This window comes from Citrobacter sp. RHBSTW-00887 (assembly GCF_013728095.1).
Lineage (GTDB): Bacteria > Pseudomonadota > Gammaproteobacteria > Enterobacterales > Enterobacteriaceae > Citrobacter > Citrobacter braakii.
On the sequence record NZ_CP056267.1, the window covers coordinates 513694 to 571364 of the forward strand.

58 protein-coding genes and 1 pseudogene (2 of these 59 only partly in view) are annotated in these 57671 nt (G+C 52.7%); 34 read left to right on the forward strand and 25 right to left on the reverse strand.

Annotation, left to right across the window (positions count from 1 at the left end; all coding sequences use genetic code 11):
• Both aaeB and HV314_RS02470 read left to right on the forward strand, forming a co-directional pair.
• Positions 1-1611 carry the 3' portion of a p-hydroxybenzoic acid efflux pump subunit AaeB gene (gene aaeB, locus HV314_RS02465; RefSeq protein WP_047413941.1) on the forward strand. The gene continues 357 nt to the left of window position 1, outside the view, so 1611 of the gene's 1968 nt are visible here — the last part of the coding sequence; the start codon falls outside the window, past its left edge; the stop codon is at positions 1609-1611.
• A 119-nt stretch (positions 1612-1730) separates the two neighbouring features.
• Positions 1731-2009 (forward strand): barstar family protein, encoded by a 279-nt coding sequence (locus HV314_RS02470; protein WP_016154709.1) that lies wholly within the window; start codon positions 1731-1733, stop codon positions 2007-2009.
• Between the two features lie 56 nt (positions 2010-2065).
• Here the strand turns inward: HV314_RS02470 and yhcN are convergent, their stop codons facing one another.
• Both yhcN and argR read right to left on the reverse strand, forming a co-directional pair.
• Entirely contained in the window at positions 2066-2332 is a 267-nt protein-coding gene (gene yhcN / locus HV314_RS02475; RefSeq protein WP_003025165.1) for a peroxide/acid stress response protein YhcN, read from the reverse strand.
• 375 nt (positions 2333-2707) lie between these two features.
• Positions 2708-3178 carry a transcriptional regulator ArgR gene (gene argR / locus HV314_RS02480; RefSeq protein WP_003025162.1) on the reverse strand — a complete coding sequence of 157 codons (471 nt, stop codon included), beginning with the start codon at positions 3176-3178 and terminating at the stop codon, positions 2708-2710.
• 436 nt (positions 3179-3614) lie between these two features.
• Between argR and mdh the strand changes: the two genes are divergently transcribed.
• Positions 3615-4550, forward strand: coding sequence for a malate dehydrogenase (gene mdh / locus HV314_RS02485; protein WP_008785953.1), 936 nt, complete (start codon positions 3615-3617; stop codon positions 4548-4550).
• A gap of 119 nt (positions 4551-4669) precedes the next feature.
• Here mdh and degS read toward each other — a convergent pair whose 3' ends face one another.
• The 3 genes from degS to zapG form a co-directional block, all read right to left on the reverse strand.
• Positions 4670-5737, reverse strand: a complete 1068-nt coding sequence (gene degS, locus HV314_RS02490) for an outer membrane-stress sensor serine endopeptidase DegS (protein WP_003025154.1) — start codon at positions 5735-5737, stop codon at positions 4670-4672.
• Positions 5738-5826: 89 nt separating this feature from the next.
• Positions 5827-7194, reverse strand: coding sequence for a serine endoprotease DegQ (gene degQ, locus HV314_RS02495; protein WP_181547255.1), 1368 nt, complete (start codon positions 7192-7194; stop codon positions 5827-5829).
• Positions 7195-7362: 168 nt separating this feature from the next.
• A complete protein-coding gene (zapG, locus tag HV314_RS02500; RefSeq protein ID WP_003025147.1) occupies positions 7363-7761 on the reverse strand; it encodes a Z-ring associated protein ZapG in 399 nt (132 codons plus the stop codon).
• A gap of 192 nt (positions 7762-7953) precedes the next feature.
• On the opposite strand from zapG, the gene zapE reads away from it, so the two are divergent.
• The 5 genes from zapE (at position 7954) to sspB (ending at position 11600) form a co-directional block, all read left to right on the forward strand.
• Positions 7954-9081, forward strand: a complete 1128-nt coding sequence (gene zapE, locus HV314_RS02505) for a cell division protein ZapE (RefSeq protein ID WP_103284289.1) — start codon at positions 7954-7956, stop codon at positions 9079-9081.
• A gap of 218 nt (positions 9082-9299) precedes the next feature.
• The gene (rplM, locus tag HV314_RS02510; protein ID WP_003025141.1) at positions 9300-9728 is read left to right on the forward strand and encodes a 50S ribosomal protein L13; all 429 of its coding nucleotides are present in this window, start codon (positions 9300-9302) and stop codon (positions 9726-9728) included.
• 15 nt (positions 9729-9743) lie between these two features.
• On the forward strand, positions 9744-10136 hold the full coding sequence (rpsI, locus tag HV314_RS02515) for a 30S ribosomal protein S9 (protein WP_003025138.1): 393 nt from the start codon (positions 9744-9746) through the stop codon (positions 10134-10136).
• 316 nt (positions 10137-10452) lie between these two features.
• A complete protein-coding gene (gene sspA / locus HV314_RS02520; protein WP_003025132.1) occupies positions 10453-11091 on the forward strand; it encodes a stringent starvation protein SspA in 639 nt (212 codons plus the stop codon).
• Between the two features lie 5 nt (positions 11092-11096).
• Entirely contained in the window at positions 11097-11600 is a 504-nt protein-coding gene (gene sspB / locus HV314_RS02525) for a ClpXP protease specificity-enhancing factor (RefSeq protein ID WP_016154706.1), read from the forward strand.
• A 43-nt stretch (positions 11601-11643) separates the two neighbouring features.
• Here the strand turns inward: sspB and dcuC are convergent, their stop codons facing one another.
• Positions 11644-13011, reverse strand: coding sequence for an anaerobic C4-dicarboxylate transporter DcuC (dcuC, locus tag HV314_RS02530; protein WP_181547257.1), 1368 nt, complete (start codon positions 13009-13011; stop codon positions 11644-11646).
• Between the two features lie 359 nt (positions 13012-13370).
• Here dcuC and nanR point away from each other — a divergent pair, with 359 nt between their 5' ends.
• The 6 genes and pseudogenes from nanR to nanQ all read left to right on the forward strand — a co-directional run bounded on the left by nanR (position 13371) and on the right by nanQ (position 18870).
• A complete protein-coding gene (gene nanR, locus HV314_RS02535) occupies positions 13371-14162 on the forward strand; it encodes a transcriptional regulator NanR (protein ID WP_047358532.1) in 792 nt (263 codons plus the stop codon).
• Between the two features lie 134 nt (positions 14163-14296).
• Entirely contained in the window at positions 14297-15190 is an 894-nt protein-coding gene (nanA, locus tag HV314_RS02540; RefSeq protein WP_016154703.1) for an N-acetylneuraminate lyase, read from the forward strand.
• A 116-nt stretch (positions 15191-15306) separates the two neighbouring features.
• Positions 15307-16797, forward strand: a pseudogene (gene nanT, locus HV314_RS02545) (sialic acid transporter NanT).
• Positions 16798-16844: 47 nt separating this feature from the next.
• Complete coding sequence (locus HV314_RS02550) at positions 16845-17534, forward strand: N-acetylmannosamine-6-phosphate 2-epimerase (RefSeq protein ID WP_019077794.1); 690 nt, start codon at positions 16845-16847, stop codon at positions 17532-17534.
• Positions 17531-18400 carry an N-acetylmannosamine kinase gene (gene nanK, locus HV314_RS02555; RefSeq protein ID WP_103284286.1) on the forward strand — a complete coding sequence of 290 codons (870 nt, stop codon included), beginning with the start codon at positions 17531-17533 and terminating at the stop codon, positions 18398-18400. Before HV314_RS02550 ends, nanK begins: the two co-directional genes overlap by 4 nt.
• 2 nt (positions 18401-18402) lie before the next feature.
• A complete protein-coding gene (nanQ, locus tag HV314_RS02560) occupies positions 18403-18870 on the forward strand; it encodes an N-acetylneuraminate anomerase (RefSeq protein WP_016157578.1) in 468 nt (155 codons plus the stop codon).
• A 60-nt stretch (positions 18871-18930) separates the two neighbouring features.
• On the opposite strand, the gene HV314_RS02565 is transcribed toward nanQ, so the two are convergent.
• The 4 genes from HV314_RS02565 to gltB form a co-directional block, all read right to left on the reverse strand.
• The gene (locus HV314_RS02565) at positions 18931-20211 is read right to left on the reverse strand and encodes a cytosine deaminase (protein ID WP_016157577.1); all 1281 of its coding nucleotides are present in this window, start codon (positions 20209-20211) and stop codon (positions 18931-18933) included.
• Positions 20201-21451: a cytosine permease gene (gene codB / locus HV314_RS02570; protein ID WP_047358527.1), complete on the reverse strand. Its 1251-nt coding sequence runs from the start codon at positions 21449-21451 to the stop codon at positions 20201-20203. The genes HV314_RS02565 and codB overlap by 11 nt, the downstream gene beginning before the upstream one ends.
• A 185-nt stretch (positions 21452-21636) precedes the next feature.
• Complete coding sequence (locus HV314_RS02575; RefSeq protein WP_016154696.1) at positions 21637-23055, reverse strand: glutamate synthase small subunit; 1419 nt, start codon at positions 23053-23055, stop codon at positions 21637-21639.
• A 12-nt stretch (positions 23056-23067) separates the two neighbouring features.
• A complete protein-coding gene (gltB, locus tag HV314_RS02580) occupies positions 23068-27528 on the reverse strand; it encodes a glutamate synthase large subunit (RefSeq protein WP_181547259.1) in 4461 nt (1486 codons plus the stop codon).
• A gap of 684 nt (positions 27529-28212) precedes the next feature.
• Here gltB and HV314_RS02585 point away from each other — a divergent pair.
• The 4 genes from HV314_RS02585 to mtgA all read left to right on the forward strand — a co-directional run bounded on the left by HV314_RS02585 (position 28213) and on the right by mtgA (position 33245).
• Entirely contained in the window at positions 28213-29142 is a 930-nt protein-coding gene (locus HV314_RS02585; RefSeq protein WP_137352392.1) for a TIGR01212 family radical SAM protein, read from the forward strand.
• 167 nt (positions 29143-29309) lie between these two features.
• Complete coding sequence (gene arcB, locus HV314_RS02590) at positions 29310-31646, forward strand: aerobic respiration two-component sensor histidine kinase ArcB (RefSeq protein ID WP_016154693.1); 2337 nt, start codon at positions 29310-29312, stop codon at positions 31644-31646.
• 229 nt (positions 31647-31875) lie between these two features.
• Entirely contained in the window at positions 31876-32529 is a 654-nt protein-coding gene (gene elbB, locus HV314_RS02595) for an isoprenoid biosynthesis glyoxalase ElbB (protein ID WP_016154692.1), read from the forward strand.
• Positions 32526-33245, forward strand: a complete 720-nt coding sequence (mtgA, locus tag HV314_RS02600; protein WP_016157575.1) for a monofunctional biosynthetic peptidoglycan transglycosylase — start codon at positions 32526-32528, stop codon at positions 33243-33245. Before elbB ends, mtgA begins: the two co-directional genes overlap by 4 nt.
• An 86-nt stretch (positions 33246-33331) precedes the next feature.
• On the opposite strand, the gene npr is transcribed toward mtgA, so the two are convergent.
• The 11 genes from npr to HV314_RS02655 form a co-directional block, all read right to left on the reverse strand.
• Positions 33332-33604: a PTS phosphocarrier protein NPr gene (gene npr, locus HV314_RS02605; RefSeq protein ID WP_003828770.1), complete on the reverse strand. Its 273-nt coding sequence runs from the start codon at positions 33602-33604 to the stop codon at positions 33332-33334.
• Positions 33601-34455: an RNase adapter RapZ gene (gene rapZ, locus HV314_RS02610; RefSeq protein ID WP_003025085.1), complete on the reverse strand. Its 855-nt coding sequence runs from the start codon at positions 34453-34455 to the stop codon at positions 33601-33603. The genes npr and rapZ overlap by 4 nt, the downstream gene beginning before the upstream one ends.
• A gap of 45 nt (positions 34456-34500) precedes the next feature.
• Positions 34501-34992, reverse strand: coding sequence for a PTS IIA-like nitrogen regulatory protein PtsN (gene ptsN, locus HV314_RS02615; RefSeq protein ID WP_016154690.1), 492 nt, complete (start codon positions 34990-34992; stop codon positions 34501-34503).
• 83 nt (positions 34993-35075) lie between these two features.
• Entirely contained in the window at positions 35076-35363 is a 288-nt protein-coding gene (gene hpf / locus HV314_RS02620; protein ID WP_003025078.1) for a ribosome hibernation promoting factor, read from the reverse strand.
• 22 nt (positions 35364-35385) lie between these two features.
• A complete protein-coding gene (rpoN, locus tag HV314_RS02625) occupies positions 35386-36819 on the reverse strand; it encodes an RNA polymerase factor sigma-54 (RefSeq protein WP_016154689.1) in 1434 nt (477 codons plus the stop codon).
• A gap of 46 nt (positions 36820-36865) precedes the next feature.
• Complete coding sequence (gene lptB / locus HV314_RS02630) at positions 36866-37591, reverse strand: LPS export ABC transporter ATP-binding protein (RefSeq protein WP_003025073.1); 726 nt, start codon at positions 37589-37591, stop codon at positions 36866-36868.
• 6 nt (positions 37592-37597) lie between these two features.
• On the reverse strand, positions 37598-38146 hold the full coding sequence (gene lptA / locus HV314_RS02635) for a lipopolysaccharide ABC transporter substrate-binding protein LptA (RefSeq protein ID WP_047358523.1): 549 nt from the start codon (positions 38144-38146) through the stop codon (positions 37598-37600).
• Positions 38115-38690 (reverse strand): LPS export ABC transporter periplasmic protein LptC, encoded by a 576-nt coding sequence (lptC, locus tag HV314_RS02640; RefSeq protein ID WP_047358522.1) that lies wholly within the window; start codon positions 38688-38690, stop codon positions 38115-38117. Before lptC ends, lptA begins: the two co-directional genes overlap by 32 nt.
• The gene (gene kdsC / locus HV314_RS02645; protein WP_046276014.1) at positions 38687-39253 is read right to left on the reverse strand and encodes a 3-deoxy-manno-octulosonate-8-phosphatase KdsC; all 567 of its coding nucleotides are present in this window, start codon (positions 39251-39253) and stop codon (positions 38687-38689) included. Before kdsC ends, lptC begins: the two co-directional genes overlap by 4 nt.
• Before the next feature lie 20 nt (positions 39254-39273).
• Positions 39274-40260, reverse strand: coding sequence for an arabinose-5-phosphate isomerase KdsD (kdsD, locus tag HV314_RS02650; protein WP_016154685.1), 987 nt, complete (start codon positions 40258-40260; stop codon positions 39274-39276).
• 13 nt (positions 40261-40273) lie between these two features.
• Complete coding sequence (locus tag HV314_RS02655) at positions 40274-41251, reverse strand: calcium/sodium antiporter (RefSeq protein ID WP_016154684.1); 978 nt, start codon at positions 41249-41251, stop codon at positions 40274-40276.
• A 214-nt stretch (positions 41252-41465) separates the two neighbouring features.
• On the opposite strand from HV314_RS02655, the gene mlaF reads away from it, so the two are divergent.
• The 7 genes from mlaF to murA all read left to right on the forward strand — a co-directional run bounded on the left by mlaF (position 41466) and on the right by murA (position 46314).
• On the forward strand, positions 41466-42278 hold the full coding sequence (mlaF, locus tag HV314_RS02660) for a phospholipid ABC transporter ATP-binding protein MlaF (RefSeq protein WP_016154683.1): 813 nt from the start codon (positions 41466-41468) through the stop codon (positions 42276-42278).
• A 7-nt stretch (positions 42279-42285) separates the two neighbouring features.
• Positions 42286-43068, forward strand: a complete 783-nt coding sequence (gene mlaE / locus HV314_RS02665) for a lipid asymmetry maintenance ABC transporter permease subunit MlaE (protein WP_003025053.1) — start codon at positions 42286-42288, stop codon at positions 43066-43068.
• A gap of 4 nt (positions 43069-43072) precedes the next feature.
• Positions 43073-43630 (forward strand): outer membrane lipid asymmetry maintenance protein MlaD, encoded by a 558-nt coding sequence (gene mlaD, locus HV314_RS02670; RefSeq protein ID WP_016154682.1) that lies wholly within the window; start codon positions 43073-43075, stop codon positions 43628-43630.
• Between the two features lie 18 nt (positions 43631-43648).
• Positions 43649-44284, forward strand: coding sequence for a phospholipid-binding protein MlaC (gene mlaC / locus HV314_RS02675; RefSeq protein ID WP_016154681.1), 636 nt, complete (start codon positions 43649-43651; stop codon positions 44282-44284).
• Positions 44284-44577: a lipid asymmetry maintenance protein MlaB gene (gene mlaB, locus HV314_RS02680; RefSeq protein WP_016154680.1), complete on the forward strand. Its 294-nt coding sequence runs from the start codon at positions 44284-44286 to the stop codon at positions 44575-44577. Before mlaC ends, mlaB begins: the two co-directional genes overlap by 1 nt.
• Positions 44578-44746: 169 nt before the next feature.
• Positions 44747-45001: a BolA family iron metabolism protein IbaG gene (ibaG, locus tag HV314_RS02685; RefSeq protein ID WP_003025040.1), complete on the forward strand. Its 255-nt coding sequence runs from the start codon at positions 44747-44749 to the stop codon at positions 44999-45001.
• Positions 45002-45054: 53 nt separating this feature from the next.
• Positions 45055-46314: a UDP-N-acetylglucosamine 1-carboxyvinyltransferase gene (gene murA, locus HV314_RS02690; RefSeq protein WP_181547261.1), complete on the forward strand. Its 1260-nt coding sequence runs from the start codon at positions 45055-45057 to the stop codon at positions 46312-46314.
• A 59-nt stretch (positions 46315-46373) separates the two neighbouring features.
• On the opposite strand, the gene sfsB is transcribed toward murA, so the two are convergent.
• Complete coding sequence (gene sfsB / locus HV314_RS02695; RefSeq protein ID WP_016154679.1) at positions 46374-46658, reverse strand: DNA-binding transcriptional regulator SfsB; 285 nt, start codon at positions 46656-46658, stop codon at positions 46374-46376.
• A gap of 221 nt (positions 46659-46879) precedes the next feature.
• Positions 46880-47851, reverse strand: coding sequence for an octaprenyl diphosphate synthase (gene ispB / locus HV314_RS02700; protein WP_019077785.1), 972 nt, complete (start codon positions 47849-47851; stop codon positions 46880-46882).
• A gap of 257 nt (positions 47852-48108) precedes the next feature.
• Here ispB and rplU point away from each other — a divergent pair, with 257 nt between their 5' ends.
• The 4 genes from rplU (at position 48109) to cgtA (ending at position 50978) form a co-directional block, all read left to right on the forward strand.
• Positions 48109-48420, forward strand: coding sequence for a 50S ribosomal protein L21 (gene rplU / locus HV314_RS02705; RefSeq protein WP_003025032.1), 312 nt, complete (start codon positions 48109-48111; stop codon positions 48418-48420).
• A gap of 19 nt (positions 48421-48439) precedes the next feature.
• On the forward strand, positions 48440-48697 hold the full coding sequence (gene rpmA / locus HV314_RS02710; protein ID WP_003025030.1) for a 50S ribosomal protein L27: 258 nt from the start codon (positions 48440-48442) through the stop codon (positions 48695-48697).
• Between the two features lie 127 nt (positions 48698-48824).
• Positions 48825-49790, forward strand: coding sequence for a DMT family transporter (locus HV314_RS02715; RefSeq protein WP_016154677.1), 966 nt, complete (start codon positions 48825-48827; stop codon positions 49788-49790).
• Positions 49791-49805: 15 nt separating this feature from the next.
• Entirely contained in the window at positions 49806-50978 is a 1173-nt protein-coding gene (cgtA, locus tag HV314_RS02720) for an Obg family GTPase CgtA (protein ID WP_016154676.1), read from the forward strand.
• A gap of 95 nt (positions 50979-51073) precedes the next feature.
• Here the strand turns inward: cgtA and dacB are convergent, their stop codons facing one another.
• On the reverse strand, positions 51074-52507 hold the full coding sequence (dacB, locus tag HV314_RS02725; protein WP_181547263.1) for a serine-type D-Ala-D-Ala carboxypeptidase: 1434 nt from the start codon (positions 52505-52507) through the stop codon (positions 51074-51076).
• Between the two features lie 248 nt (positions 52508-52755).
• Between dacB and greA the strand changes: the two genes are divergently transcribed.
• Positions 52756-53232 (forward strand): transcription elongation factor GreA, encoded by a 477-nt coding sequence (gene greA / locus HV314_RS02730; RefSeq protein WP_016154674.1) that lies wholly within the window; start codon positions 52756-52758, stop codon positions 53230-53232.
• 153 nt (positions 53233-53385) lie between these two features.
• Here greA and yhbY read toward each other — a convergent pair whose 3' ends face one another.
• Complete coding sequence (gene yhbY / locus HV314_RS02735; protein ID WP_003025016.1) at positions 53386-53679, reverse strand: ribosome assembly RNA-binding protein YhbY; 294 nt, start codon at positions 53677-53679, stop codon at positions 53386-53388.
• 125 nt (positions 53680-53804) lie between these two features.
• Between yhbY and rlmE the strand changes: the two genes are divergently transcribed.
• From rlmE to glmM, 4 genes are all read left to right on the forward strand, one after another.
• A complete protein-coding gene (gene rlmE / locus HV314_RS02740) occupies positions 53805-54434 on the forward strand; it encodes a 23S rRNA (uridine(2552)-2'-O)-methyltransferase RlmE (protein WP_003025015.1) in 630 nt (209 codons plus the stop codon).
• Between the two features lie 99 nt (positions 54435-54533).
• Positions 54534-56468 carry an ATP-dependent zinc metalloprotease FtsH gene (ftsH, locus tag HV314_RS02745; RefSeq protein WP_019077783.1) on the forward strand — a complete coding sequence of 645 codons (1935 nt, stop codon included), beginning with the start codon at positions 54534-54536 and terminating at the stop codon, positions 56466-56468.
• 98 nt (positions 56469-56566) lie between these two features.
• The gene (gene folP / locus HV314_RS02750) at positions 56567-57415 is read left to right on the forward strand and encodes a dihydropteroate synthase (protein ID WP_016154672.1); all 849 of its coding nucleotides are present in this window, start codon (positions 56567-56569) and stop codon (positions 57413-57415) included.
• Positions 57408-57671, forward strand: the beginning of a protein-coding gene (gene glmM, locus HV314_RS02755; RefSeq protein ID WP_016157569.1) for a phosphoglucosamine mutase. It continues 1074 nt past the right edge of the window; only the first 264 of its 1338 coding nucleotides appear in the window; its start codon is at positions 57408-57410; its stop codon lies off the right edge, out of view. Before folP ends, glmM begins: the two co-directional genes overlap by 8 nt.

Sequence of the window (57671 nt, forward strand, 5' to 3'; positions counted from 1 at the left end):
GCCTGGGGACTTTCGGGCTATACGGCGCTGATCATCGTCATTACCATCCAGGCTGAACCGCTGCTGACGCCGCAATTTGCGCTCGAACGTTGTAGTGAAATAGTGATGGGGATTGTCTGTGCTATTGTGGCCGATCTGCTCTTTTCGCCCCGTTCGGTGAAACAGGAGATTGATGTCGAACTGGACAGCCTGCTGGTGGCGCAGTATCAGCTTATGCAGCTGTGCATTAAGCATGGTGACAGTGAAGAAGTGGACAAAGCCTGGGGCGATTTAGTCCGGCGTACGGCGGCACTGGAAGGCATGCGTAGTAACCTGAATATGGAGTCCTCACGCTGGGGGCGGGCTAACCGCAGACTCAAAGCATTGAACACGCTGTCACTCACGCTCATCACGCAGTCCTGTGAAACCTATCTTATTCAGAACACTCGACCCGAACTGATCACTGATACCTTCCGCGAGTTGTTCAATATGCCGGTTGAAACGGTGCAGGATGTTCATAAACAGTTGAAGCGGATGCGGCGGGTGATTGCCTGGACCGGCGAACGCGAAACGCCGATCACGATATATAGTTGGGCAGGCGCCGCGACGCGCTACCTGTTGCTCAAACGCGGTGTACTGAGTAATACCAAAATTAGCGCCACGGAAGAAGAGATCCTGCAAGGTGAGCCAGTGGTGAAGGTGGAGTCTGCCGAGCGCCATCATGCGATGGTCAACTTCTGGCGCACCACGCTTTCTTGTGTCCTGGGAACTTTATTCTGGCTGTGGACCGGATGGACTTCCGGCAGCGGCGCAATGGTGATGATTGCGGTTGTCACTTCGCTGGCAATGCGTTTGCCCAACCCGCGCATGGTGGCGATAGACTTTATTTACGGTACGTTGGCGGCGTTACCGCTCGGGGCGCTCTATTTCCTGGTGATTATCCCCAATACGCAACAAAGCATGTTGTTACTGTGCCTGAGCCTGGCGGTGCTGGGGTTCTTTCTGGGTATAGAGGTACAGAAACGACGACTGGGATCAATGGGGGCTCTGGCCAGCACTATTAATATCATCGTGCTGGATAACCCGATGACCTTCCACTTTAGCCAGTTCCTTGACAGTGCGCTGGGGCAAATTGTTGGCTGCGTGCTGGCATTTATCGTCATTCTGTTGGTGCGCGATAACTCTCGTGACAGAACGGGTCGCGTGTTGCTCAACCAGTTTGTCTCGGCGGCGGTTTCAGCGATGACCACCAACGTGGTACGTCGTAAAGAAAACCATCTCCCGGCGCTTTATCAGCAGCTGTTTTTGCTGATGAACAAATTTCCCGGCGACCTGGCGAAGTTTCGCCTGGCGCTGACGATGATCATTGCGCATCAGCGCCTGCGCGATGCGCCGATACCGGTAAACGAGGATCTATCCGCGTTCCATCGCCAGCTTCGTCGCACTGCGGATCACGTGATTTCCGCAGGAAACGACGACAAGCGCCGACGCTACTTTAGCCAGCTGCTGGAAGAGCTTGAGATCTATCAGGAGAAATTAAACATCTGGCAAGCTCCACCGCAGGTGACCGAGCCGGTAAAACGACTTAGCGGGATGCTGCACAAATACCAGCATGCGCTGACCAGTAATTAAGAGTTGGAAACCGACGCTAAAAGCGTCGGTTTTTTTATGGCTATACTTACCTGAAAATGCAGGAGGTTCCTGCATATTGATGGTCTGTAGAGTGACTGGCGTCTGGATGGTGGCTATAGATGAACATCTATACATTTGATTTTGACGAGATAGAAGACCAGGGGGATTTCTACCGTGAGTTTACGCGCGCGTTCGGTCTCGCCCGGGAAAAGGTGGTTGATTTAGATTCTCTGTGGGAGGTGGTTATCGGGGACGTTTTACCGCTGCCGCTGGAGATTGAATTTGTTCATTTGCCGGACAAGCTACGCAGGCGATACGGCGCGCTGATTTTACTGTTCGATGAAGCGGAAGAAGAGCTGGAAGGACAGCTGCGCTTTAACGTTCGTCACTCAATGTAAGGCATAAAAAAGCCCCCGGCAGGCGGGGGCAAGTCGTCGGACTAGACGACGAGGGTTTATTTGTAGAGTTCTGCAGTCGCGTGCCAGTGAGCGCCTTCACGGAGTTCGGTGACGCGATAGCTGCTGGCACCCGCTTTTTCAGCTTTAGCGGCGATAGCCTGACGCATGTCCATTGGTGAGCTACCGATCTGAGATACGGAGATGCTGCCCATGGATTGCAGGTTCTGTGCTTCTTGTGAGTTCACCTGAGTCACTGCGGCGCTTGCACCGAAAGAGAGAACAGAAAGAAGGCTTAAGGTTGCAATAGTTGTTTTGATTTTCATGATATTTACCTCGTCGAATTCTTTTATTGGGGTCTGCGTTTCGTGACCCTCATCACAAAATCAAGTATACACTAATCACTCGATAAATTAATACCACGCTAATTGTTTCCATGCGGATTAAGTGTTAAGAAAAATATTTTTTATAACCAAACAGAATTAAAAATAGGGTTTTAAACATCGGTTTTATAATAAATTCAATTAAATCATTGAGATATGAATTTTTGCAAAATGTGCGTTTTTAACTCTTCATATTCGCTATGTGAATGACTTTTGACGGTTAAACGCACCATTTGTTAAATCAATGACAGTGGATAATAGAGGGAGGAGGGTGGATACAGAGGTTTTTCCCCGCCGCGAGGCGACGGGGAGGAAGTATTACAGCTCTTGTTCAAACAGTTCCAGAATGGCTTCGTACAAATCTTTTACCGTAAAACCCTTAGCTGGGGTGGTGAAGATGGTATCGTCACCGGCAATTGTACCCAGAATACCTTCCGCTTTACCTAATGAGTCCAGCAGACGTGCAATCAACTGAGCAGCGCCAGGGCTGGTATGAATAACCACAACTGCATCGTTGTAATCGATATCCAATACCAGATTTTTCAGTGGACTGGATGTTGTAGGTACCCCTAACTCTGCCGGCAGGCAGTACACCATTTCCATTTTCGCATTGCGGGTACGCACGGCGCCGAACTTGGTCAGCATGCGAGAAACCTTGGACTGATTGATATTATCAAAGCCCTGATCCTGCAACGCGAGGACGATTTCGCCCTGAGAGCTGAACTTTTCTTCTTTAAGCAGCGCTTTAAACGCCTTTACTAATTCTTCTTGTTTTGCCGAGCTTCGCATAAGTCACCCGTAATATGGCGGTAGAAACAACATTATTGTGCATACAGATGAATTTTTATGCAAACAGTCTGCCTTGTTCAAGGCTGAAATAATGTTATGAAAGAGCGGAATTTTATCAAATTTCGTTATCAAGAAACATGCCTGTGTCACGGCTCGCAAATAAGGTTAAAAGTAAATTAAATGTTATCAAATTGATGTTGTTTTGAGAGGTGGGTAGGGTATATTGTCAGCACCTGTTGGAAAGTTGCTCTACTGTGCGGGTGGTTTTGAATTACGTAACTTAGGTTTTATTTTACGTAAGTTAAATGCATAAAAGCCAAATTTGCGTGACTACGCATTCTTGACGCGTGGTTGTTGTATTCGTTGGATTTGTGAATTAAGGTCGCCGCCGCGGAGCAATAGACACTTTGCTTATCAATATAATAAGGAGTTTAGGATGAAAGTTGCAGTCCTCGGCGCTGCTGGTGGTATCGGTCAGGCGCTAGCATTACTGTTAAAAACCCAACTGCCTTCAGGTTCAGAACTCTCCCTGTACGACATCGCTCCAGTAACGCCTGGCGTGGCCGTTGATTTGAGCCATATCCCTACTGCTGTGAAAATCAAAGGCTTCAGCGGCGAAGACGCTACCCCTGCACTGGAAGGTGCTGATGTGGTACTGATCTCTGCGGGTGTCGCACGTAAACCGGGTATGGATCGTTCCGACCTGTTCAACGTTAACGCCGGTATCGTGAAGAACCTGGTGCAGCAGGTTGCTAAAACCTGCCCGAAAGCATGTATCGGTATCATCACCAACCCAGTGAACACGACCGTTGCTATCGCTGCAGAAGTGCTGAAAAAAGCAGGCGTATACGATAAGAACAAACTGTTTGGCGTGACCACGCTGGACATCATCCGCTCCAACACCTTTGTTGCGGAACTGAAAGGCAAGCAGCCTGGTGACGTTGAAGTCCCGGTTATTGGCGGCCACTCTGGCGTGACCATTCTCCCGCTGCTGTCACAAATCCCTGGCGTGAGCTTCACTGAGCAAGAAGCGGCTGACCTGACCAAACGTATCCAGAATGCGGGTACTGAAGTTGTGGAAGCTAAAGCCGGTGGCGGATCTGCAACCCTGTCTATGGGTCAGGCTGCAGCACGTTTCGGCCTGTCACTGGTTCGCGCGCTGAGCGGCGAAAAAGGCGTGGTTGAATGTGCTTACGTTGAAGGCGACGGCCAGTATGCTCGCTTCTTCTCTCAGCCGCTGCTGTTGGGTAAAAACGGCGTAGAAGAACGCCAGTCTATCGGCAAGCTGAGCGCATTTGAGCAGAGCTCGCTGGAAGGTATGCTGGATACGCTGAAGAAAGATATCACCCTGGGTGAAGAGTTCGTTAAATAACGCCTTTATGTAGGCCGGATGGCGGTGTTTACGCTTTATCCGTCCTACAAATATCGCGAATTTGACGCATAAAAAAACCGGAGCTATCTCCGGTTTTTTTACATCATTTCGTTTGTGATTTAGTTTGTAGCCGGGTATTCCTGAATCGTTACCTGCAGCGTCAACTGCTTGTCATCACGCATCACGACAACAGAGATAACCGAACCAGGGCGAATCTCTGCCACCTGGTCCATGGTCTCCAGCGCAGATACCGCCGGTTTGTTATTGACCGAAATAATCAGATCGTTAACCTGAATTCCAGCCTGCGCAGCTGGACCGTCTGGGGCCACTTCGTTAACCACAATCCCCTGAATTTGATCCATCCCACCGCCCTGGGCGTGCAGTGGCGCAATTTCGCGACCGCTGATGCCGATGTAGCCGCGAATCACGCGCCCGTCACGAATCAGCTTATCCATGATTTTGGTTGCCAACTGAAACGGAATAGCAAAGCCGATCCCTTCCGGGGTTTCGCCATCGTTGCTCTTATCAAATGACAGCGTGTTAATACCCATTAACTCGCCCAGCGAGTTGACCAACGCGCCGCCGGAGTTGCCGTGGTTGATGGAGGCATCCGTTTGCAGGAAGTTTTGCCGTCCAGTCGGGTTCAGGCCAATACGACCGGTGGCGCTGATGATCCCCTGAGTGATGGTTTGCCCAAGGTTGTACGGGTTACCAATGGCGAGGACGACATCGCCGATGTGCGGCACGCGTTTGTTATTAATTGGAATTGTCGGCAGTCCGCCAGTCGCGTTGATTTTCAGCACCGCAAGATCGGTTAACGTATCAGAACCCACAAGCAGCGCTTCGAATACACGCCCATCCTGCAACGCGACGATGATTTGGTCGGCATCATTAATGACGTGCTTATTGGTAATGATATAGCCGCGCTGATCCATGATAACGCCTGAGCCGAGTGTGCGGATCTCAAGCTGGTTATGTGCTGTGCTGTTCATACTACGGTTATAAACGTTAACGACGGCAGGCGCTGCACGGCGAACCGCCGGGTTATAGCTGGCGGGCGTTTCATCTGCACTGTCGAACTGTGGCGCGGTAAGCGTATTTATTTTTCGCAGAGAGGGCATCGCGGCCAGCAGAATAGCGCCGACGATTAAACCAATCGCGACCGAACGTAAAAGCTTCACAAACATGATGGCGGCGTCATTAATAAAGGGAACGGCAGCAGCATATCACGAGTTTACCGGACATCACACGGGGGGCTGATGTCCGGTTGCATGCGTTAACGCAGGAGCAGGTAAATACTCTCGTTACCGCGCACTACCTGCAGAGCAATGATCGACGGTTTCGTTTCCAGCACTTTACGCATTTCGGCGATCGAGTTTACACGATCGCGGTTAACGCCAATGATAACGTCATCTTTATGCAGACCGGCCTGCGCGGCTGGGCTGCTTTTTTCAACGTTATCAATTTTGATGCCTTTGGTGCCGTCTTTAAGCTGACCGTCACTGAGCGTAGCCCCTTGCAACGCAGGAGCAATCATCTCCGCGCTGGCGGAAGATGATGTACTGGTATCCAGGGTTACTTCAACCTCCAGCGGTTTACCGTTACGCAGCAGGCCCAGTTTGACTTTGGTCCCTGGTTCGGTTGTCGCTATGCGTGAACGCAGTTCGGCGAAGCTGTTGAGCGGTTTGCCGTTGAGGCTGGTAATGACGTCACCAGACTTCACACCTGCTTTTGCGGAGCCAGAGTTAGGCAGAACCTCGCTGACAAACGCGCCGCGCTGCACGTCCAGTTTGAACGCTTTGGCGATATCGGCGGTCATTTCGGTGCCTTTAATTCCCAGCAGACCACGTTTGATTTCACCAAACTGCATCAGTTGCTGCGCCAGCGTGCGTGCCATATTGCTCGGGATCGCAAAACCAATACCGATGCTACCGCCGCCGGGCGCGAGAATCGCGGTGTTAATGCCAATCAGCTCACCATTGAGGTTTAGCAACGCGCCGCCGGAGTTACCCCGGTTGATGGAGGCGTCGGTCTGAATAAAGTTTTCCAGACCTTCCAGGTTCAACCCGCTGCGACCCAAAGCTGAAACGATGCCGGAGGTGGCCGTTTGCCCCAAACCAAACGGGTTACCCACGGCCACCGCAAAATCACCGACGCGGAGTTTGTCGGAGTCGGCAATGGCAATTTGCGTCAGGTTGCTGGGGTGTTGAATTTGCAGCAGAGCGATATCGCTCTGGTCGTCGCTGCCGATAAGCTTAGCGTCGAACTCACGGCCATCATTAAGCTGAACGCTGATTTTTTGCGCCTGATTGATGACGTGATTATTGGTCAGGACGTAGCCTTTGGCGGCATCAATGATGACCCCGGAACCCAGCCCTTCAAAAGGTTGTGCAGGTTGATCGGGAAGTTCATCACCAAAAAACTTTTTGAACTCTTCCGGGACTTTCTGCCCCTGAGCGGCGGTGCCTTCGACCCTTACGCTCACCACGGCAGGTAACACTTTCTCCAGCATCGGGGCTAGGCTGGGGAACGCAGCCTGGCCGGGAACTTGGCTGGGAATCGACGCTGCGGCTGGGAATGGCGCCGAGAGAGTTAACCCGACACTTAACGCTAATGCACTCAACAGCTGGGTTTGTTTTTTCATGGATCCTGCTCTCGTACCTTGAGTAAACGGAAGATGATTCAAAACAGTTTGATGTTATTGAATTTTCGGTTTGGTCACAATGAGGCTAACGACTAAATAATAGCTGGGACAGGAAGAGAAGCGGAGGGCGCAATTGCTGCGCCCAATAAATTTCTTAACGATGTGCAGTTAGTCGCGCTTTGCGCCACTACGCAGCAGGCCAGATGCGCCTTCAGAATAGTCACGCGGCATCTGAACCGGCGCCTGATCGTTACCCGCTTCGGACTCTGCCAGACGATTACGGAACGGATTATTTTCCGGTGACATACCCGGCAGCAGGTTGCTGGAGCTTTTCGCCATATGCTGGTAGATCTGACGATAATCGTCCGCCATGTTATCCAGCAGTTCAGCGCTGCGGGCAAAGTGGCTCACCAGCTCTTCGCGGTACTCTTCCAGCTCAGCTTTATTTTTTTCCAGTTCGTACTGCAATGCCTGCTGTTGGCGTAATTTACGATTACCAAAACGCATGGCTACAGCACCAATAATGATACCGACGACTAACCCAATTAGCGCATATTCCCAGGTCATGAACATCTCCCGTTGTCTTGTGTTTCCGTAGGGTGTTGGCTTTAGGCTCCATGCCTGCGCCTGATTATGCCACTATAACCGCTAATCCCGTAGAAGTGGAATCCCGTGTTTATATCACGTAATGTAGAACGGCCTTTTTTTCGTCAACCGTGAGCGACGGCACATCGATTCTCAAGGAATAACAATAACATCATGCAAAGCCTTTCCCCGACATCGCGTTACCAGCAAGCCCTCAAAGACGGCAGTCATCAGCCCGACAACGTACAACAAGAAGCAGTGAATCGACTGGAAACAATTTTCCAGGCGCTTTCGACGCCAGCACGTCCTGCGCCGCAGGAGAGCGGACTGATGGCGCGTTTTGGCAAATTGCTGGGAAAGCGTGAGTCACCGACCAACGCGCCAGTGCGTGGTCTGTATATGTGGGGCGGAGTCGGGCGAGGAAAAACGTGGCTGATGGATCTGTTCTTCCATAGCCTGCCGGGCGGGCGTAAACAGCGTTTGCACTTTCATCGTTTTATGCTGCGTGTCCATGAAGAGCTTACGGCCCTGCAGGGGCAGAGCGATCCGCTGGAAATCATTGCCGACCGCTTTAAGGCTGAAACTGACGTGCTGTGCTTTGACGAATTTTTTGTTTCTGACATCACCGACGCCATGCTGCTCGGCGGCCTGATGAAGGCGCTGTTTGCCCGTGGTATTACGCTGGTGGCAACCTCCAATATTCCGCCTGATGAGCTGTATCGCAACGGTTTGCAACGCACGCGCTTTCTTCCTGCCATTGATGCCATCAAACAGCATTGTGACATCATGAATGTCGATGCTGGCGTCGATTATCGTCTGCGCACCTTAACGCAGGCGCATTTGTGGTTGTCGCCACTGAATGAGGAAACCCGCCAGCAGATGGACAAGCTCTGGCTGGCATTAGCGGGAACGAAAGGTGAACATGCGCCGACGCTGGAGATCAATCATCGTCCGATGCAGACGCTGGCCGTCGAAAACCAAACGCTGGCGGTGTCGTTCACCACGCTCTGTGTCGATGCGCGTAGTCAGCATGACTACATTGCGCTATCGCGTCTGTTTCATACGGTGCTGTTGTCTGATGTGCCGGTCATGACGACGCTGATGGAGAGCGAAGCGCGGCGTTTTATTGCACTGGTGGATGAGTTCTACGAACGCCACGTTAAGCTGGTGGTCAGTGCGGCCTCACCACTTTACGAAATTTATCAGGGCGATCGTCTGAAGTTTGAATTTCAGCGTTGTTTGTCGCGTTTGCAGGAGATGCAAAGCGAAGAGTATCTGAAGCGGGAACATTTAGCCGGTTAAACCTGCCGCAAATCACATAAAGGGGTCGATCTTTGACCCTGACTTCTCTATAATCTTGCGACCCCACGTTACGAGAGAGTTTTTTTCCCAAAACTTTCTATGCGCCGGCATAGGCTATTCGAAGGGGTAGGTTTGCTGGACAATGTCGTGTGAACCTCAACTGACAAAACGTTTGGGTGTTCACCAACGTGTAACTTATTTATTTGGGTAAGCTTTTAATGAAAACTTTTACAGCTAAACCAGAAACCGTAAAACGCGACTGGTATGTTGTTGACGCGACCGGTAAAACTCTGGGCCGTCTGGCTTCCGAACTGGCTCTGCGCCTGCGCGGTAAGCACAAAGCGGAATATACTCCGCACGTAGATACCGGTGATTACATCATCGTTCTGAACGCTGACAAAGTTGCTGTAACTGGCAACAAGCGTACTGACAAAGTGTACTATCACCACACCGGTCACATCGGCGGTATCAAACAAGCGACCTTTGAAGAGATGATTGCTCGCCGTCCTGAGCGTGTGCTTGAAATCGCGGTTAAAGGCATGCTGCCAAAAGGCCCGCTGGGTCGTGCTATGTTCCGTAAACTGAAAGTTTACGCTGGCAACGAGCACAACCACGCGGCACAGCAACCGCAAGTTCTTGACATCTAATCGGGATTATAGGCAATGGCTGAAAATCAATACTACGGCACTGGTCGCCGCAAAAGTTCCGCAGCTCGCGTTTTCATCAAACCGGGCAGTGGTAAAATCGTAATCAACCAACGTTCTCTGGAACAGTACTTCGGTCGTGAAACTGCCCGCATGGTAGTTCGTCAGCCGCTGGAACTGGTCGACATGGTTGAGAAACTGGATCTGTACATCACTGTTAAAGGTGGTGGTATCTCTGGTCAGGCTGGTGCGATCCGTCACGGTATCACCCGCGCTCTGATGGAGTACGACGAATCCCTGCGTGGCGAACTGCGTAAAGCTGGCTTCGTTACCCGTGATGCTCGTCAGGTTGAACGTAAGAAAGTCGGTCTGCGTAAAGCACGTCGTCGTCCTCAGTTCTCCAAACGTTAATTGTACTCTGCTTCGGCAGACAACAATTTGCGAAAAAACCCGCTTCGGCGGGTTTTTTTATCGTTACTGCTCTCCGTATAACCACGGTAATCCGCTGATTGCCACCTCTTTTTCCCCATTTCAAGAATCGACTCACCACAAAGGTCACAAAATCTGGTAAACTATCATCCAATTTTCTGCCCAAATGTCCGGTATCGTTCATTTTTTGTTTGTATTTTGAACAGTAATGGCTTTCCCGAATATGGGTGACATCACTTCTGGCTGGCCACTTAGTGGCTGGTAGCAGTAAAAATTCTGAATATACCTGGAGGTTTTCATGGCTGTCGCTGCCAACAAACGTTCGGTAATGACGCTGTTTTCTGGTCCTACTGACATCTATAGCCATCAGGTCCGCATTGTGCTGGCTGAGAAAGGTGTTAGTTTCGAGATTGAGCATGTGGAGAAGGACAATCCACCGCAGGATCTGATCGACCTCAACCCGAATCAGAGCGTACCGACACTGGTGGATCGTGAGCTGACCCTGTGGGAATCTCGCATCATTATGGAATACCTGGATGAGCGCTTCCCGCATCCGCCGCTGATGCCGGTTTACCCGGTTGCGCGTGGTGAAAGCCGCCTGTACATGCAGCGTATTGAAAAAGACTGGTACACGCTGATGAATGTCATCGTGAACGGTTCTGCTTCTGAAGCCGAAGTCGCGCGTAAGCGTCTGCGCGAAGAACTGCTGGCAATTGCACCAGTATTTGGCCAGAAACCTTACTTCCTGAGCGATGAGTTCAGCCTGGTAGACTGCTACCTGGCGCCGCTGCTGTGGCGTTTACCGCAGCTGGGCATTGAATTCAACGGCGCAGGTTCGAAAGAACTGAAAGGGTACATGACTCGCGTCTTTGAACGTGATTCTTTCCTGGCTTCTCTGACTGAGCCTGAACGTGAAATGCGTCTGGGCCGGGGTTAACCTGTATGGATTTGCCACAGCTAACACCACGCCGTCCGTATCTGCTGCGCGCATTCTATGAGTGGTTGTTAGACAACCAGCTTACGCCGCACCTGGTGGTGGATGTGACGCTTCAGGACGTGCAGGTTCCTATGGAATATGCGCGTGATGGGCAAATTGTTCTGAATATCGCACCGCGTGCGGTGGGTAACCTGGAACTGGCTAACGATGAAGTGCGCTTTAACGCGCGCTTCGGTGGTGTGCCGCGTCAGGTTTCTGTACCGCTGGCGGCAGTTCTGGCAATTTATGCTCGTGAAAATGGCGCCGGTACTATGTTCGAGCCGGAAGCCGCCTACGACGAAGATGTCGCCAGCTTAAATGATGACGACAACGACGCACCTGGTTTTGAGAGTGAAACGGTCATGTCGGTCATTGATGGCGATAAGCCTGACAATGGCGACGACAACGATCCGGATGACACTCCGCCGCCGCCTCGCGGTGGGCGTCCAGCGCTACGCGTAGTGAAATAAAAAACAGGCCCTTTGGGGCCTGTTCTGTTTTCTGCCTTCGGGATCAGTAAAACAGCGTGATGGTGGCTATCATATTGACCACAAATCCCACTGCCATCGGGATGGCCGTACGTTTTACCACTTCAAAGGGCGATACGCCCGCAATACCTGATGTCACCACAATGACCGCTGTAATGGGGGATACCGCCCGGGCCAGCGTAGTAGCAAAATGCATCGGCATAATCATCACTACCGCAGGAATATGTAGTCCGGCGGCAATATCTGGAATCAGGCTGGCAAAAGACATAAACGGCGCGTTACCTGACCCCATGACAATCGCACAGGCGGCAATGACCACGGCCATGATGATCATCACGCCGATACCGCCAAGGCCGGAATGCTCTGCACCTTTTATTACAGCGTCGACAGTCCCGATAGTCGTCAACCCTTTCGCAAAGATCTCACCGGCGACCACCAGCGTGACAACGTTGGCAAACTGGGTTCCCATGCCATCAAAGAAGGCCTGCACGTCATCCATCGTTTCGCGCAGATTATGTTTATGCAGGAACTCGACAAACATCGTCAGCGTCATGCTCATCAGCATGACCACCACTAGATTCAGCTCTGTTTTCATTAACCCCATATGTGCCAGGGCAAGCGAGCCCAACATCAGAAGCAACGGCATGACGGGTAGAATGGCGTAATAGAGAGGTGGCACGTTTTCCAGCGTCTTTTGTTCAGCGAATCCGTTGCTTTCCGGGAATGCTTTTTTATCAAACTGCCGCTGAACGAAAAAATGTGCAATAGCGACGGCGACGATAACACACGATGCGACGGGTAACTGATAGTGAAAGAAGTAGGTAGCGATTTTCATGCCCGCCACCTGCGCGGCAAAAATAGAGTTAGTTTCCAGAATGCCCCATTCAATTGACATTGAAGTGGCAATGACCGCCACCGCGGATAAACGGCTCACGCCAAGACTGACCAGCGTCGGGAACAGCGTCACCATCAGCAGCATGCCTAACCCGGAAGCGCTGGTGATGAACTGCGCCATGATCTGACCAATCACATAGGTGGCGGCAAGAACAACATAGGGTGAGCGGATTAGCTTAAGCGGGCGGCTTAACAGGCTAACCATCGCTCTGCTGGCCCCCATCCTGTCCATATAACGGGCATAACCACCTACCGCCATGATTGATAACCCTAGTCCGGCCGCCCGATTGGAAAGCATACGCAGAATTTCGTTGTAAATATCGACCAGTAGATAGCCGCTGCTCTTGTCGTCAGCGACCAGCGCGCCGTAGCCTAGCCAGACGCCGCAGAGCATCAGGAAGATCCCCGCGGCTGCCAGCACTACCTGCGGTTTGTAGTTTTTGAGGATCAGGTAACCCATCGTGAATAAAACGATGACAGAGATAATGATGCCGAACATTGTTTCACTCCATGCCAGAGAAGAAGATAAATCCGGTAATAACGCTGTTGTCCAAACGGATGTTATATTTTTTCGGGCGATTTTTATGGAGTGAATATCTTATTTTTAATTCGATGTTTAAATTATTTATCGTTATAAAATAGATGGTTATGATAATTTATCACGTTCATATTCATAAATTTCACGAAGCGAATATGATTGTTTTCAATTAAAGATAAGCTGAATGTTTTAGCGTAACAAAATATCCGGATGCGTTAGACCGCCAATAAGCCCGACAGTCTGATTGACCATCATTTCACCCTGCTTTCGATCCTGTGTTAGGATAAACCCGCTGTTATTTGTCACCACGACTTAGCTGAATGGGCCCTATGAACGCATTTGATTCGCAAGCTGAAGACTCTCCATCCACCATTGGCCGTAGCTTACGCAGCCGCCCGCTGGCGCGTAAAAAACTGTCTGAAATGGTTGAAGAAGAACTGGAGCAGATGATTCGTCGTCGGGAGTTTGGCGAGGGCGAACAGTTACCGTCTGAGCGGGAGCTGATGGCCTTCTTTAACGTGGGCCGTCCTTCTGTACGAGAAGCGCTGGCAGCGTTAAAACGCAAAGGTCTGGTGCAAATCAACAATGGCGAGCGCGCCCGCGTTTCGCGTCCTTCAGCTGATACCATTATCAGCGAGCTGTCCGGTATGGCGAAAGATTTCCTCGCGCATCCCGGCGGCATTGCCCACTTCGAACAGCTGCGACTGTTCTTTGAATCCAGCCTGGTACGATACGCCGCAGAACATGCGACGGATGAGCAAATCGACAGACTGGCGAAAGCACTGGAGATCAACAGCCAGTCGCTCGATGACAATACGCTGTTCATTCGCTCGGACGTTGATTTTCATCGCATACTGGCGGAGATCCCGGGCAATCCCATCTTTATGGCTATCCATGTTGCGCTGTTAGACTGGCTGATTGCCGCCCGTCCGACCGTAGCCGACCAAGAGTTGTATGAGCACAATAACGTGAGTTATCAGCAGCATATCGCTATTGTCGACGCGATTCGTCAGCGCGACCCTGAGGAAGCTGACCGCGCACTGCAAGAACATCTCAACAGCGTTTCCGCTACCTGGCACGCCTTTAGCAAAAGTAAAAAATTGCGTAAGTAATCGCGATCCTGACGATCGTTTAGTGAGGCAGATCGCACTATAAGCGTTCTGTATTGTATTGCTGCTTATTTGATCTGGTATAACAGGTATAAAGGTATGCAGTCAGATAACACTAATCATCATCAGAGGTAGCTATGGCAAGAGATTTAAAAGGCGTAATGCCAGCGTTGTTAACCCCATTCGATAGCCAACAGCGACTGGACATTGAGAGCCTGCGCCGCCTGGTGCGTTTCAACATTGGGCAAGGGATCGACGGGCTCTATGTCGGTGGGTCTACGGGTGAGGCATTTGTCCAAAACCGCGCTGAGAGAGAGCAGGTACTGGAAATTGTTGCCGAAGAAGCGAAAGGTAAGGTGACGCTGATCGCTCACGTTGGCACAGTGAGTACCGAAGAGAGCCAACAGCTGGCGAGTGCCGCGCATCGCTACGGCTTTGATGCGGTTTCAGCCGTCACACCGTTTTACTATCCGTTCAGTTTTGAAGAGCACTGCGATCACTACCGCGCAATTATTGATTCCGCTGATGGCTTGCCGATGGTGGTCTATAACATCCCGGCGCTGAGCGGCGTAAAACTGACGCTGGATCAAATCAACACGCTGGTGACGTTGCCCGGCGTTGGCGCGCTGAAGCAAACCTCAGGCGATCTCTATCAGATGGAACAGATCCGCCGCGCTCACCCCGATCTGGTGCTTTATAACGGCTATGACGAGATCTTCGCTTCTGGTCTGTTGGCGGGCGCAGATGGCGGTATCGGTAGCACTTACAACATTATGGGATGGCGTTATCAGGGAATTGTGAAAGCGCTCAAAGAAGGCGACATCCGGACGGCGCAAAAGCTGCAAACCGAGTGCAATAAGGTTATCGATCTGCTCATTAAGGTTGGCGTGTTCCGCGGCCTGAAGACGGTATTGCACTATATGGACGTGGTTTCTGTTCCGCTGTGCCGTAAACCATTTGCCCCGGTAGATGAACAATATCTGCCGGAACTGAAAGCGCTGGCCCAGCAATTAATGCTGGAACGCGACTGATCGGACGCCGGATAGCACAATGCTTATCCGGCCTGCAAAAACAAGACTCGTAGGCCGGATAAGGCGAATCCGCCATCCGGCACCACAACGAAAATAAAGATCGTCGGGAGAGTAAAATGAGTACTTCTACCCAGAGCATCCCGTGGTATCGCCATCTCAATCGGGCACAATGGCGGGCATTTTCTGCCGCCTGGCTGGGATATTTGCTTGATGGTTTTGATTTTGTATTAATCGCCCTTGTGCTGACGGAAGTACAAGGCGAATTCGGACTGACGACGGTGCAGGCGGCCAGTCTGATTTCGGCCGCTTTTATCTCCCGCTGGTTTGGCGGGTTAATGCTGGGCGCGATGGGCGACCGTTATGGACGCCGCCTGGCGATGGTCACCAGTATCATTCTGTTCTCTGTGGGGACGCTGGCCTGCGGCTTCGCGCCGGGCTACACCACCATGTTTATCGCCCGCCTGGTTATCGGTATGGGGATGGCTGGTGAGTACGGCTCCAGCGCAACTTATGTTATTGAAAGCTGGCCCAGGCACCTGCGAAACAAAGCCAGCGGCTTCCTGATTTCCGGCTTCTCTGTAGGTGCAGTGATCGCCGCCTAGGTCTACAGCCTGGTGGTCCCGGTCTGGGGATGGCGCGCGCTGTTCTTCATCGGCATTTTGCCGATTATCTTCGCCCTCTGGCTGCGTAAAAATATTCCGGAAGCGGAAGACTGGAAAGAGAAACACGAAGGCAAAGCGCCGGTACGCACGATGGTGGACATTCTCTACCGGGGCGAACATCGGGTTATCAATATTGTGATGACTCTTGCCGCCGCAACCGCGCTGTGGTTCTGCTTTGCAGGCAACCTGCAAAATGCGGCTATCGTAGCGGTCCTTGGCCTGATATGCGCGTTTATCTTCATTAGTTTTATGGTGCAAAGCAGCGGGAAACGCTGGCCGACGGGCGTCATGCTGATGGTGGTTGTGCTGTTTGCCTTCCTTTACTCGTGGCCGATTCAGGCGCTGCTGCCAACCTATCTGAAAACCGAATTGCTGTATGACCCTTCCACTGTCGCCAGGGTGCTCTTCTTTAGCGGCTTTGGCGCGGCGGTCGGTTGTTGCGTCGGTGGTTTTCTTGGCGACTGGCTGGGCACGCGTAAGGCCTATGTCTGCAGTCTGCTGGCTTCGCAGTTGCTGATTATTCCAGTGTTTGCGATTGGCGGCTCAAACGTCTGGGTACTGGGTTTACTGCTGTTTTTCCAGCAAATGCTCGGTCAGGGGATCTCCGGGATCTTACCAAAACTGATTGGCGGCTATTTCGATACCGACCAGCGTGCGGCGGGTCTGGGCTTCACCTACAACGTGGGTGCACTGGGCGGGGCGTTGGCACCGATCATCGGTGCGCTGATTGCCCAACGACTGGATCTGGGCACCGCGTTGGGATCGCTCTCTTTCGGCCTGACATTTGTGGTGATCCTGCTGATTGGTCTCGATATGCCGTCTCGCGTACAGCGCTGGCTGCGGCCTGAAGCATTGCGTACGCATGATGCCATTGATGGCAAACCGTTTAGTGGGGCCGTGCCGTTCGGCGGCGACAAAAGCACCATGGTGAAATCCAAAAGTTAATCCGTTTGCCCGGTCCTGCGCCGGGCAATAGTCATAAGGGAATAAGCATGTCGTTACTTGAACAACTGGATATCAAGATTGCCGCGAACGGCGGGCTGATTGTCTCCTGCCAGCCTGTTCCTGACAGCCCGTTAGATAAACCGGAAATTGTTGCGGCGATGGCGCTGGCCGCAGAACAGGCTGGCGCGGTGGCGTTACGCATTGAAGGGGTGGAAAACCTGAAAGCGACCAGGGCGGTAGTTTCGGTGCCGATTATCGGCATTCTCAAACGTGACCTTGATGACTCTCCGGTCCGCATCACCGCATATCTGGAGGATGTTGATGCGTTAGCGCAGGCAGGCGCTGACATCATCGCCATCGACGGTACCGATCGCGTACGTCCGGTACCTGTAGAAACCTTACTGGCACGTATTCATCATCACCAACGCCTTGCGATGGCTGACTGTTCGTCCATGGCGGATGGCATGGCCTGCCAGAAACTCGGTGCCGAAATCATTGGCACTACCCTTTCTGGTTATACCACGCCAGAAACGCCCGAAGAGCCGGATCTGGCTCTGGTGAAGTCTTTAAGTGACGCGGGTTGTCGGGTGATTGCTGAAGGACGTTACAACACGCCAGCGCAGGCCGCTGAGGCGATGCGTCATGGCGCATGGGCGGTGACAGTCGGCTCAGCCATTACCCGGCTGGAGCACATTTGCCAGTGGTACAACACAGCGCTTAAAAAGGCGGTGCTATGACCACGCTGTCGATTGATATTGGCGGCACCAAACTGGCTGTCGCACTGGTAGACAGCAGCCTGCAAATCCAAGAGCGTCATGAATTGCCGACGCCCGCCAGCAAAACACCGGATGCTCTGCGTGCCGCGTTACAAGCACTGGTTGCGCCGCTACAGGGGCAGGCAACGCGGGTGGCGATCGCCTCAACGGGGATTATCCGCGACGGTTCTCTACTGGCGCTGAACCCGCACAACCTCGGCGGGCTGCTGCATTTTCCTCTGGTGCAAACGCTAGAAGATCTCACCGCTTTGCCGACGCTGGCAGTCAATGACGCGCAGGCCGCGGCGTGGGCTGAGTATCATGCGCTTGGCGGCGAGTACCGCGATATGGTGTTTATCACCGTCTCCACCGGTGTAGGCGGCGGGGTGGTAAGTGATGGGAAGCTGCTGACCGGGATTGGCGGTCTGGCCGGGCATCTGGGACATACGCTGGCTGATCCGCATGGGCCGGTGTGCGGTTGCGGGCGTGTGGGTTGTGTCGAGGCGATCGCTTCCGGTCGTGGGATCGCGGCGGCTGCCGAAGGCGCGCTTGCTGGATGCGACGCCAAAACCATTTTTAGCCGCGCCGGGCAGGGTGATGAGCAGGCCAGTCGGTTGATCCATCGTTCGGCACGTACTTTGGCAAGGCTTGTCGCCGATGTGAAGGCCACGATCGATTGCCAGATTGTGGTGATTGGCGGCAGCGTGGGGCTGGCAGAAGGGTATCTGGCGCTGGTGGAAAACTATCTGGCACAAGAGCCTTCGGCTTACCACGTAGAATTACGGGCGGCGCATTACCGTCATGACGCTGGATTACTGGGGGCCGCGCTGTTGGCCCAGGGAGATTGATTATGATGTCAGCTGAGTTGCGTTCATTGCCTTCTGCCGGATTACATCCGGTTTTGCAGCAGGCGTTAACGCTGGCTGTTGCGGCGAATCTGCAGGAGAAAACGCCAGGGCGCTACGAGTTGCAGGGCGATAATATTTTTATGAATGTCATGCAATTTGCAACGCAGAGCCCAGAGCAAAAGAAAGCGGAGCTGCACAGGGAGTACATTGATATTCAGGTACTGTTATCCGGTGAAGAACGCATTCTGTTCGGGATGACTGATTCTGCTCGTCAGTGCGAAGAGATGCACGTTGAGGATGATTATCAGCTGTGTAGCCAGATTGCCGATGAGCAGGCGATGGTACTGAAGCCGGGAAGATTTGTGATTTTTATGCCGGGCGAGCCGCATAAGCCGGGCTGCGTGGTACAGGCTCCGATGGACATCAAAAAGGTGGTGATCAAGGTGCGCGCCAGTTTATTACACACCTGACGATGAGAGCGACGGTGTCGGATGGCAAGGCTTGCGCCATCCGACACCGGATATTACAACCTAGCGCTTAAACGTCACCGCTTCCGGCTGCGTCAGATGCAGCGTCGTTTGGCTCGGCACAGTCTCGGCAATGATTCGCCCGTGACGAATGGAATAACGTGCAGGCGTCTGGCGACGAACCGCGTCAAACCCATTCTCTGCCGGTAAAATCACCAGGTTCGCGGAATTCCCCACGCTCAGACCGTAGTCCTGCAGGTGCAGGGTTTTCGCGCTGTGGGTGGTGATCAGATTCAGGCCATCGTTAATTTGTCCGTATCCCATCAGCTGGCACACATGTAACCCCATGTGCAGTACCTGCAGCATATTCGCGGTGCCTAGCGGATACCACGGATCGAAGACGTCATCATGGCCGAAGCAGACGTTGATCTCTGCCTCCAGCATCTCTTTGACGCGTGTGACGCCGCGGCGTTTAGGATACGTGTCAAAGCGCCCTTGCAGGTGAATATTCACCAGTGGATTCGCGACAAAGTTAATGCCGGACATTTTCAACAGGCGGAAAAGACGGGAAGCATACGCGCCGTTATAGGAGTGCATTGCCGTAGTATGGCTGGCGGTCACGCGCTCGCCCATATTGTCGCGATGGGCCAGCGCCGCGACGGTTTCAACAAAGCGTGATTGCTCATCGTCAATTTCGTCACAGTGCACGTCGATAAGTCTGTCGTATTTTTGCGCGAGGGCGAAAATTTTGTGCAACGACTCCACGCCATATTCACGCGTAAATTCAAAGTGGGGGATAGCGCCAATGACGTCGGCCCCCAAACGCACGGCTTCCTCTAATAACGCTTCACCGTTGGGATAAGAAAGAATGCCCTCTTGCGGGAACGCGACAATCTGTAGCTCTACCCACGGAGCGACTTCTTGCTTCACCTCCAGCATGGCTTTCAGCGCGGTCAGCGTTGGGTCGGAAACGTCAACGTGAGTGCGAACATACTGAATGCCGTTGGCCATCTGCCACTTAAGAGTCTGCATGGCGCGCGCTTTGACGTCATCGTGAGTGAGCATTGCCTTACGTTCGGCCCAGCGCTCAATGCCTTCAAATAACGTACCAGACTGGTTCCAGCTCGGCTCCCCCGCGGTTTGCGTGGTATCCAGGTGGATATGTGGCTCTACGAACGGTGGGATTGCCAGGCCACCTTCGGCATCAAGCACTTCCCCCTGCGGCAACGTAGCGGCGTCCTGAGCCTCAATTCGGCTGAAGCGTCCGTTTTCAACCGTGAGCTGCCACAATCCTTCGCGTCCCTGTAAACGCGCCTGACGAATGGTGATGTTATTATTCTGCATGGCTGACCTCTGGTGATTTAGCAAGGCTGCGATTGAAAAGTGGGTTCAGCAGGATATAGCTGAATACGCCGCCGAGTACGGCGTTGACGGGTACGATACCGGGAATATAGTGACCGGCGGCAATGCCCAGTGCAACGGACAGGATAGCTATCCAGTTTACGGAAATAAATTGTGCTTTGCTGAAGTCGGCATATCGGCGATGGTTCAGCAGATAGTCGGCGATAATCACTCCACCAATTGGAGGAATCGCTGCCGACAAAAATGTCAGCCAACCGACAAAGTTATTGTAAAGCCACAGTGCGCACAGTGTGCCGATAATACCGTTAGCCACCGACAACGAACGGCTGGAAAGGCCGGTAATATTGGCAAATCCCAAACCTGAAGCGTAGAGCGCATTGTCGTTGGTGGTCCAGATATTCAGGCCGAGCACCACAATCGCGGGCAGCAGCAGGCCCTGAGCAATCATCACGTCAGAGATGTCCGCCTGTCCAACAGCGGCGGCACCCGCAGCGCCGAAGATAAACATCAACGAGTTGCCAAGGAAAAATGCCACCATGGCAATCAGTACCGCACCTTTGGCGTTGCGGCCAAAGCGGACAAAGTCGGCGGTTAACGTGCCTGCGCTGATAAATGAGCCGACCACCAGCGCCAGTGCGGTGGAGAAATTCAGCGGTGTCTGCGGCACTATCGCTTTTAAATGGTCTAAACCGCCGACATCGCTCACCGCCAGCCAGACGGAGTAGCTGCCAAGAACGACGATGGCAGGTACGGCGATGATAGATAAAACGGTCAGCGCCGAGATGCCAAAAAAGATAGTCAGGGTCATCAACAGACCGGAAACCGCAATCAGAATATTGACGTCAATCCCCGTCGCTTTGCCAACCGGGATAGCAAACATGGCCACACCAACGCCAAACCAGCCTACCTGTGTACCGCCTAAGAGCAGTGAGGGAAGCCATGAACCTTTCAAACCAAATGAGTAACGTGCCAGAAGGTGGGTTGAGAGCCCTGTTTTTGCGCCGATAAAACCGAGAAATGCAGTGTAAATACCGAGGAGAAGATTACCGAAGAGAACTGCCAGGAAGAAATCATTATAGGAAAGACCGGTACCGAGTGTGCCACCGGTCCACATACTGGCGGAAAAAAATGTGAGTCCCAACATGACAAACGTTAGTGGAATCACGCCCTTCCGCGCCGCCAGAGGGACGGGGCCCTGGCTATAATTGTTGTCCTGCGACACAACGCCTCCATGAATTTTGCCCAAAAAATCCGCCGCATAATATACAGTTCTCAGAATAAAGCAAACGTTTCCGTATGTTTTGTTAGTTCTCTTTCACGGTGTTGATAGAGGGGAGGGGGCAGGGGTATTGCGAGGAATCTGGCATCTCATCAGCGTTTGAAGATGAGATGCCAGAAGACGCTTACTTACACTTCCAGGTAGTTCAGGATACCGTCTGCCGCTTTACGACCTTCGGCAATCGCGGTGACTACAAGATCCGAACCACGCACGATGTCGCCACCAGCGAAGATTTTTGGGTTGCTGGTCTGGAAGGCGTTATCGCTGCGTTCCGGAGCAATAATACGGCCCTGAGAATCCAGCTCGACGCTGTGCTCTTTCAGCCACTCCATACTGTGCGGGCGGAAGCCAAACGCCAGTACCACCGCATCAGCTGGAACAACGTGCTCGGAACCGGCGACGATCTCCGCGCGGCGACGCCCCTTCGCATCCGGTTCGCCCATTTCGGTGCGCGCCATTTTCACGCCGCACACTTTACCGTTGGCATTCACTTCCACGCCTAAAGGCTGGACGTTGAACTGGAACTCGACGCCTTCTTCACGCGCGTTTTTCACCTCGCGTTTGGAACCCGGCATGTTCTCTTCGTCGCGGCGATAGGCGCAGATTACGTGTGCCGCGTTCTGGCGAACCGAGGTCCGCACGCAGTCCATCGCGGTATCGCCACCGCCGAGAACAACGACGCGTTTGCCTTCCATGCTGATGTACGGCTCGTCACTGCTTTCGCCAAATCCCATCAACTGTTTGGTATTGGCGATCAGGAACGGCAGGGCATCAAATACGCCGGAAGCGTCTTCGTTTTCCAGCCCACCGCGCATCGACTGATAGGTACCTACGCCAAGGAACACGGCATCGTAATCCTTCAGCAGATCGTTGAGCTGCACGTCGCGGCCCACTTCCACGTTTAGTTTGAACTCAATGCCCATACCGGTGAAGATTTCACGGCGACGGGTCATGACCTCTTTCTCCAGCTTGAACGCCGGGATCCCGAAGGTCAGCAGACCGCCGATTTCCGGGTGGCGGTCAAATACCACCGCCTTCACGCCGTTGCGGGTCAGCACATCAGCACAGGCCAGGCCCGCCGGACCTGCACCGATGATCGCCACGCGCTTGTCCGTCTGGCGAACGCCAGTCATATCCGGACGCCAGCCCATCTCGAACGCTTTATCGTTGATATAGCGCTCGATGTTGCCGATAGTTACCGCACCGAACTCATCGTTTAGCGTGCAGGATCCTTCACAAAGACGATCCTGTGGGCACACTCGGCCACAGACTTCCGGCAGAGTGTTAGTCTGGTGCGACAGTTCTGCCGCTTCAAAAATACGTCCCTCATTCGCCAGCTTAAGCCAGTTCGGAATGTAGTTATGTACCGGGCACTTCCACTCGCAGTACGGGTTGCCGCAGGAAAGACAGCGATCTGCCTGTGCTTTGGCCTGGCCTTCGGAAAACGGCTCGTAGATCTCGATAAATTCGATCTTACGGATCTTCAGCGGTTTCTTCGGTGGATCAACGCGCTGCAGGTCGATAAATTGGTATACGTTCTGACTCATTGCTGCTACCCCTTACTGCGCCTGCACACGCAGCTCTGCTGCGCTACGACTACGGTGACCCAACAGTGCTTTCACATCACTGGATTTCGGTTTTACCAGCGCGAATTTCGCCGAGAATGCTGGCCAGTTCGCCAGGATCTCTTCGCCGTGTGAAGAACCGGTATGTTGTACGTGCTCGGTAATCAGACCGCGCAGGTGTTCCTCATGAATAGCCAGCGAGTCCACGCTCAGTACTTCTACCAGTTCCGGGTTCACGCGTTTGCGGAATTCACCGTCTTCGTCGAGCACGTAGGCGAATCCGCCGGTCATGCCCGCACCGAAGTTGACGCCGGTTTTGCCGAGAATACACACGATGCCGCCGGTCATATATTCACAGCCGTTGTCGCCAATACCTTCAACCACGGTAATAGCGCCGGAGTTACGCACCGCAAAACGCTCACCCGCACGACCCGCAGCAAACAGGCGGCCACCGGTAGCACCATACAGGCAGGTGTTACCAATGATGCTCGCCTCATGGCTACGGAAAGCAGAGCCAACCGGAGGACGCACTGCCAGCAGGCCGCCCGCCATGCCTTTACCGACATAGTCGTTGGCATCGCCGGTCAGATACAGCTCCACGCCGCCCGCGTTCCACACGCCGAAGCTCTGGCCTGCGGTACCGCTGAAGTGTGCTTTAATCGGGTCAGATGCCAGCCCCTGATCGCCATGCGTCTGAGCGATATAGCCCGACAGCGATGCGCCGACGGAACGGTCGGTGTTGCGGATATCGAACCAGAAGGTTTTGCTCTGGCGCTCATCGACAAACGGTTTCGCCTGCTGTAACAGCTGGGCGTTCAGCACGCCGTTATCAAACGGCGGATTGTTTTCAGTGCAATGCAGCGCTTTACCTGGATGCGGTTCAGCGGTTTCCAGCAGATGAGATAGCTCCAGCTTCTGCTGCTTGGCGGTAAACCCTTCCAGCTCTTTGAGCAGGTCGGTACGACCAATCAGATCCACCAGACGTTTCACGCCCAGTTGCGCCATCAGCTCGCGGGTTTCGCGGGCGATAAATTCAAAGTAGTTAGTCACTTTGAACGGCAGGCCGTGATAGTGGTTCTTACGCAGTTTGTCATCTTGAGTTGCCACGCCGGTTGCGCAGTTGTTCAGATGGCAAATACGCAGGTATTTACAGCCCAGCGCGACCATGGGGCCGGTGCCGAAACCGAAGCTTTCTGCACCCAAAATTGCCGCTTTAATGATATCGACGCCGGTTTTCAGACCGCCATCGACCTGCAGACGGATCTTGTGACGCAGACCGTTAGCCACCAGCGCCTGCTGGGTTTCCACCAGACCGAGTTCCCACGGGCAGCCCGCATACTTCACGGATGAGAGCGGACTTGCACCGGTACCGCCATCGTAGCCGGCAATGGTAATCAGATCCGCATAGGCTTTCGCCACGCCGGTCGCAATAGTGCCGACGCCTGGTTCGGAAACCAGCTTCACCGAGATCATCGCTTTCGGGTTAACCTGTTTCAGGTCGAAAATCAGCTGCGCTAAGTCCTCGATAGAGTAGATATCGTGGTGCGGCGGCGGGGAGATCAGCGTCACGCCCGGCACCGAATAACGCAGTTTGGCGATGTACGGGGTGACTTTATCACCCGGTAACTGACCGCCTTCGCCCGGCTTCGCGCCTTGAGCGACTTTAATCTGAATGACATCAGCATTGACCAGGTACGCTGGGGTTACGCCAAAGCGACCGGAAGCCACCTGCTTAATGCGCGACACCTTGTTAGTGCCGTAGCGTGCCGGATCTTCGCCGCCTTCACCGGAGTTCGAGTTACCGCCGATGCTGTTCATGGCTTCGGCCAGCGCCTCGTGTGCTTCCGGGCTTAATGCCCCGATAGACATCGCTGCGGTATCAAAGCGTTTAAACAGTTCGGTTGCGGGTTCTACTTCGCTAATGCTTACGGCTTCATCGCCAGGTGTAATCGCCAGCAGATCGCGCAGCGTGGCCGCCGGACGCTCATTGACCAGCTTTGCATATTCCTGATAGTCGCTGTACTCGCCGCTTTGTACTGCCTGTTGCAGCGTGCGCACCACATCCGGGTTGTAGGCGTGGTATTCGCCGCCGTGGACGTACTTCAGTAAACCGCCCTGGCTGATAGGCTTACGCGCCAGCCAGGCATGTTTGGAGAGGTTCAGCAGATCCTGCTGGAAGTCGGTAAAACCCGCGCCGCTGATGCGACTGACCACGCCCTGGAAGCATAAAGCCACAACATCATCGTGCAGACCAACGGCTTCAAACAGCTTCGAGCAGCGGTAAGAGGCGATGGTCGAGATGCCCATTTTGGACATGATTTTGTACAGACCCTTGTTGATGCCGTTACGGTAGTTCAGCATCACTGTCCGGTAATCTTTGGCAATCGCTTGAGTGTCGATCAGACGTCCCAGCGTTTCATACGCCAGATACGGATAAATGGCCGTCGCGCCAAAACCGAGCAGAACGGCAAAATGGTGCGGGTCACGGGCGCTGGCGGTTTCAACGATGATGTTGGCATCGCAACGCAGGCTTTGTTCTACCAGACGTGTTTGTACTGCGCCAACGGCCATCGGTGCCGGAACCGGCAAGCGGTTTTTTGCGATATTACGGTCAGAGAGCACCAGCAGCACCGTGCCGTTACGCACCATCTGTTCAGCCTTATCGCACAATGCTTTGACGGTCTCTTCGAGCGTGGTTTCAGTCACGTCGAAGGTGATATCCAGTCGGTCAGCGCGATAATGCTCCTCTTTCATGGTGGTGAGCTGGGTGAAATCGGAGTACAGCAGGATCGGCGACTTAAAGCTCAGACGGTGCGCCTGACCTTCGGCTTCGCAGAAGACGTTCATCTCACGACCGATGCTGGTGGCCAGCGACATGACGTGCGCTTCACGCAGCGGGTCGATCGGCGGGTTGGTGACCTGGGCAAACTGCTGGCGGAAGTAGTCATAAATGATGCGCGGCTGGCTGGAGAGCACGGCAAACGGGGTATCATCACCCATTGAACCGACCGCTTCCTGACCATTTTCACCGAGCACGCGGATAACGGAATCCAGCTCTTCAGCGCTGTAGTTAAACTGTTTCTGGTAGCTGGCGAGGGTGTCATCGTCCAGTTCACGGCTGCCGACCTGATCGTCAGCCAGGTCTTCGAAAGGCACCAGACGGCGGACGTTCTTCTCCATCCACTCTTTGTAGGGGTGGCGGCTTTTCAGATCGTCATCGGTTTCAGCCGAATGCAGAATGCGCCCGCTACGGGTATCGATAACCATCAACTCCCCAGGGCCGACGCGACCTTTCTCAACCACTTCATCCGGCTGATAATCCCAGATCCCGACTTCAGAAGCGCAAGTAATCAGCTTGTCTTTGGTGATGACGTAGCGCGCCGGACGCAGGCCGTTGCGGTCAAGGTTACAGGCGGCAAAGCGACCGTCGGACATAACGATACCCGCCGGACCATCCCACGGCTCCATGTGCATGGAGTTAAAGTCGAAGAACGCGCGCAGCTCCGGGTCCATATCCGGGTTGTTCTGCCAGGCCGGCGGCACCAGTAGACGCATGGCGCGGATGATATCCATCCCACCAGCCAGCAGCAGTTCCAGCATGTTATCCATTGAGCTGGAGTCGGAGCCGGTTTCGTTAACGAACGGTGCGGCGTCGTGCAGATCAGGGATCAGCGGCGTCTGGAATTTATAGGTACGAGCGCGTGCCCACTGGCGGTTGCCGGTGATGGTGTTGATTTCACCATTGTGCGCCAGGTAGCGAAACGGTTGCGCCAGCGGCCAGCGTGGTACGGTGTTGGTGGAGAAGCGCTGGTGGAACAGGCAGATGGCCGATTCCAGACGCAGGTCCGCCAGGTCCAGGTAAAAGCGCGGCAGATCCGCCGGCATACACAGACCTTTATAGATATTGACCAGGTTCGACAAGCTACAGACGTAGAAGTCTTTATCTTCCTGGAGGCGTTTTTCGATACGACGGCGCGCGATGAACAGGCGACGCTCCATATCACGCGGACGCCAGCCCGCAGGGGCATTAACAAAAATTTGCTCGATACGAGGCAGGGAGGAGAGCGCAATTTCACCGAGAACACCTTCGTTAGTCGGCACGTCGCGCCAGCCGACAATCGACAGGGTCTCCTGCTGTAATTCTTCTTCTACAATGCGACGAGAAGCCGCTGCCAGCTCAGCGTCTTTATTTAAAAAGATCATGCCGACGGCGTAGTTTTTGGCTAAACGCCAGCCGCGCTCTTGCGCTACGATGCGGAAAAAGCGGTCAGGTTTTTGTAACAGCAGGCCGCAACCATCGCCGGTTTTTCCATCGGCAAGAATTGCGCCACGGTGCTGCATGCGGGCCAGTGCGTGTATGGCGGTACGCACTACCTTGTGGCTAGGTTCGCCTTCTATGTGGGCGATCAGGCCGAAACCACAGTTATCCCTCTCAAGGGATTTATCGTACAACATATCAGTGAACCTCCCCAGGCTCTGCGGGATTCCCATCTGGACCGTTGCGCACGGGCACACCAAGAGCATGGCGACGGGGTTTGCGTGTCATACGCTTACCTCGCATTCGCCCTCTTTATCCTTTTCGCACAGGTCAAACAAGTTTGAGGACTTGCTTCAGAGGGAATCTCAATTACTGCATAAATATGATGAGCAGACTGCTCATCCAGAAAGCTTCCAGCGGATTTCCAAGTTATCGGGAATCCACACACAGGTCAAATGGCAATCTTATTTATGCAAAAATGTGCTATTGGGCAATTAACTTTATGAAAATATTGAAATAAAAGGGTTTTATACATTGATATAACCTGAGGAGGATGCCCTGGGAAGTGTGATCTGTCTCACTGTAAGAGAGGCCGGATATCTCTCGTCCTCCCTTTGTTTATCGATATACTTGGCATTTTATGCTGGTTTTTAGAGTTTTAGCGTCTTAAAGATACTGTTTTTACGCTGAGAGTATAAGAAGATAAAAAAAACAGCTGGATATAAGGAAAAGTAATTATATTTTGAGTGAATGAAATTTCGATTATTTTGATTTGTTATGCAATAAATAAAGGCTCGCCAGGGCGATTGATCCAGGTCATCGCCGACTGGGGCAAAAAATGGCAGGCTTTGGCCTCTTTTCAAGGCGCGGTCTACCAGATTATGCAGTTACAGAAATTAGTCAATATGTTTGGTGGGGATCTTTCTCGCCGTTATGGGCAAAAGGTTCATAAACTCACGCTGCACGGCGGCTTTAGCTGTCCAAACCGTGATGGCACCATCGGACGCGGCGGATGTACTTTCTGTAATGTCGCCTCGTTTGCCGATGAAGCACAGCAGCACCATTCAATTGCCGAGCAGCTTGAGCATCAGGCGCAGTTGGTCAATCGCGCCAGACGCTATCTGGCCTATTTCCAGGCTTATACCAGCACCTTTGCGGAAGTACAGGTGCTGCGTTCGATGTATCAACAGGCGGTCAGCCAGGCCAACATCGTCGGGTTATGCGTTGGGACGCGCCCCGACTGCGTGCCGGATGCGGTACTCGATCTGCTTTGTGAGTATAAAGACCTCGGCTATGAGGTATGGCTGGAGCTCGGTCTGCAAACTGCGCATGACAAAACTCTGCACCGGATTAACCGCGGCCATGATTTTGCCTGCTATCAGAACACCACGCGGCTGGCGCGCGAGCGCGGGCTGAAAGTGTGCTCACACCTGATTGTTGGTCTGCCGGGAGAAGGACAGGCAGACTGTCTGCAAACCATGGAACGAGTGGTGGAGACGGGCGTTGACGGTATTAAGCTGCATCCGCTGCATATTGTGAAAGGCAGTACGATGGCAAAGGCCTGGGAAGCCGGACGTCTGCACGGAATTGAACTGGACGACTACACGGTTACCGCCGGGGAGATGATCCGCCATACGCCGCCAGAGGTGATTTATCATCGAATCTCTGCCAGCGCGCGTCGCCCAATGCTGTTGGCTCCGCTATGGTGTGAAAACCGCTGGACCGGGATGGTCGAACTGGATCGCTATCTCAATGCTCATGGTGTTCAAGGCTCTGCGCTTGGCACTCCGTGGATTCAGCCTGGGAGCTAACCATCCGGCAATCTGCGCCTGCTTGCCTGATGACGCTACGCTTATCAGGCCCACGTTGAATCTCTCCTCGGTCATTTCACCGATAACCTCCGCATTTCTTGCACAATCTTCAACGTCACGCTGAGAATTGAGTATTATTGTGCCAAGTTGTCGTGAAGGAACCCTCTATGAAGCAAATCCGTATGCTGGCGCAATATTACGTCGACCTGATGATGAAATTGGGTCTGGTGCGCTTTTCGCTGTTATTGGCGCTGGCGCTGGTCGTGTTGGCGATTGTGGTGCAGATGGCTGTCACCATGGTGCTGCATGGCCAGGTAGAAAGCATTGATGTTATCCGCTCTATCTTTTTTGGTCTGTTAATTACCCCCTGGGCCGTCTATTTTCTGTCAGTGGTGGTGGAGCAACTGGAAGAGTCCCGGCAACGCTTGTCACGACTGGTACAAAAGCTGGAAGAGATGCGCGAGCGCGATCTCAAGCTCAATGTGCAGTTGAAAGATAATATTGCCCAGCTTAATCAGGAAATTGTTGAGCGCGAAAAAGCCGAAGCGGAGCGCCAGGATACGTTCGAGCAGTTGAAGGTTGAAATCAAAGAGCGCGAAGAAGCGCAGATTCAGCTTGAGCAGCAGTCTTCCTTTTTACGCTCTTTCCTTGATGCCTCGCCGGATCTGGTTTTTTATCGTAATGAAGATAAAGAATTTTCCGGCTGTAACCGTGCCATGGAACTGCTGACCGGCAAGAGCGAAAAGCAGTTGGTGAATTTAAAACCGGCTGATGTTTACTCCCCTGAGGCGGCAGAAAAGGTCATTGAAACCGACGAGAAGGTGTTCCGTCATAACGTCTCACTCACCTACGAACAGTGGCTGGACTATCCGGACGGGCGCAAAGCCTGCTTTGAAATTCGCAAAGTGCCTTACTATGACCGCGTAGGTAAGCGACATGGTCTGATGGGTTTTGGGCGCGATATTACCGAGCGTAAGCGTTATCAGGACGCGTTAGAGCGCGCCAGCCGCGATAAGACCACCTTCATTTCTACCATCAGCCACGAACTGCGCACCCCGCTTAACGGCATTGTCGGCTTAAGCCGGATCCTGCTGGATACGGATCTGACCGCTGAGCAGGAAAAATACCTGAAAACAATCCACGTCTCTGCCGTGACGCTGGGGAATATTTTCAACGATATTATCGACATGGATAAGATGGAGCGACGTAAAGTTCAGCTCGATAACCAGCCGATCGATTTCACCAGCTTTATGGCGGATCTGGAAAACCTCTCTGGCCTGCAGGCGCAGCAAAAAGGGCTGCGTTTTGTGCTTGAGCCGACGTTACCACTACCGCATAAGGTCATTACCGACGGCACGCGTTTGCGCCAGATTCTGTGGAATCTGATCAGCAACGCCGTGAAGTTTACCCAGCAGGGGCAGGTAACCGTGCGGGCGCGCTATGACCAGGGGAATATACTGCATTTCGAAGTTGAAGATTCCGGGATCGGTATTCCGCAGGATGAGCAAGATAAAATCTTCGCCATGTATTATCAGGTGAAGGACAGCAATGGCGGCAAACCGGCAACGGGAACCGGGATTGGACTGGCCGTATCGAAGCGTCTGGCGAAAAACATGGGCGGTGATATTACGGTCTCCAGCCAGGCTGGCAAAGGCTCCATCTTTACGCTGACCGTGCATGCGCCGGCGGTAGCGGAAGAGATTGAAGACGCCTTTGAAGACGACGACATGCCGCTGCCAGCCCTGAATGTGCTGCTGGTGGAAGATATCGAACTGAACGTTATTGTCGCGCGTTCAGTGCTGGAAAAACTGGGCAACAGCGTGGATGTCGCCATGACCGGGAAAGCCGCGCTGGAAATGTTCACGCCGGGCGAATATGACCTGGTGCTGCTGGATATTCAGCTACCGGATATGACCGGTCTGGATATCTCGCGCGAGCTGACGCAAAAATACGCCCGTGAGGACCTGCCGCCGCTGGTTGCGCTTACCGCCAACGTTCTGAAAGATAAAAAAGAGTATCTGGACGCGGGAATGGACGACGTGCTGAGTAAGCCGCTGTCGGTTCCGGCGTTAACCGCCATGATCAAAAAATACTGGGATACCCGAAACAAAGAGGAGAGCACTGTGACATCTGAAGAGAGCAGTAAATCGCAAGCGCTGTTAGATATTCCTATGTTGGAACAATACCTCGAGCTGGTGGGACCGAAGTTAATAACCGACGGGCTGGCGGTGTTTGAGAAGATGATGCCGGGATATTTGAGCGTGCTGGAGTCCAATCTGACCGCACGGGATAAAAAAGGCGTTGTTGAGGAAGGCCATAAAATTAAAGGCGCGGCAGGTTCCGTGGGGCTGCGCCACCTGCAACAGTTAGGTCAGCAAATCCAGTCGCCAGATCTTCCTGCCTGGGAAGATAATGTTGCTGAATGGATTGAAGAGATGAAGCAGGAGTGGCAGCACGACGTGGCGGTATTGAAGGCCTGGGTGGCGAGCGTGGAAAAAAAATGACCCCGGCTTGACCGGGGTGCGCGAATACTGCGCCAACACCAGGGAAATCGTGGCTGCGCCGTAAATTATTATCATTGTTTACAAGGGCGCAGCCCTAATTTTCAGGCCGCACGCAGTTAAGATAGCAAATCTTAAATAATTTGTTACATGAATCAGTTAAATGTGTGAAGCGTAGCATTTAAATCATAATAACTAATATGTTTCAGCCAGTTGAGAAAGGAGTATCACGATGAAAAAAGTGGGTGTAGTGCTCAGCGGATGCGGCGTGTATGACGGCGCAGAGATCCATGAAACTGTTCTCACGCTTCTGGCGATTGCCCGCAACGGCGCTCAGGCCGTCTGTTTCGCACCGGATAAACAACAAGCGGATGTGATTAATCATCTGACCGGCGAGCCGATGCAGGAAACGCGTAATGTGCTGATTGAAGCCGCCCGTATAACACGCGGTGATATTCGCCCACTTGCTCAGGCAGTCTCAACGGAACTGGATGCGTTGATCGTGCCAGGCGGGTTTGGCGCGGCCAAAAATCTGAGCAATTTTGCCAGCCAGGGCAGTGAGTGCCGAGTTGATAGCGACTTAGCTGCGCTGGCGGTGGCTATGCATCAGGCGGGTAAGCCGCTGGGATTTATGTGCATTGCGCCTGCCATGTTACCTAAAATTTTTGACTTTCCGCTGCGTCTGACCATCGGTACTGATATTGATACGGCAGAGGTGCTGGAAGAGATGGGCGCAGAACATGTGCCTTGTCCGGTTGATGACATTGTCGTTGATGAAGACAACAAAATCGTCACCACTCCCGCCTATATGCTGGCGCAGGACATCGCTCAGGCCGCGAGTGGTATCGATAAACTGGTATCACGTGTGCTGGTGCTGGCTGAATGAGAAAAGGAGTTACCGCCTTTCTGCGACGTATCTTTCTGCGGGCGGTCGTTGTCCTCGCCGTATTCTGGGGCGGGGGCATCGCACTTTTCAGCGTGATGCCAGTCCCTTTCTCTGCCGTGATGGTCGAGCGGCAACTGAGCGCATGGCTGTCCGGTGATTTCGGTTATGTGGCGCACTCAGACTGGGTGAGCATGGATGAGATCTCACCGTGGATGGGACTGGCGGTGATCGCCGCGGAGGACCAGAAGTTTCCCGAGCACTGGGGATTCGATGTTTCCGCCATAGAGAAAGCACTGGCGCACAACGAACGTAATGAAAACCGTATTCGCGGGGCGTCGACGTTATCGCAACAGACGGCAAAAAACCTCTTTCTGTGGGATGGACGTAGCTGGGTGCGTAAAGGTCTCGAAGCCGGGCTAACGCTGGGTATGGAAACCGTCTGGAGCAAGAAGCGTATTCTGACCGTTTACCTGAATATTGCTGAGTTTGGTGATGGGGTTTTCGGCGTGGAGGCAGCGGCGCAGCGCTATTTCCATAAGCCAGCCAGTCGGCTGAGTCTGTCTGAAGCGGCCTTGCTGGCGGCGGTATTACCCAATCCTTTGCGTTTTAAAGCGAATGCGCCTTCTGGTTATGTACGTAGCCGTCAGGCGTGGATTATGCGCCAAATGCGCCAGCTAGGCGGTGAGTCGTTTATGCGGGAAAATAAGCTGTATTAACGGGTTTATTGCCGGATGCGGATCCGGCCTACGGGAGTGTGACGTTGCCGTGTAGGCGTGATGAGCGCAGCGCTTCAGGTACTCGACTAATCTTCATCAAATCCTGAATTAAACAGGGCAATCACCGCTGCCAGGGCTTCCACTTCCTGTGGACCCGTGGCTTCAACTTCTATCTGACGCCCTTTGGCGGAATCCAGCATCAGCAGAGCGATAACACTGTTTGCCTCGGCTTCCGTTCCTTCATCATTACGCAGCAAAACTTCTGCTTCAAAACCCTGCATCAATTCAAACAGTTTCATGGCTGGGCGAGCATGCATACCCAGCTTATTCGTGATTTCAACGGTTTGCTTCACGGTCATGATTTACGTTTTTCCAGCGTACGATGGCGTGACTGTACGTTTTTACCGCGTGAGCGGAAGTAGTCTGCCAGCTGCTCTGCAATATACACCGAACGGTGTTTCCCGCCGGTACAGCCGATAGCTACGGTGAGGTAGCTGCGGTTGTTGGTCTCCAGCATGGGTAACCATAGCTCAAGATAGCTGCGAGTCTGGTAGATAAAATTGTGTACTTCTGTGTGCCTGTCAAGGAAGGCGGCGACGGGGCGGTCAAGACCGGTCATCGGGCGCAGCTTCGGATCCCAATGCGGGTTAGGCAGGAAACGCACGTCAAAGACGTAATCCGCGTCAATTGGGATACCGTGTTTGAAACCAAAGGATTCGAATACCATCGTCAATTCGCGTTCACGCTTGCCCAGCAGGCGGGTACGCAACATTTCCGCCAGTTCGTGCACGGACATTTCGGAGGTATCCACGATTAGGTCAGCACGAGAGCGCAGAGGCTCCAGCAAATCGCTTTCCTTATCGATAGCGCTCTCCAGAGATAAGTTCTTGCTGGAAAGAGGATGCAGGCGACGCGTGTCGCTGTAGCGGCGAATCAGGGTGTTACGATCGGCGTCAAGGAACAGCAACTGTGGTGAGAAGCCTTCAGGCAGATTGTTCATTGCCTGCTCGAAAATCTCTGGGGACTCAGGCATGTTGCGCACATCAATGCTGACGGCCGCAGAAATCTGGCGATCGGCCAGAGTACGAGCCAGATCGGGCAACAGCACTACGGGAAGGTTATCCACGCAGTAAAAACCCATATCTTCCAGCGCTCGCAGGGCGACAGATTTTCCTGACCCCGAACGACCGCTGACGATCATCAGTACCATGTACTGTTTCTCCTCACAACGACAAAAAAGGATGCCATTGGGTTGTTATGCTTCATCCAGTCCACCTTCGGTGTCCGTGATGATTTGATACAACTCCTGGTCACTCTGTGCTGCGCGCAGGCGGCGGCAGATGGTTTTATCGGCCAGACGTTTGGCGACCAGCGACAACGTATGCAAATGCGTCTTGGTTTGGTCTGCCGGAACCAGCAGGGCGAAAAGCAGATCGACGGGTTGATTATCAATGGCGTCGAAAGCAATTGGCGTTTCAAGTTGCACAAACACGCCAACTGCGCGCATCGTGTCTTCTTCCAGCTTTCCGTGCGGGATAGCAATTCCATTACCGATGCCGGTACTGCCCATTTTTTCACGCGTCAGAATGGCTTCAAATACCACCTGAGAGGGCAAGCTGAGCTGTTTTGCCGCCAGTTCGCTGATGATTTCCAGCGCGCGTTTCTTGCTTTGGCAGTGAACGCCAGCGCGTGTACATTCCTGGTTAAGAACATTGCTCAGTTGTAGAGTCGTATCGTTATTTGTCATAATTTCACCTAAGCGCTAACTGTACAAATGGCCCGTTGTGCGACACAACAGGCCGTCCTGCACCCGCTAACTGCCCGGACAAGTTAGTGCTGTTTCAGTTTATCTTTATGTTTTGTTAACTGCCGAGCCAGTTTATCAATTAAACCGTCAATGGCGGCGTACATATCCTGACCTTCCGCGCTGGCATGAATTTCGCCACCGTTCACATGCAGTGTTGCATCCGAGATATGTGTCACCTTCTCCACTTTCAACACAATATAGACCTGATTAATCCGGTCGAAATATTGTTCTAGCTTGGCGAATTTTGTATTAACAAAATCGCGTAAGGCTTCAGTGATTTCGACGTTGTTTCCAGTGATGTTGAGCTGCATAGTGTCTTCCTTATCGGTTGGGTCAGACCAGCTGTTTGCGCTGGTTCGACGGCGGAATGGATAAAGACTCTCGGTACTTCGCAACAGTGCGGCGTGCCACCATGATACCCTGTTCTGACAGCATAGAGGTTAACTTGCTGTCACTCAGCGGTTTCGCGGGGTTTTCCGCAGCAATTAATTTCTTCACCAGTGCACGGATAGCTGTGGATGAGGCTTCGCCTCCGCCTTCAGTGTTAACGTGACTGGAAAAGAAATACTTCAATTCAAAAATGCCGCGCGGACTGTGCAGATACTTTTGCGTGGTCACTCGGGAAATGGTCGATTCGTGCATCTCGACGGCCTGGGCGATATCCGCCAGCACCATCGGTTTCATAAACTCTTCGCCTTGATCAAAGAAGGCTTGCTGCTGTTCAACGATACAGCGACTGACGCGCAGCAGCGTATCATTGCGACTTTCCAGGCTTTTAATCAGCCACTTTGCATCCTGCAGATTGCTACGAATAAACTGGCTGTCAGCGTCGTTGCGCGCGCTGTTGCACATGGCGGCGTAGTGCTGGTTAATCTGCAGCCGTGGAATGCTGTCGCCGTTGAGTTCGACCACCCAGCGATCGTTATGCTTACGCACCAGTACATCCGGAATAACGTATTCTGGCTCCCCTGTCTGGATAGACTGCCCAGGTCTGGGGTCCAGGGACTGAATAAGATTGACGGCTTCTTTCAGCACATCTTCTTTCAGCCGGGTTACGCGCATCAGCGTGCGGAAGTCATGGTTGGCTAACAGATCGAGGTGATCGCTGATGATCAGGCGCGCTTCTTCCAGCCACGGCGTGGCTTTATCAAACTGTGAAAGTTGGATCAATAAGCAGTCGCGGAGATCTTTGGCCGCCACGCCCACGGGATCAAAACGCTGAATGCGTTTAAGCACGGCTTCGATTTCGTCCATGCCGACGTCGTCATCGCCCATGCTTTCGAGAATATCGTCCAGGGTTACGGTGAGATAACCGGTTTCGTCTACCGCATCAACAATGGATGTCGCAATTGCGCGATCGGTATCCGAGAACGGGGTCAGCTCCACTTGCCACATCAGGTAATCCTGCAGCGATTGCGTGGTCTCACCCTGATACACAGGCAGTTCGTCGTCGATGTAATCCCCGCTGGTGCCAGAAGGCGTACCGGCGGTGTAAATTTCATCCCAACTGGCGTCAAGCGGCAGCTCCTCTGGCATCTCTTTTTGTTCGAGAGCATCTGCGGTGTCGAGGGATTCGCTGTCCTGTTTTTCCTGGGTATCAATTTCGTCGTGAAGATCGGTTTGCTCGAGCAGTGGATTACTTTCCAGCGCTTGCTGAAGTTCTTGCTGAAGTTCCAGCGTGGACAGCTGCAACAGACGGATAGCCTGTTGTAGCTGAGGCGTCATCGCCAGTTGTTGGCTAAGCCTGAGTTGCAAACCTTGCTTCATGTTCAGAGTTGTTCTCTCCTGCGGTGACGTGAAGTCTTCTACCCTATCAGAGTCTGAAGTCTTCCCCAAGGTATACGCGTTTAACGTGCTCATCCTGCAGTATTTCTGTTGGCGTGCCATGCGCGATCAGGTGGCCCTGACTCACGATGTAGGCGCGCTCACACACTGCCAGCGTTTCGCGAACGTTATGGTCGGTAATCAGCACCCCAAGCCCGCTGTCGCGCAGGTGTTCGATGATCCGTTTGATATCAATAACGGAAATCGGGTCAACACCGGCAAACGGTTCATCCAGCAGGATAAATTTCGGATTCGCGGCCAGTGCGCGGGCGATCTCCACGCGGCGTCGTTCACCACCGGAGAGCGACTGTCCCATGCTGTCACGCAGGTGTTCGATGTGGAACTCTTCCATCAGCTCGTTGGCACGATCTTCCCGCTGCTCGCTGGTAAGATCGTCACGAATTTGCAGCACCGCCATCAGGTTATCAAACACGCTCAGGCGACGGAAAATAGACGCTTCCTGCGGCAAGTAGCCGATGCCGCGACGCGCGCGCGCATGCAGAGGCAGCAGGCTGATGTCTTCGTCATCAATGATAATGTTGCCCGCATCACGTGGGACAATGCCGACCACCATGTAAAAGGTCGTTGTCTTACCCGCACCGTTAGGACCGAGCAGACCGACGATCTCCCCGGAGTTGACGGTCAGACTGACATCTTCCACCACACGGCGGCCCTTATAGGCTTTTGCAAGGTTCTTTGCAGTTAATGTTGCCATAACGAATCAGTTACCTTTTTTCTCTGCCGGAGCCTTGTTTTTGTCCTGCAACTGCGACGGTACCAGAACGGTGGTGACGCGTTTGCCTTTATCGCTGAAGGCCTGCATTTTCTGCTCTTTCACCAGATAGGTGATCTTATCGCCTGTGATGTTGCTATCGAGCTGTTCCAGGTAAGCTTTACCGGTGAGAACGACGAAGTCTTTCGCCAGTTCATAATGCATGTGTGAGGCGTGGCCTTTAACCGGTTTACCGTTGTCCTGCATCTGGTAAAAGGTTGCAGGATTACCGTAGCCATCAATGACTTCTTTACCGTCTTCACCGCCAGGGCGGGTTACGACGACTTTATCGGCGTTAATTTTGATGGTGCCCTGAGTCACAATCACATTGCCAGTAAAGGTCACCACGTTGCCTTGCATATCAAGAGACTGCTGGTCCGACTCAATGTGAATCGGCTGCTCGGTATCGCCGGTGACGGCGAATGCCGGGATGCTGGCGGCCAGAAGTGAGCTGGCAAGCACAAGATTAAGGCTGAGTTTGTTTGTTTTGGATTTCATATGAGGTTCTAACCTTTTCAATCAGCTCGGCGTTCTTGCTGCGTAAGTTGCCGCGCATCTTCAGTCCGCTGGAGTTAAATGTTGTGCCATATAACGTGACGAGATCATCGGAAGTGACGTCTTGTGTCACCAGGTTAATCTGTGCGTTATCGGTCGTCATTCTGCGTAGTTGAGAGTCGGGCACCAGGGCGTTGACCTCAACATGGCCGTACAGATATAGCATCCGATCGTTGGTCAATTTTGCTTTATCAGCCTTGATCGTCCAGGTCGGTACTTTATCCTTATCAAATGTGGTTAATACCGGTTGAGTAAACCACGAAACCGCTTGTTCCGAATAATATTCAACGTTTTGCGCGATCAAGTGATAGCTCAGTGCGCCTTCGGGACTATACACAACGGTATCAGTATGTTCGCTCTTATAGGTTGGCTCGTTGTTATTTACGACGACCTCAGCGGTGTCGTCTTTGTCTGCCAGATTAATACCAATCATCACAAGGACAGCCAGCGACAGTAGAATGATAACCCAACGTCTGGTTTTGCTCATATCGATTGCCCTTTGGCCTCGTCCAGTTTGCCCTGCGCCAGGAGTAATAAATCGCAGACTTCGCGGACCGCGCCGCGTCCCCCATCGATGCGGGTGACATAATCAGCCCGCGGGATCAGCAAAGGATGAGCATCCGCCACCGCCACGCTTAATCCCACTTGTGCCATCACCGGCCAGTCGATCAGATCATCGCCAACGTACGCAACATTTTCAGGAGCGATCGCCAGTTTGCTAAGGAGATCGTTAAAGGCGACCAGTTTGTCTGACTGCCCCTGATACAAATGCGTGATCCCCAATGTGGCACAGCGATCTTCTACAAGTTTAGCCTTTCGTCCGGTAATAATGGCAACCTCGATACCGGAAGTGAGCGCACAGCGAATTCCGTAACCATCGCGGACGTTAAAAGCCTTCAGCTCTTCACCGTTGTTGCCCATATAAATCAGACCATCAGACAGTACGCCATCCACATCCAGGATCAGCAAACGGATGTTCTCTGCCCGGGTGATAACGTCTGTGCTGACGGGTCCATAACAGGTCGCAAGCGACGCACCTGCTTTACTCATTTTCTTTATCCTTGAGTTTCTTACACTACACCTGCACGCAGCAGATCATGCATATGTAACACACCAAGTAACCGGTCGCCATCAGCAACCATAACCGAGGTGATATGGCGGGACTGCATTAAGTTCAGGGCATCGACGGCAAGAATGCCCGGACGCACGCGAATGCCGCCAGGGGTCATCACATCGGCAATGCCTAACTGGCGAACATCAACGCCCATATCGAAGACGCGACGTAAATCGCCATCGGTGAAAATACCGTCAATCTTCATGTCATCATCGCAAATGACGGTCATGCCGAGATTTTTACGCGTGATCTCAAGTAAGGCGTCACGCAGGCTGGCGCTTTTAGTCACATGCGGGATCTCATCGCCCGTATGCATAATATCGTTAACGCGCAGTAAAAGCTTACGGCCTAGTGCGCCACCGGGATGAGATAACGCAAAATCTTCCGCGGTAAAGCCACGCGCTTTTAATAATGCCACGGCTAGCGCATCGCCCATCACCAGCGTTGCGGTCGTGCTGCTGGTCGGCGCCAGGCCTAACGGGCAAGCTTCCTTAGGCACTTTAACACACAGATGCACATCTGCCGCACGCGCCATGCTGCTTTCCGGACGACCGGTCATGCAGATAAGCGGTACATGAAGACGTTTTAACACCGGGATTAACGCCGCTATCTCATTGGATTCACCGGAGTTAGAGATGGCGATGACTACATCCTGCGGCGAGACCATGCCCAGATCGCCATGTGCGGCTTCGCCTGGATGCACGAAAAATGAGGGGGTGCCGGTGCTGGCAAATGTGGCCGCCATTTTCCGCCCGATATGTCCAGATTTCCCCATCCCCATCACTACAACTTTGCCCGGGCAGCTGAATATTTTCTCGCAGGCGAGAGTAAAATTTTGGTTGATGTACTGATCAAGCTCCGCCAGGCCTTCACGTTCAATTGCCAGGACTTCCTTGCCTGCTTGCTGAAAGTCAAAACCCGGTTGCAACTCTAAGTGCGACATAATGCGTTTCCAGTTATCCAACGAGAAGTGGCGATAACCAATACAGCATCGCCAGCCATATGATAAAACCGCCGGTCAGCAGCGCACCCGCGCCGCGACCAATCTGGCGCGGACGTCGCCAGCAGAGTAGTGCAAAAATTACGCTCACCAGCAGCATGACGCTATAGTCACGGGTGAAGGCCATCGGATTAACTTCCCCCGGCGTAATCAGCGCCGGCAGTCCGAGGACGATAACAATATTAAAAATGTTCGCGCCGATGATGTTGCCGACGGCAATATCGTTTTCGCCTTTACGCAGACCCGCAATTGCCGTTGCCAGCTCCGGCAGGCTGGTACCAATGGCGACAACCGTCAGCCCGATGGTGAGTTCGCTCATGGCGAAGTAGTTCGCCAGTACGGTTGCGTTATCTACCACCATACGCGTTGCCATTGGCATAATAATTAGCGCAATACCCAACCACAAAAACGCGACCGGTAACCCGCCTTCGCGCGGCAGTTCCGCGATCTGCTCGCGGGTCAGGCTGTCGTTACCTTGTCGCTCAGCCAGACGGGCGATTTTAACAATGAATAACAGCCATAGCACGGCCAGAAGCAGAAGAAAGAAACCATCGCTGCGACTCAATTGCCCGTCATACAGGACCGATGCGGCTAAGATGCTTACCAGCAACATTAGCGGTAATTCACGACGCAGAACATCAGAATGCACGGTAAAAGGATGAATCAGTGCCGACAGGCCTAAAATAAGCAGTATGTTGGTAATGTTAGAGCCGATGGCGGTACCGACGGCTAAATCAAGCTGCCCGTTCATCGATGCGGCAACGGAGACAATTATCTCGGGTAACGATGTACCAATGCTGACCACGGTCATCCCGATGATAATGGGGGGAATACCGAAGTTTCGACATAAAATGGATGCGGCAAATACCAGTCGGTCGGCACCGTAGACCACCAGAAGTAAACCAATTATTAACAGCGCCGTCGCTAAAAGCATCTAAAGTCCTTTCTTCAGGTATACTCGCCGGTCCACTTGAAGGATTTCTGGAAGCCGTCACGAATTCTTAATTTTGACTTTATGCGGCTAAAAAGTAAAACAAATGCCAGCTTTCGCTAACCAGGACAGGTAATAATCTGTAAATATGTTGGGTTCAGGGCTAAATTGAGCGCCAAACTCTTCGATCAACGAGGCAATAGTAAAGGATGAATCAATGGGTCAGTCTGTGGCGAATCTAATCGATATGCGCGATGTCAGCTTTTCCCGAGGCGACCGCTGCATCTTTGATAATATTTCCCTGACGGTGCCGCGTGGTAAGGTGACGGCGATCATGGGGCCATCAGGCATCGGCAAAACTACGCTGTTGCGTCTGATCGGCGGACAAATCTCCCCCGATAAGGGCGAGATCCTGTTTGACGGCGAAAATGTCCCGGCCATGTCCCGTTCGCGTTTATTTACCGTGCGTAAGCGCATGAGCATGCTATTCCAGTCTGGTGCGCTGTTTACTGATATGAATGTGTTTGACAACGTTGCATACCCGTTGCGCGAGCATACAACGCTGCCTGCGCCGCTGCTGAAAAGCACGGTAATGATGAAGCTCGAGGCCGTTGGTCTGCGGGGCGCGGCAAAATTAATGCCTTCTGAATTATCCGGTGGGATGGCGCGTCGTGCCGCGTTAGCACGTGCTATCGCGCTGGAGCCAGACCTTATTATGTTTGATGAGCCGTTCGTCGGCCAGGATCCCATCACCATGGGCGTGCTGGTGAAGCTGATTTCTGAACTGAACAGCGCACTGGGCGTCACCTGCGTGGTGGTTTCCCATGATGTGCCAGAAGTGCTGAGTATTGCGGATTACGCCTATATTATGGCGGACAAAAAAATAGTGGCCTACGGTAGTGCTCAGGCGCTGCAAGAAAATGCCGATCCGCGTGTGCGTCAGTTCCTCGATGGCATTGCCGATGGACCGGTTCCGTTCCGTTACCCGGCGGGCGACTACCACATCGATTTACTCAAAACAGGGAGTTAAGCCACCCATGTTGTTAAATGCGCTGGCATCACTCGGACATCGGGGAATAAAAACCCTCAGGACGTTCGGGCGAGCCGGATTAATGTTGTTCAATGCAGTTGTCGGCAAGCCGGAGTTTCGCAAACATGCGCCGCTGCTGATACGCCAGCTCTATAATGTCGGTGTCTTATCGATGCTGATCATTATTGTTTCTGGCGTGTTCATCGGCATGGTGCTGGGGTTGCAGGGATACCTGGTGCTGACGACCTACAGTGCGGAAACCAGCCTCGGTATGCTGGTGGCGCTGTCATTGCTACGTGAGCTGGGGCCGGTGGTTGCGGCGCTGTTGTTTGCCGGGCGGGCCGGATCGGCCTTAACCGCAGAGATTGGCCTGATGCGGGCGACCGAGCAGCTTTCCAGCCTGGAAATGATGGCCGTCGATCCACTGCGCCGAGTGATCTCCCCGCGTTTTTGGGCCGGTGTTATTTCATTGCCGCTGCTGACGATTATATTTGTCGCGGTGGGGATCTGGGGTGGGTCGTTGGTTGGCGTAAGCTGGAAAGGTATTGATGCAGGCTTTTTCTGGTCGGCTATGCAAAATGCCGTCGACTGGCGTCTGGATCTGGTCAACTGCCTGATTAAGAGCGTGGTGTTTGCCATTACGGTCACCTGGATTGCATTGTTCAATGGTTATGATGCTATCCCGACCTCTGCCGGGATTAGCCGGGCAACGACACGCACCGTAGTGCACGCCTCTCTTGCCGTTCTGGGGCTGGATTTTGTGCTGACCGCACTGATGTTTGGGAATTGAGTTCATGCAAACGAAAAAAAATGAAATTTGGGTCGGGTTATTCCTGCTGGTTGCGCTGCTGGCCGCGCTGTTTGTCTGCCTGAAGGCGGCGAACGTCACCTCAATGCGTACTGAACCGACTTATACGATTTATGCGACCTTTGATAATATCGGCGGTCTGAGAGAGCGCTCTCCGGTGCGGATTGGCGGGGTCGTGGTAGGACGCGTATCGGACATCTCGTTAGATCAGAAAACGTACCTGCCGCGCGTGACGCTGGAAATTGAATCGCGTTTTAACCATATTCCTGACACCAGTTCTCTGAGCATCCGTACTTCCGGTCTGTTGGGCGAACAGTATCTGGCATTGAACGTAGGTTTTGAAGATCCTGAGCTGGGAACGTCTATCCTCAAAGATGGCGGTACGATTCAGGACACGAAATCTGCGATGGTGCTGGAAGATATGATTGGTCAGTTCCTTTACAACAGCAACAGTAAAGGTGATGACAATAAGAATTCTGGCGATGCGCCAGCCGCAACTGAAGGCAATAATGAAGCCACTACGCCTGCGGGCGCAACGAAATAATCTCAGGAGAATCGACGTATGTTTAAACGATTGATGATGGTGGCTATGCTGGTGATTGCTCCACTTAGCGCGGCAACCGCAGCGGACCAGACGAACCCGTACAAACTGATGGATGAGGCGGCGCAGAAGACGTTTGACCGTCTGAAGAACGAGCAACCTAAAATCCGTTCCAACCCGGATTACCTGCGTCAGGTGGTCGATCAGGAACTGCTGCCTTACGTGCAGGTTAAGTATGCAGGTGCACTGGTACTGGGCCGCTACTACAAAGATGCGACACCGGCTCAGCGTGACGCCTATTTCGCCGCATTCCGTGAATATCTGAAGCAGGCGTACGGTCAGGCGCTGGCGATGTACCACGGCCAGACCTATCAGATTGCCCCTGAGCAGCCGCTGGGTGATGCGACCATCGTGCCTATCCGCGTAACAATCATCGATCCAAACGGTCGTCCTCCGGTACGTCTGGATTTCCAGTGGCGTAAAAATTCCCAGACGGGTAACTGGCAGGCGTATGACATGATTGCTGAAGGCGTAAGTATGATCACCACCAAACAGAATGAGTGGAGCGACCTGCTGCGTACGAAAGGTATTGATGGCCTGACGGCACAGCTGAAATCTATTTCTCAGCAGAAAATCACGCTGGAAGAGAAAAAATAATGACGCAGTCACTCACCTGGATGCGTGAAGGCGACAAGCTGGTGCTGGTGGGAGAGCTGGATCAGGACGTGTTAAACCCATTATGGGATGCGCGAGTTGAGGCGATGAAAGGGGTATCCTGCATCGACCTGAACCAGATTTCCCGGGTGGATACCGGTGGTCTGGCATTACTGCTGCACCTGATTAATGAGGGCAAGCAGCAGGGGAACAGCGTTTCGCTCGCTGGCGTGAACGATAAAGTGTACACGCTGGCGCAGCTTTACAATTTGCCTGACGACGTTCTTCCTCGTTAATTTTTGTAAGCCGGATAAGGTCTTGTGCCGCCATCCGGCAACTCCTCTGCGGGGGATCTGCCACTAAAGCCTTGTCTGATTTATCAGCGGGGCTTTTTGCTTATTTATGACAGCGCCACTTTGCTCTAAGATGTTGGGCTGTTTTCACTATCTGACGAATGAAGAGCCCATGGAAAATAATGAAATTCAGAGCGTGCTGATGAATGCACTCTCCCTCCAGGAAGTCCACGTTTCTGGCGACGGCAGTCACTTTCAGGTTATTGCCGTGGGTGAGATGTTTGAAGGCATGAGCCGGGTCAAGAAACAGCAATCGGTCTATGGCCCGTTGATGGAGTACATTGCGGACAACCGCATTCATGCCGTGTCGATTAAGGCGTTTACTCCAGCGGAATGGGCGCGCGATCGCAAACTTAACGGTTTTTGAGCTACGGGTGATATGCCGGTAGCGAAGATAAATTCTTAACAGAGAACAGAATAATGGATAAATTTCGTGTTCAGGGGCCAACCAAGCTCCAGGGCGAAGTCACAATTTCAGGCGCTAAAAACGCCGCGCTGCCGATCCTGTTTGCGGCGCTGCTGGCGGAAGAACCTGTAGAGATCCAGAACGTCCCGAAACTGAAGGATGTTGACACCTCAATGAAGCTGCTGAGCCAGTTGGGGGCGAAAGTTGAGCGTAATGGTTCTGTGCACATTGATGCGCGTGACGTGAACGTCTTCTGTGCGCCGTACGATCTGGTCAAAACCATGCGTGCATCCATCTGGGCGCTTGGGCCACTGGTTGCCCGCTTTGGCCAGGGCCAGGTTTCACTGCCGGGCGGCTGCACCATCGGCGCGCGTCCGGTTGACCTGCACATTACTGGTCTGGAGCAGTTAGGCGCGACTATTAAGCTTGAAGAAGGCTATGTGAAAGCGTCCGTTGATGGCCGCCTGAAAGGCGCGCATATCGTCATGGACAAAGTGAGCGTCGGCGCGACGGTCACTATCATGTGCGCAGCAACGCTTGCCGAAGGCACTACCATCATCGAAAACGCCGCGCGTGAGCCGGAGATCGTGGATACCGCGAACTTCCTGATTGCGATGGGCGCAAAAATCACAGGCCAGGGTACCGATCGTATTACTATCGAAGGCGTTGAGCGCCTCGGCGGCGGTGTGTATCGCGTTCTGCCTGACCGCATCGAAACCGGTACTTTCCTGGTCGCAGCGGCAATTTCTCGCGGCAAAATTATCTGTCGTAATGCACAACCTGACACGCTGGATGCCGTTCTGGCGAAGCTGCGTGATGCGGGAGCGGATATCGAAGTCGGTGACGACTGGATCAGCCTGGACATGCACGGTAAACGTCCGAAAGCTGTCAATGTGCGCACAGCGCCGCACCCGGCGTTCCCTACCGATATGCAGGCCCAGTTCACGTTGCTGAACCTGGTGGCAGAAGGGACGGGTTTCATCACGGAAACCGTGTTTGAGAACCGCTTTATGCACGTGCCTGAGCTGAGCCGTATGGGCGCTCACGCAGAAATCGAAAGCAATACCGTGATTTGCCACGGCGTGGAAACGCTCTCCGGCGCACAGGTTATGGCGACCGATCTGCGCGCATCTGCAAGCCTCGTGCTGGCTGGGTGTATTGCTGAAGGTACGACGGTAGTCGATCGTATTTATCACATCGATCGCGGCTATGAGCGCATCGAAGATAAACTGCGCGCGCTGGGCGCAAACATTGAGCGCGTGAAAGGCGAGTAATCGTCTACGTCTCTTGTAACCCCCAGTTCTGTGAACCGGGGGTTACTACTCATCAGTGTTCATTCAGGATTCTGTTTCTCTTTGCGTCCCCTCATCATCCGCGTTCTGTCGATAAACTCATGTGTTTTTGCATCGTGATAGCGTGACGGCCAAATCACCCACGGGTCGGTTCCCAACGATCGGGCGATAATCAACTCACCTTTTGGCCATGGGCGTGTTAACGCATTGGCCAGCGTTGATGAGCTTAATCCATTTTTACGTGATTCAGCGGCCATTGAGGTCCCTTTCTTGCGCAGTCCGGCGATGATATCGGCCGGATGCCAGTCAATCAGCTTGTTTTCCATAAACTCATCTCTCCTTTGGTTATCGACTTATGGTTCCACGATCGGTTGTGGAGATACTATAACGCCCGGAGAACGAATGTTCTAAAATGTTCATGTAAAGTGTGAGTATATTCAGAATATGCCAAATTTATGCGAAGATTGCTGGAGAGGGGGAAGTATTTATTGGAATTTATAAAAGCATCCCGTGCAGGGCACGGGATGATGAAAGATGCCGCAGGGTATTAACGGTCGCGCTGTACGGCGATATGCGCCAGACCAATCAGCGCTTCTCTCCACGGCGTATCAGGCAGTACCTGCAGCGCAGCGATGGCCTTATCAGCCTCTTCTTCTGCACGTTGGCGAGTCCACTCCAGGGAACCACAGGCGTTCATCGCTTCCAGAACAGGCTCCAGAAGGTGACGGCCATTACCCTGCTCAATAGCCTGGCGGATCATTTGTGCTTGTTCAGGGGTGCCGTGGCGCATGGCATGCAGCAGCGGCAGCGTTGGTTTGCCCTCGTTGAGGTCATCACCGACGTTTTTACCCAGTTGCTCACCATCCGCGTTGTAATCCAGCAAATCGTCAATTAACTGGAAAGCAGTACCGAGATAACGGCCATAATCCTGCAACCCTTTCTCTTGTTCTTCGCTGCAACCAGCCAGAATGCCAGAGCATTGGGCAGCCGCTTCAAACAAACGCGCGGTCTTACTGTAGATAACACGCATATAGTTTTCTTCAGTGATGTCCGGGTCGTTGACGTTCATCAACTGCAAGACTTCACCTTCGGCGATGACGTTGACCGCTTTCGACATGACTTCCAGCACTTTCAGCGAACCGAGGCTGGTCATCATCTGAAAAGCGCGGGTATAGATAAAATCGCCGACCAGCACGCTGGCCGCATTGCCAAACGCCGCATTCGCTGTGGCTTTTCCGCGGCGCATGTCGGACTCATCCACAACATCGTCGTGCAACAGGGTCGCGGTGTGAATAAACTCGATGAGGGCTGCAATCGTAACGTGCGCATTTTCCTGGTAGCCAACTGCACGCGCGGCGAGTACGGCGATCATTGGGCGAATGCGTTTTCCGCCGCCGCTAACGATGTAGTACCCCAGTTGATTGATCAGCTGCACGTCGGAATTGAGCTGTTCAAGGATTGTCGCATTGACCCCCGCCATATCTTGCGCGGTTAACTCATTGATTTTTTCTAAATTCATCGCAAAAGCCGGGCTTCTCGCCCCGATTACCTCACTGTATCGGAAGGTAACGTCGGGTTTAGGGTTATAAATATATGCTGATTGTACTGAAAAAACGCCATAGATAAACGTTACCGTACGTGTTGTGTTTTTTTTCTTCATGTATTGACGTAGCACTTGTCAAAGGCTCGCGTTTTGCGTAATATTCGCGCCCTATTGTGAATATTTATAGCGCACTCTGAATCATCAAAAAGGTGTGCGCGGAAGCGGAGTTTTTTATGTACGCGGTTTTCCAAAGTGGTGGTAAACAACACCGAGTAAGCGAAGGTCAGACCGTTCGCCTGGAAAAGCTGGACATCGCAACTGGCGAATCTGTTGAATTCGCAGAAGTTCTGATGATCGCAAACGGTGAAGAAGTCAAAATCGGCGTTCCTTTCGTTGATGGCGGCGTTATCAAAGCTGAAGTTGTTGCTCATGGTCGTGGCGAGAAAGTTAAAATCGTTAAGTTTCGTCGTCGTAAACACTACCGTAAGCAGCAGGGCCATCGTCAGTGGTTCACTGATGTAAAAATCACTGGCATCAGCGCTTAAGTTAAGGGGAGCAGATTAAATGGCACATAAAAAGGCTGGCGGCTCGACTCGTAACGGTCGCGATTCAGAAGCTAAACGTCTGGGCGTAAAACGCTTCGGCGGTGAAACAGTTCTGGCTGGTAGCATCATCGTTCGTCAACGTGGTACTAAATTCCACGCTGGCTCCAACGTTGGTTGCGGCAAAGACCACACTCTGTTTGCTAAAGCAGACGGTAAAGTGAAATTTGAAGTGAAAGGCCCGAAAAACCGTAAATTCATCAGCATCGTTGCTGAATAAGTTTTTCGCGTCCCGGTAACGGATAAAAGCCCCGCAACACGTTGCGGGGCTTTTTACATTCGACGGCCGGTAAATACGCTCGTCGCGCCGTGATAACCCGGAAACGAGCCCTTGCAGGGAATACGGCATGAAGCAGCAGGCAGGTATTGGTATTCTGTTAGCACTCACAACGGCAGTATGTTGGGGCGCTTTGCCAATAGCGATGAAGCAAGTGCTGGAGGTGATGGAGCCTCCTACCGTGGTGTTCTACCGTTTTTTAATGGCAAGCATTGGCCTTGGCGCTATTCTTGCGGTTAAAAAAAAGCTCCCTCCGTTGCGTATTTTTCGCAAAGCGCGTTGGCTGATCCTGTTGGCTATCGCTACCGGTGGGTTGTTCGGTAACTTCATTCTGTTTAGTTCATCCTTGCAATATTTGAGCCCAACGGCTTCGCAGGTTATCGGTCAGCTGTCACCGGTTGGTATGATGATTGCCAGCGTCTTTATCCTAAAAGAAAAGATGCGCGGTACGCAGGTGATTGGCGCCATTATGCTTCTGAGCGGTCTGGTTCTGTTTTTTAATACCAGTCTGATCGAAATTTTTACCCGTCTCACCGATTACACCTGGGGCGTTATCTTTGGTGTTGGTGCGGCGATGGTCTGGGTGAGCTATGGGGTCGCGCAAAAGGTGTTATTGCGCCGTCTGGCATCACCGCAGATCCTGTTTTTACTGTACACTTTATGTACTATTGCGTTGTTGCCGTTGGCTAAACCCGGTGTCATCACGCAGCTCAGTGACTGGCAGCTGGCATGCCTTGTATTCTGCGGCCTGAATACGCTGGTAGGATACGGTGCTCTCGCGGAAGCGATGGCGCGTTGGCAGGCGGCACAGGTGAGCGCCATTATTACGCTCACTCCGCTGTTTACGTTGTTATTTTCAGATTTATTATCACTGGCCTGGCCCGATTTCTTCGCCAGACCGATGCTAAACCTATTAGGTTATCTCGGTGCGTTTATCGTGGTTGCGGGCGCGATGTATTCCGCCATTGGTCATCGAATTTGGGGCGGTTTACGTAAGCATGAAACGGTGGTTTCGCAGCCCCGCTCAGGCGAATGATTTACGGAGAGTAAAATGAAGTTTGTTGATGAAGCATCGATTCTGGTCGTTGCAGGTGATGGCGGTAATGGTTGCGTCAGCTTCCGCCGCGAAAAGTACATCCCAAAAGGCGGTCCGGACGGTGGAGACGGTGGTGACGGTGGTGACGTTTGGCTGGAAGCCGACGAAAACCTGAACACGCTGATCGATTACCGTTTTGAAAAATCATTCCGCGCGGAACGTGGACAGAATGGCGCGAGCCGTGATTGCACCGGCAAGCGTGGTAAAGATGTCACGATTAAAGTGCCTGTAGGTACGCGTGTAATCGATCAGGGCACGGGCGAAACCATGGGCGACATGACCAAACACGGTCAGCGTCTGATGGTCGCTAAAGGCGGCTGGCACGGTTTGGGCAACACCCGTTTCAAATCCTCGGTCAACCGTACTCCGCGTCAGAAAACGATGGGTACACCGGGCGATAAACGCGATCTGATGCTGGAGCTGATGCTGCTGGCGGACGTGGGGATGTTGGGCATGCCAAACGCCGGTAAATCGACGTTTATCCGTGCGGTGTCCGCGGCGAAGCCGAAAGTCGCTGACTATCCGTTCACCACTCTGGTTCCGAGCCTGGGTGTGGTGCGTATGGACAACGAAAAGAGCTTCGTGGTTGCCGACATTCCGGGTCTGATTGAAGGCGCGGCTGAAGGCGCAGGCTTGGGTATCCGCTTCCTGAAACACCTGGAACGCTGCCGCGTACTGCTACACCTCATTGATATCGATCCGATTGACGGTTCCGATCCGGTTGAAAATGCCCGTATCATTATTGGCGAGCTTGAGAAATACAGCCAGGATCTGGCGTCTAAACCGCGTTGGTTAGTGTTCAACAAAATTGATTTGCTGGACAAGGCTGAAGCGGAAGAGAAAGCGAAAGCGATCGCCGAAGCGTTAGGCTGGGAAGGTAAATATTACCTGATCTCCGCCGCCAGCCAGTTGGGCGTGAAGGATCTCTGCTGGGATGTGATGACCTTTATCATCGAGAACCCGATTGTTCAGGCTGAAGAAGCGAAACAACCAGAGAAAGTCGAGTTCATGTGGGATGATTATCACCGCCAGCAGCTCGCTGAAGTCGAAGACGAAGCAGAAGATGATTGGGATGACGATTGGGACGAAGACGACGAAGAAGGCGTTGAGTTCATCTACAAGCGTTAATCACATTAAAAACCCCGGCCATGTTGCCGGGGTTTTGTTTCCAGGTTTCAGAAGGCCGGATTAGGTGCGTTAGCGCTGCCATCTGGCAAACATACTCAGTTATTCTGATAAATATCCTTGTATAACCGGCTCTCGAAGCGGACCAGTGGAATACGGCGATTACGCTGATCAGCTGGCTCTACCGCATAACCAGACAGATACTGCACAAATGCCATGCGCTGACCGCTTGCCGTGGTGATGAAGCCTGCCAGGTTATAGACCCCCTGCAGTGAGCCTGTCTTCGCCGATACTTTGCCATCTACGCCAGCCTGATGCAGACCCGCACGGTATTGCAAAGAGCCGTCATGGCCTGCCAGCGGCAGCATGGTGATAAAGTTCAGCTCGTTATCGTGCTGAGCGATATATTGCAGCACCTGCATCATGGTCGCCGGGGCAATCAGGTTATGGCGGGAGAGCCCAGAACCGTCGGCAATAATGGTGTTGCCGATATCAATACCCGCTTGCTGACGCAGAATCTGGCGTACGGCATCAGAACCTGCTCGCCAGGTACCTGGCACGTTAAATCGTGCATGGCCAATCATACGGAAAACGGTATCGGCAATCATGTTGTCCGATTTTTTCAGCATAATCTTAAGCAGGTCGTGCAGCGGCGCCGACTGCTTACTGGCTACCACGGTCCCCGGCTCGTTGACCAGCGTCTGGCGCAACAGAGTCCCGCTGTAAGTGATACCAGCTTGTTTTAGCTCATCTTTGATAATCGCCCCGGCATAGCTGGCGCCGTCCTGAATAGCGAATGCCAGCGGCAGCGGATCGGCTCGTTGGGGCAGGCATCCGGTCAACGTAAAGCGGTTGAGATCGCCTGGAACCACGTCCAGTTCACAATATTGCGCTTCGGCAGAGCCACGAGCGAGAGTACGCACGTGACTGAACATGGTGACCGGGTAGTAAGATGCCACGCGGATAAAGGCGAGATCGTTAGGTTTTTGCGCGCTATAGAGTGAAACCGAGAAACAGTTACGATCGACAATAGCCGCCGCGGGCGGTGCGCTAAAACACTGCGTCATGTCGTTCCAGGGCCAGCCAGGCGCTTTATCATGGCTGGCGAAAATGGAGGTGTCGATCATGATATTTCCGGCAATTTGCGTCACGCCTGATTTTTTCAGGGTTGCCACCATATTGCGAATATCCTGACGTTTTAGCGTCGGATCGGCACCAAATCGCGCCACTAAGTCACCTTTCAAAACGCCGCCTTCCACGTTGCCTTTAGTCTCAAGCGTGGTGGTAAAACGAAAGTCAGGCCCGAGCTGAATCAATGCCGCCAGCGCGGTGATCACTTTCTGGGTACTGGCCGGCAGCGCCATCTGCTGGCTATGGTAATCAATAGCAGGAGCAGGTGTGCCAACCTTCTGTACCATAAGGGCGAGGTTGGCCCCGGCAGGGAGCTGATTGATATACTCGTCGACGTTCGCAGCCTGAACGCTGAACGCTATACTGGCAGTCAATCCAATGGTAAATCTGGAAAATCGCATAATCTCGCGCTAACAACCTGGAAACAGGCCGTCATACTACGGCGCAACGCCCCAAAAAGTAAACGATGACCCATAGGGAACTCCAGGGTAAAATGATCATCAAATAGAGAATTGTAGCTGACCTGGGACCCTGAGCCCCGGGTCGGTATTTTTTTGCTTCTGACTCTGGCATGGCGTATGCCAGAGTGGGCTTAGCAGCCGGGGTGAGAGCAGCCGCCCCCTACAGGAATGTTCAAGAGGTATAACAAATGCAAGCTATCCCAATGACCTTACGTGGTGCTGAAAAACTGCGCGAAGAACTGGATTTTCTGAAATCGGTGCGCCGTCCTGAAATCATTGCCGCTATCGCAGATGCGCGCGAGCATGGCGACCTGAAAGAAAATGCAGAGTATCACGCGGCGCGCGAACAGCAGGGTTTCTGCGAAGGGCGCATTAAAGATATCGAAGCTAAACTGTCCAACGCGCAGGTTATCGACGTCACAAAAATGCCGAACAATGGTCGCGTAGTTTTCGGCGCAACGGTTACCGTGCTGAATCTCGATAACGACGAAGAGCAGACCTGGCGTATTGTCGGCGATGATGAAGCCGATTTTAAACAGAACCTGATTTCGGTGAACTCGCCTATTGCTCGTGGCCTGATCGGTAAAGAGCAGGATGACGTGGTGGTTATTAAAACGCCGGGCGGTGAAGTTGAATATGAAGTAACGAAGGTAGAATACCTGTAATTCGCATCTTGGTTAAGATGTTGATACATTGTAAAGAAAGGAAAAAGGCCGCATAGCGGCCTTTTATCAACGAAGAGAGCGTGGCATTTTGCTCTCCTGCTAGCGGAAAATCCCGCGTTTTACACAAACTTCGTGTGCAACTTTGGGATATTCTTAGCGTGGCAGCGAGATTTTACGTTCTTTAGTCGGGCGATACAGTACCAGCGTTTTACCGATGACCTGTACATTGCAGGCGCCGGTTTCGCGTACGATAGCTTCCACGATCAAGGTTTTAGTATCGCGATCTTCCGAGGCGATTTTCACCTTGATAAGTTCATGGTGCTCTAACGCTTGTTCAATCTCGGCCAGTACCCCTTCGGTCAAACCATTGTTGCCAAGCATAACTACAGGCTTGAGCGGATGTGCCAGACCTTTCAGGTGCTGTTTTTGTTTAGTACTCAGATTCATCGTATATTTTTGCTTACGTTGGGATTGAAAACGGGTCATTCTACCGCCATCTCCCATATATCGCCAAATAGCTGTGTAGAAATTTACACCATTGGTTACGATGAACTGCCCTTTGGGAATGTGAAATGACAGGTAAAAAGCGTTCTGCCAGCTCAAGTCGCTGGCTTCAGGAACACTTTAGCGATAAATATGTTCAGCAGGCGCAGAAAAAGGGGTTACGTTCCCGTGCCTGGTTTAAACTTGATGAAATACAGCAAAGTGACAAAATTTTTAAACCGGGGATGACGATTGTTGATCTCGGTGCTGCACCCGGTGGCTGGTCGCAATATGCGGTTACGCAGATCGGCAACACTGGCCGCATTATCGCTTGCGATCTTTTACCTATGGATCCAATCGTTGGTGTGGACTTCCTTCAGGGCGACTTTCGTGATGAATTAGTCCTGAAAGCGTTACTTGAGCGCGTAGGTGACAGTAAAGTACAAGTTGTCATGTCTGATATGGCGCCAAATATGTGTGGAACACCGGCGGTGGATATTCCCCGGGCCATGTATCTGGTAGAGCTGGCGCTTGGAATGGCTCGTGATGTATTAGCGCCAGGTGGTAGTTTTGTAGTGAAGGTGTTCCAGGGCGAAGGCTTCGATGAGTATCTAAGAGAGATTCGCTCCCTGTTTACGAAGGTCAAAGTTCGTAAGCCGGACTCTTCTCGCGCCCGTTCGCGTGAAGTGTATATTGTAGCGACCGGGCGTAAACCATAACCGGTAGATTTCAAACGAAAGTTTGAAAGAAACTGGATATAGAGTATCCTGACGCTGTTTTTAACACAGTTGTAATATGAGGTTAATCCCTTGAGTGACATGGCGAAAAACCTAATTCTCTGGCTGGTCATTGCCGTTGTGCTGATGTCAGTATTCCAGAGCTTTGGGCCCAGCGAGTCTAATGGCCGTAAGGTTGATTACTCTACCTTCCTGCAAGAGGTCAATCAGGACCAGGTTCGTGAAGCGAAGATCAACGGACGTGAGATTAACGTTACCAAGAAAGATAGTAACCGTTACACGACCTACATTCCGGTTAACGATCCGAAGCTGCTTGATAACCTGCTGACCAAAAACGTCAAGGTTGTTGGTGAACCGCCTGAAGAGCCGAGCCTGCTGGCTTCTATCTTCATTTCCTGGTTCCCAATGCTGCTGCTGATTGGTGTCTGGATCTTCTTCATGCGTCAAATGCAGGGCGGTGGTGGCAAAGGTGCCATGTCGTTCGGTAAGAGCAAAGCGCGCATGCTGACGGAAGATCAGATCAAAACGACTTTTGCAGACGTTGCTGGTTGCGACGAAGCAAAAGAAGAAGTTGCTGAGCTGGTTGAGTATCTGCGCGAACCGAGCCGTTTCCAGAAGCTGGGCGGTAAAATCCCGAAAGGCGTTCTGATGGTCGGTCCTCCGGGTACGGGTAAAACCCTGCTGGCGAAAGCTATCGCAGGTGAAGCGAAGGTTCCTTTCTTCACCATTTCCGGTTCTGATTTCGTGGAAATGTTCGTGGGTGTCGGTGCATCTCGTGTGCGTGACATGTTCGAACAAGCCAAGAAAGCGGCACCGTGCATCATCTTCATCGATGAAATCGACGCCGTAGGTCGCCAGCGTGGTGCAGGTCTGGGCGGTGGTCACGATGAACGTGAGCAGACACTGAACCAGATGCTGGTTGAGATGGACGGCTTCGAAGGTAACGAAGGCATTATCGTTATCGCGGCAACTAACCGTCCGGACGTTCTTGACCCTGCGCTGCTGCGTCCAGGCCGTTTCGACCGTCAGGTTGTGGTTGGTCTGCCGGATGTCCGCGGTCGTGAACAGATCCTGAAAGTGCATATGCGTCGCGTACCGCTGTCTCCGGATATCGATGCGGCAATCATTGCACGTGGTACGCCTGGCTTCTCCGGTGCTGATCTCGCGAACCTGGTCAACGAAGCGGCGCTGTTTGCAGCTCGTGGCAACAAGCGTGTTGTATCGATGGTTGAATTCGAGAAAGCGAAAGACAAAATCATGATGGGTGCGGAACGTCGCTCCATGGTGATGACGGAAGCGCAGAAAGAATCTACCGCGTATCACGAAGCAGGCCACGCGATTATCGGTCGCCTGGTACCGGAACACGATCCGGTGCACAAAGTGACGATTATCCCGCGCGGTCGTGCGCTGGGTGTGACTTTCTTCCTGCCTGAAGGCGACGCAATCAGCGCCAGCCGCCAGAAACTGGAAAGTCAGATCTCCACGCTGTACGGCGGTCGTCTGGCCGAAGAGATCATCTACGGTGTTGAACATGTTTCTACCGGTGCGTCGAACGATATTAAAGTCGCGACTAACCTGGCGCGTAACATGGTTACTCAGTGGGGCTTCTCCGAGAAACTCGGTCCGTTGCTGTACGCTGAAGAAGAAGGCGAAGTGTTCCTGGGACGTTCTGTGGCGAAAGCTAAACATATGTCCGATGAAACGGCTCGTATTATCGATCAGGAAGTTAAACTGCTGATTGAGCGTAACTATGACCGTGCGCGTCGTCTGCTGAACGAAAATATGGACATTCTGCACTCGATGAAAGATGCGCTCATGAAATATGAGACCATCGATGCGCCGCAGATTGATGATCTGATGGCTCGCCGCGAGGTACGTCCGCCAGCGGGTTGGGAAGAACCGGGTTCTTCTAACAACAACTCTGGCAGCACCGGCAAGCCAAGTGCGCCGCGTCCGGTTGATGAACCGCGTGCGCCGGACTCTGGCACCATGTCAGAGCAACTGGGCGACAAATAAGTTATCGTTGATGATGACCGTGTTTTAATTTAAAACCCTGGGGCTTGCCCCGGGGTTTTTCTTATTTGTATATTCAAGATGTTATCAGGGATAAAACTATGAAACTCTTTGCTCAGGGGTCTTCACTGGATCTCAGCCATCCACACGTCATGGGGATTTTGAACGTCACGCCAGATTCCTTTTCCGATGGTGGTGCGCACAACTCTCTGGTTGAGGCGGTAAAACACGCAAACCTGATGATTAACGCTGGGGCGACTATCATTGATGTGGGTGGTGAATCCACGCGTCCAGGCGCGGCCGATGTGAGCGTGGAAGAAGAGTTGCAGCGAGTGATCCCGGTGGTGGAGGCGATTGCTCAACGTTTTGAAGTGTGGATTTCGGTCGATACTTCAAAAGCAGAAGTGATTCGCGAGTGCGCCAGAGTCGGCGCACATATCATCAATGACATTCGCTCACTCTCGGAGCCTGGGGCGCTGGAAGCCGCAGCAGAAACCGGATTACCGGTTTGTCTGATGCATATGCAGGGTCAGCCGAAAACCATGCAGGAAGCACCAAAGTACGAGGATGTTTTTGCTGATGTAAATCGTTACTTTGTTGAACAAATAGCACGCTGCGAGCGGGCTGGAATCACAAAAGATAAATTGTTGCTCGACCCCGGGTTCGGATTCGGTAAAAATCTCACTCACAACTACACATTACTGGCACGTTTGGCTGAGTTTCATCATTTTAATCTGCCATTGCTGGTTGGGATGTCACGAAAATCAATGGTTGGCCAGTTGCTGAATGTGGGGCCATCCGAACGCCTGAGCGGTAGCCTTGCGTGTGCGGTCATTGCCGCAATGCAAGGGGCGCATATCATTCGTGTCCATGACGTCAAAGAAACCGTAGAAGCGATGCGTGTGGTGGAAGCCACATTGTCTGCAAAGGAAAATAAACGCTATGAGTAATCGTAAATATTTTGGCACCGATGGGATCCGTGGTCGCGTAGGCGACGCCCCAATTACCCCTGACTTTGTGCTCAAACTGGGTTGGGCTGCAGGAAAAGTGCTGGCACGTCATGGTTCACGTAAAATTATTATCGGCAAAGATACGCGTATTTCTGGCTATATGCTGGAGTCCGCACTGGAAGCGGGTCTGGCTGCCGCCGGACTGTCGGCTTCTTTCACAGGCCCAATGCCAACACCTGCCGTTGCATATCTGACG

Coding starts and splice junctions, on each gene's coding strand:
- HV314_RS02470 (WP_016154709.1), top strand. CDS start 1,731: ATGAACATCTATACATTTGATTTTGACGAGATAGAAGACCAGGGGGAT.
- yhcN (WP_003025165.1), bottom strand. CDS start 2,332: ATGAAAATCAAAACAACTATTGCAACCTTAAGCCTTCTTTCTGTTCTC.
- argR (WP_003025162.1), bottom strand. CDS start 3,178: ATGCGAAGCTCGGCAAAACAAGAAGAATTAGTAAAGGCGTTTAAAGCG.
- mdh (WP_008785953.1), top strand. CDS start 3,615: ATGAAAGTTGCAGTCCTCGGCGCTGCTGGTGGTATCGGTCAGGCGCTA.
- degS (WP_003025154.1), bottom strand. CDS start 5,737: ATGTTTGTGAAGCTTTTACGTTCGGTCGCGATTGGTTTAATCGTCGGC.
- degQ (WP_181547255.1), bottom strand. CDS start 7,194: ATGAAAAAACAAACCCAGCTGTTGAGTGCATTAGCGTTAAGTGTCGGG.
- zapG (WP_003025147.1), bottom strand. CDS start 7,761: ATGACCTGGGAATATGCGCTAATTGGGTTAGTCGTCGGTATCATTATT.
- zapE (WP_103284289.1), top strand. CDS start 7,954: ATGCAAAGCCTTTCCCCGACATCGCGTTACCAGCAAGCCCTCAAAGAC.
- rplM (WP_003025141.1), top strand. CDS start 9,300: ATGAAAACTTTTACAGCTAAACCAGAAACCGTAAAACGCGACTGGTAT.
- rpsI (WP_003025138.1), top strand. CDS start 9,744: ATGGCTGAAAATCAATACTACGGCACTGGTCGCCGCAAAAGTTCCGCA.
- sspA (WP_003025132.1), top strand. CDS start 10,453: ATGGCTGTCGCTGCCAACAAACGTTCGGTAATGACGCTGTTTTCTGGT.
- sspB (WP_016154706.1), top strand. CDS start 11,097: ATGGATTTGCCACAGCTAACACCACGCCGTCCGTATCTGCTGCGCGCA.
- dcuC (WP_181547257.1), bottom strand. CDS start 13,011: ATGTTCGGCATCATTATCTCTGTCATCGTTTTATTCACGATGGGTTAC.
- nanR (WP_047358532.1), top strand. CDS start 13,371: ATGGGCCCTATGAACGCATTTGATTCGCAAGCTGAAGACTCTCCATCC.
- nanA (WP_016154703.1), top strand. CDS start 14,297: ATGGCAAGAGATTTAAAAGGCGTAATGCCAGCGTTGTTAACCCCATTC.
- HV314_RS02550 (WP_019077794.1), top strand. CDS start 16,845: ATGTCGTTACTTGAACAACTGGATATCAAGATTGCCGCGAACGGCGGG.
- nanK (WP_103284286.1), top strand. CDS start 17,531: ATGACCACGCTGTCGATTGATATTGGCGGCACCAAACTGGCTGTCGCA.
- nanQ (WP_016157578.1), top strand. CDS start 18,403: ATGATGTCAGCTGAGTTGCGTTCATTGCCTTCTGCCGGATTACATCCG.
- HV314_RS02565 (WP_016157577.1), bottom strand. CDS start 20,211: ATGCAGAATAATAACATCACCATTCGTCAGGCGCGTTTACAGGGACGC.
- HV314_RS02575 (WP_016154696.1), bottom strand. CDS start 23,055: ATGAGTCAGAACGTATACCAATTTATCGACCTGCAGCGCGTTGATCCA.
- gltB (WP_181547259.1), bottom strand. CDS start 27,528: ATGTTGTACGATAAATCCCTTGAGAGGGATAACTGTGGTTTCGGCCTG.
- HV314_RS02585 (WP_137352392.1), top strand. CDS start 28,213: ATGCAGTTACAGAAATTAGTCAATATGTTTGGTGGGGATCTTTCTCGC.
- arcB (WP_016154693.1), top strand. CDS start 29,310: ATGAAGCAAATCCGTATGCTGGCGCAATATTACGTCGACCTGATGATG.
- elbB (WP_016154692.1), top strand. CDS start 31,876: ATGAAAAAAGTGGGTGTAGTGCTCAGCGGATGCGGCGTGTATGACGGC.
- mtgA (WP_016157575.1), top strand. CDS start 32,526: ATGAGAAAAGGAGTTACCGCCTTTCTGCGACGTATCTTTCTGCGGGCG.
- npr (WP_003828770.1), bottom strand. CDS start 33,604: ATGACCGTGAAGCAAACCGTTGAAATCACGAATAAGCTGGGTATGCAT.
- rapZ (WP_003025085.1), bottom strand. CDS start 34,455: ATGGTACTGATGATCGTCAGCGGTCGTTCGGGGTCAGGAAAATCTGTC.
- ptsN (WP_016154690.1), bottom strand. CDS start 34,992: ATGACAAATAACGATACGACTCTACAACTGAGCAATGTTCTTAACCAG.
- hpf (WP_003025078.1), bottom strand. CDS start 35,363: ATGCAGCTCAACATCACTGGAAACAACGTCGAAATCACTGAAGCCTTA.
- rpoN (WP_016154689.1), bottom strand. CDS start 36,819: ATGAAGCAAGGTTTGCAACTCAGGCTTAGCCAACAACTGGCGATGACG.
- lptB (WP_003025073.1), bottom strand. CDS start 37,591: ATGGCAACATTAACTGCAAAGAACCTTGCAAAAGCCTATAAGGGCCGC.
- lptA (WP_047358523.1), bottom strand. CDS start 38,146: ATGAAATCCAAAACAAACAAACTCAGCCTTAATCTTGTGCTTGCCAGC.
- lptC (WP_047358522.1), bottom strand. CDS start 38,690: ATGAGCAAAACCAGACGTTGGGTTATCATTCTACTGTCGCTGGCTGTC.
- kdsC (WP_046276014.1), bottom strand. CDS start 39,253: ATGAGTAAAGCAGGTGCGTCGCTTGCGACCTGTTATGGACCCGTCAGC.
- kdsD (WP_016154685.1), bottom strand. CDS start 40,260: ATGTCGCACTTAGAGTTGCAACCGGGTTTTGACTTTCAGCAAGCAGGC.
- HV314_RS02655 (WP_016154684.1), bottom strand. CDS start 41,251: ATGCTTTTAGCGACGGCGCTGTTAATAATTGGTTTACTTCTGGTGGTC.
- mlaF (WP_016154683.1), top strand. CDS start 41,466: ATGGGTCAGTCTGTGGCGAATCTAATCGATATGCGCGATGTCAGCTTT.
- mlaE (WP_003025053.1), top strand. CDS start 42,286: ATGTTGTTAAATGCGCTGGCATCACTCGGACATCGGGGAATAAAAACC.
- mlaD (WP_016154682.1), top strand. CDS start 43,073: ATGCAAACGAAAAAAAATGAAATTTGGGTCGGGTTATTCCTGCTGGTT.
- mlaC (WP_016154681.1), top strand. CDS start 43,649: ATGTTTAAACGATTGATGATGGTGGCTATGCTGGTGATTGCTCCACTT.
- mlaB (WP_016154680.1), top strand. CDS start 44,284: ATGACGCAGTCACTCACCTGGATGCGTGAAGGCGACAAGCTGGTGCTG.
- ibaG (WP_003025040.1), top strand. CDS start 44,747: ATGGAAAATAATGAAATTCAGAGCGTGCTGATGAATGCACTCTCCCTC.
- murA (WP_181547261.1), top strand. CDS start 45,055: ATGGATAAATTTCGTGTTCAGGGGCCAACCAAGCTCCAGGGCGAAGTC.
- sfsB (WP_016154679.1), bottom strand. CDS start 46,658: ATGGAAAACAAGCTGATTGACTGGCATCCGGCCGATATCATCGCCGGA.
- ispB (WP_019077785.1), bottom strand. CDS start 47,851: ATGAATTTAGAAAAAATCAATGAGTTAACCGCGCAAGATATGGCGGGG.
- rplU (WP_003025032.1), top strand. CDS start 48,109: ATGTACGCGGTTTTCCAAAGTGGTGGTAAACAACACCGAGTAAGCGAA.
- rpmA (WP_003025030.1), top strand. CDS start 48,440: ATGGCACATAAAAAGGCTGGCGGCTCGACTCGTAACGGTCGCGATTCA.
- HV314_RS02715 (WP_016154677.1), top strand. CDS start 48,825: ATGAAGCAGCAGGCAGGTATTGGTATTCTGTTAGCACTCACAACGGCA.
- cgtA (WP_016154676.1), top strand. CDS start 49,806: ATGAAGTTTGTTGATGAAGCATCGATTCTGGTCGTTGCAGGTGATGGC.
- dacB (WP_181547263.1), bottom strand. CDS start 52,507: ATGCGATTTTCCAGATTTACCATTGGATTGACTGCCAGTATAGCGTTC.
- greA (WP_016154674.1), top strand. CDS start 52,756: ATGCAAGCTATCCCAATGACCTTACGTGGTGCTGAAAAACTGCGCGAA.
- yhbY (WP_003025016.1), bottom strand. CDS start 53,679: ATGAATCTGAGTACTAAACAAAAACAGCACCTGAAAGGTCTGGCACAT.
- rlmE (WP_003025015.1), top strand. CDS start 53,805: ATGACAGGTAAAAAGCGTTCTGCCAGCTCAAGTCGCTGGCTTCAGGAA.
- ftsH (WP_019077783.1), top strand. CDS start 54,534: ATGGCGAAAAACCTAATTCTCTGGCTGGTCATTGCCGTTGTGCTGATG.
- folP (WP_016154672.1), top strand. CDS start 56,567: ATGAAACTCTTTGCTCAGGGGTCTTCACTGGATCTCAGCCATCCACAC.